Origin of the sequence: Geobacillus sp. C56-T2, assembly GCF_007829715.1 — a bacterium.
Taxonomy (GTDB): Bacteria; Bacillota; Bacilli; order Bacillales; family Anoxybacillaceae; genus Geobacillus; species Geobacillus icigianus.
Genome location: NZ_VJWB01000001.1, coordinates 2,991,264 through 3,048,327, shown reverse-complemented (window position 1 = coordinate 3,048,327; position 57,064 = coordinate 2,991,264). Strand labels below are relative to the sequence as shown.

At 53.2% G+C, this 57,064-nt stretch carries 56 protein-coding genes, 1 tRNA gene, 1 other RNA gene and 4 pseudogenes (1 of these 62 running past the window's edge); 53 read left to right on the top strand and 9 right to left on the bottom strand.

Annotated features, from left to right (window positions below):
- Positions 1-406: 406 nt before the first annotated feature.
- The 16 genes and pseudogenes from GC56T2_RS15220 to GC56T2_RS15140 form a co-directional block, all read left to right on the top strand.
- Positions 407-547, top strand: a pseudogene (locus GC56T2_RS15220) (acyltransferase); the annotation flags it as partial.
- 369 nt (positions 548-916) lie between these two features.
- A complete protein-coding gene (locus GC56T2_RS15215; protein WP_144976329.1) occupies positions 917-2,101 on the top strand; it encodes an ATP phosphoribosyltransferase regulatory subunit in 1,185 nt (394 codons plus the stop codon).
- A 165-nt stretch (positions 2,102-2,266) separates the two neighbouring features.
- On the top strand, positions 2,267-2,890 hold the full coding sequence (gene hisG, locus GC56T2_RS15210; RefSeq protein ID WP_031407118.1) for an ATP phosphoribosyltransferase: 624 nt from the start codon (positions 2,267-2,269) through the stop codon (positions 2,888-2,890).
- A gap of 95 nt (positions 2,891-2,985) precedes the next feature.
- Positions 2,986-4,269, top strand: coding sequence for a histidinol dehydrogenase (gene hisD / locus GC56T2_RS15205; RefSeq protein WP_144976327.1), 1,284 nt, complete (start codon positions 2,986-2,988; stop codon positions 4,267-4,269).
- Positions 4,269-4,856 carry an imidazoleglycerol-phosphate dehydratase HisB gene (gene hisB, locus GC56T2_RS15200; protein WP_031407121.1) on the top strand — a complete coding sequence of 196 codons (588 nt, stop codon included), beginning with the start codon at positions 4,269-4,271 and terminating at the stop codon, positions 4,854-4,856. Before hisD ends, hisB begins: the two co-directional genes overlap by 1 nt.
- Before the next feature lie 281 nt (positions 4,857-5,137).
- A complete protein-coding gene (gene hisH / locus GC56T2_RS15190; protein ID WP_144976322.1) occupies positions 5,138-5,779 on the top strand; it encodes an imidazole glycerol phosphate synthase subunit HisH in 642 nt (213 codons plus the stop codon).
- Positions 5,779-6,516 carry a 1-(5-phosphoribosyl)-5-[(5-phosphoribosylamino)methylideneamino]imidazole-4-carboxamide isomerase gene (gene hisA / locus GC56T2_RS15185; RefSeq protein WP_144976320.1) on the top strand — a complete coding sequence of 246 codons (738 nt, stop codon included), beginning with the start codon at positions 5,779-5,781 and terminating at the stop codon, positions 6,514-6,516. The genes hisH and hisA overlap by 1 nt, the downstream gene beginning before the upstream one ends.
- Complete coding sequence (hisF, locus tag GC56T2_RS15180; RefSeq protein ID WP_033021521.1) at positions 6,513-7,271, top strand: imidazole glycerol phosphate synthase subunit HisF; 759 nt, start codon at positions 6,513-6,515, stop codon at positions 7,269-7,271. The genes hisA and hisF overlap by 4 nt, the downstream gene beginning before the upstream one ends.
- Complete coding sequence (gene hisIE, locus GC56T2_RS15175) at positions 7,268-7,918, top strand: bifunctional phosphoribosyl-AMP cyclohydrolase/phosphoribosyl-ATP diphosphatase HisIE (protein WP_144976318.1); 651 nt, start codon at positions 7,268-7,270, stop codon at positions 7,916-7,918. Before hisF ends, hisIE begins: the two co-directional genes overlap by 4 nt.
- A 150-nt stretch (positions 7,919-8,068) precedes the next feature.
- Positions 8,069-9,541 (top strand): tetratricopeptide repeat protein, encoded by a 1,473-nt coding sequence (locus GC56T2_RS15170; RefSeq protein ID WP_144976316.1) that lies wholly within the window; start codon positions 8,069-8,071, stop codon positions 9,539-9,541.
- Between the two features lie 317 nt (positions 9,542-9,858).
- The gene (trxB, locus tag GC56T2_RS15165) at positions 9,859-10,815 is read left to right on the top strand and encodes a thioredoxin-disulfide reductase (protein WP_033021515.1); all 957 of its coding nucleotides are present in this window, start codon (positions 9,859-9,861) and stop codon (positions 10,813-10,815) included.
- 415 nt (positions 10,816-11,230) lie between these two features.
- Positions 11,231-11,689 carry an NUDIX hydrolase gene (locus GC56T2_RS15160; RefSeq protein ID WP_033021541.1) on the top strand — a complete coding sequence of 153 codons (459 nt, stop codon included), beginning with the start codon at positions 11,231-11,233 and terminating at the stop codon, positions 11,687-11,689.
- A gap of 18 nt (positions 11,690-11,707) precedes the next feature.
- Complete coding sequence (rapZ, locus tag GC56T2_RS15155) at positions 11,708-12,604, top strand: RNase adapter RapZ (RefSeq protein WP_144976314.1); 897 nt, start codon at positions 11,708-11,710, stop codon at positions 12,602-12,604.
- On the top strand, positions 12,601-13,554 hold the full coding sequence (locus GC56T2_RS15150) for a gluconeogenesis factor YvcK family protein (protein ID WP_144976312.1): 954 nt from the start codon (positions 12,601-12,603) through the stop codon (positions 13,552-13,554). The genes rapZ and GC56T2_RS15150 overlap by 4 nt, the downstream gene beginning before the upstream one ends.
- A 107-nt stretch (positions 13,555-13,661) precedes the next feature.
- Positions 13,662-14,624, top strand: coding sequence for a DNA-binding protein WhiA (gene whiA, locus GC56T2_RS15145; protein WP_033021509.1), 963 nt, complete (start codon positions 13,662-13,664; stop codon positions 14,622-14,624).
- Positions 14,625-14,638: 14 nt separating this feature from the next.
- A complete protein-coding gene (locus GC56T2_RS15140; RefSeq protein ID WP_033021507.1) occupies positions 14,639-14,896 on the top strand; it encodes an HPr family phosphocarrier protein in 258 nt (85 codons plus the stop codon).
- A 114-nt stretch (positions 14,897-15,010) separates the two neighbouring features.
- Here the strand turns inward: GC56T2_RS15140 and clpP are convergent, their stop codons facing one another.
- Entirely contained in the window at positions 15,011-15,601 is a 591-nt protein-coding gene (gene clpP / locus GC56T2_RS15135) for an ATP-dependent Clp endopeptidase proteolytic subunit ClpP (RefSeq protein WP_033021504.1), read from the bottom strand.
- Between the two features lie 347 nt (positions 15,602-15,948).
- On the opposite strand from clpP, the gene GC56T2_RS15130 reads away from it, so the two are divergent.
- The 12 genes from GC56T2_RS15130 to GC56T2_RS15075 all read left to right on the top strand — a co-directional run bounded on the left by GC56T2_RS15130 (position 15,949) and on the right by GC56T2_RS15075 (position 26,746).
- A tRNA-Arg gene (locus tag GC56T2_RS15130) sits at positions 15,949-16,020 on the top strand.
- A gap of 232 nt (positions 16,021-16,252) precedes the next feature.
- The gene (gene rpoN / locus GC56T2_RS15125) at positions 16,253-17,560 is read left to right on the top strand and encodes an RNA polymerase factor sigma-54 (protein ID WP_144976310.1); all 1,308 of its coding nucleotides are present in this window, start codon (positions 16,253-16,255) and stop codon (positions 17,558-17,560) included.
- Positions 17,561-17,593: 33 nt separating this feature from the next.
- Positions 17,594-17,839 (top strand): glutaredoxin family protein, encoded by a 246-nt coding sequence (locus tag GC56T2_RS15120; protein ID WP_033021501.1) that lies wholly within the window; start codon positions 17,594-17,596, stop codon positions 17,837-17,839.
- Between the two features lie 123 nt (positions 17,840-17,962).
- Positions 17,963-19,003 (top strand): sugar-binding transcriptional regulator, encoded by a 1,041-nt coding sequence (locus tag GC56T2_RS15115; protein ID WP_144976308.1) that lies wholly within the window; start codon positions 17,963-17,965, stop codon positions 19,001-19,003.
- Between the two features lie 20 nt (positions 19,004-19,023).
- A complete protein-coding gene (gene gap / locus GC56T2_RS15110; protein WP_061912387.1) occupies positions 19,024-20,031 on the top strand; it encodes a type I glyceraldehyde-3-phosphate dehydrogenase in 1,008 nt (335 codons plus the stop codon).
- Positions 20,032-20,153: 122 nt separating this feature from the next.
- Complete coding sequence (locus GC56T2_RS15105; protein WP_144976306.1) at positions 20,154-21,338, top strand: phosphoglycerate kinase; 1,185 nt, start codon at positions 20,154-20,156, stop codon at positions 21,336-21,338.
- A 61-nt stretch (positions 21,339-21,399) separates the two neighbouring features.
- Entirely contained in the window at positions 21,400-22,161 is a 762-nt protein-coding gene (gene tpiA, locus GC56T2_RS15100; RefSeq protein WP_144976304.1) for a triose-phosphate isomerase, read from the top strand.
- Complete coding sequence (gpmI, locus tag GC56T2_RS15095) at positions 22,154-23,689, top strand: 2,3-bisphosphoglycerate-independent phosphoglycerate mutase (protein WP_144976301.1); 1,536 nt, start codon at positions 22,154-22,156, stop codon at positions 23,687-23,689. Before tpiA ends, gpmI begins: the two co-directional genes overlap by 8 nt.
- Positions 23,690-23,715: 26 nt before the next feature.
- The gene (gene eno, locus GC56T2_RS15090; protein ID WP_008880286.1) at positions 23,716-25,008 is read left to right on the top strand and encodes a phosphopyruvate hydratase; all 1,293 of its coding nucleotides are present in this window, start codon (positions 23,716-23,718) and stop codon (positions 25,006-25,008) included.
- A gap of 607 nt (positions 25,009-25,615) precedes the next feature.
- Positions 25,616-26,134, top strand: a complete 519-nt coding sequence (locus GC56T2_RS15085; RefSeq protein WP_222427772.1) for a hypothetical protein — start codon at positions 25,616-25,618, stop codon at positions 26,132-26,134.
- 65 nt (positions 26,135-26,199) lie between these two features.
- Positions 26,200-26,514, top strand: a complete 315-nt coding sequence (locus GC56T2_RS15080) for a hypothetical protein (protein WP_144976297.1) — start codon at positions 26,200-26,202, stop codon at positions 26,512-26,514.
- A 22-nt stretch (positions 26,515-26,536) separates the two neighbouring features.
- On the top strand, positions 26,537-26,746 hold the full coding sequence (locus GC56T2_RS15075) for a hypothetical protein (RefSeq protein ID WP_144976295.1): 210 nt from the start codon (positions 26,537-26,539) through the stop codon (positions 26,744-26,746).
- A 175-nt stretch (positions 26,747-26,921) separates the two neighbouring features.
- Here the strand turns inward: GC56T2_RS15075 and GC56T2_RS15070 are convergent.
- Positions 26,922-28,181 (bottom strand): annotated as a pseudogene (locus tag GC56T2_RS15070) (transposase).
- A gap of 325 nt (positions 28,182-28,506) precedes the next feature.
- On the opposite strand from GC56T2_RS15070, the gene GC56T2_RS15065 reads away from it, so the two are divergent.
- From GC56T2_RS15065 to GC56T2_RS15050, 4 genes are all read left to right on the top strand, one after another.
- On the top strand, positions 28,507-29,067 hold the full coding sequence (locus GC56T2_RS15065; RefSeq protein ID WP_255516108.1) for an MFS transporter: 561 nt from the start codon (positions 28,507-28,509) through the stop codon (positions 29,065-29,067).
- 91 nt (positions 29,068-29,158) lie between these two features.
- Positions 29,159-30,292, top strand: coding sequence for an IS4-like element IS5377 family transposase (locus GC56T2_RS15060; protein ID WP_015375695.1), 1,134 nt, complete (start codon positions 29,159-29,161; stop codon positions 30,290-30,292).
- 9 nt (positions 30,293-30,301) lie between these two features.
- Complete coding sequence (locus tag GC56T2_RS15055) at positions 30,302-30,961, top strand: MFS transporter (protein WP_255516107.1); 660 nt, start codon at positions 30,302-30,304, stop codon at positions 30,959-30,961.
- Between the two features lie 163 nt (positions 30,962-31,124).
- Positions 31,125-32,624: a carboxylesterase/lipase family protein gene (locus tag GC56T2_RS15050; protein WP_144976293.1), complete on the top strand. Its 1,500-nt coding sequence runs from the start codon at positions 31,125-31,127 to the stop codon at positions 32,622-32,624.
- Between the two features lie 32 nt (positions 32,625-32,656).
- Here GC56T2_RS15050 and GC56T2_RS15045 read toward each other — a convergent pair whose 3' ends face one another.
- A complete protein-coding gene (locus tag GC56T2_RS15045) occupies positions 32,657-32,872 on the bottom strand; it encodes a hypothetical protein (protein WP_031407171.1) in 216 nt (71 codons plus the stop codon).
- 574 nt (positions 32,873-33,446) lie between these two features.
- On the opposite strand from GC56T2_RS15045, the gene secG reads away from it, so the two are divergent.
- The 8 genes and pseudogenes from secG to GC56T2_RS14990 form a co-directional block, all read left to right on the top strand.
- On the top strand, positions 33,447-33,677 hold the full coding sequence (gene secG, locus GC56T2_RS15035) for a preprotein translocase subunit SecG (protein WP_033844580.1): 231 nt from the start codon (positions 33,447-33,449) through the stop codon (positions 33,675-33,677).
- 78 nt (positions 33,678-33,755) lie between these two features.
- Positions 33,756-34,499, top strand: coding sequence for an alpha/beta hydrolase (locus GC56T2_RS15030; RefSeq protein WP_108209725.1), 744 nt, complete (start codon positions 33,756-33,758; stop codon positions 34,497-34,499).
- Positions 34,500-34,522: 23 nt separating this feature from the next.
- Positions 34,523-36,790: a ribonuclease R gene (gene rnr, locus GC56T2_RS15025; RefSeq protein WP_144976291.1), complete on the top strand. Its 2,268-nt coding sequence runs from the start codon at positions 34,523-34,525 to the stop codon at positions 36,788-36,790.
- A gap of 81 nt (positions 36,791-36,871) precedes the next feature.
- The gene (smpB, locus tag GC56T2_RS15020) at positions 36,872-37,339 is read left to right on the top strand and encodes an SsrA-binding protein SmpB (protein WP_033844578.1); all 468 of its coding nucleotides are present in this window, start codon (positions 36,872-36,874) and stop codon (positions 37,337-37,339) included.
- Between the two features lie 222 nt (positions 37,340-37,561).
- Positions 37,562-37,913: a transfer-messenger RNA gene (ssrA, locus tag GC56T2_RS15015) on the top strand.
- A 583-nt stretch (positions 37,914-38,496) separates the two neighbouring features.
- Positions 38,497-38,913: pseudogene (locus GC56T2_RS15005) on the top strand (transposase family protein); the annotation flags it as partial.
- Between the two features lie 101 nt (positions 38,914-39,014).
- Positions 39,015-40,673: an IS1634 family transposase gene (locus GC56T2_RS15000; protein WP_144972777.1), complete on the top strand. Its 1,659-nt coding sequence runs from the start codon at positions 39,015-39,017 to the stop codon at positions 40,671-40,673.
- A 130-nt stretch (positions 40,674-40,803) separates the two neighbouring features.
- Positions 40,804-41,268: pseudogene (locus tag GC56T2_RS14990) on the top strand (IS982 family transposase); the annotation flags it as partial.
- A 7-nt stretch (positions 41,269-41,275) separates the two neighbouring features.
- On the opposite strand, the gene GC56T2_RS14985 reads toward GC56T2_RS14990, so the two are convergent.
- Together GC56T2_RS14985 and GC56T2_RS14980 are read right to left on the bottom strand one after the other, a co-directional pair.
- Complete coding sequence (locus tag GC56T2_RS14985) at positions 41,276-42,103, bottom strand: RHS repeat-associated core domain-containing protein (RefSeq protein ID WP_483299728.1); 828 nt, start codon at positions 42,101-42,103, stop codon at positions 41,276-41,278.
- A gap of 531 nt (positions 42,104-42,634) precedes the next feature.
- Positions 42,635-44,071, bottom strand: coding sequence for a DDE-type integrase/transposase/recombinase (locus GC56T2_RS14980; RefSeq protein WP_144974183.1), 1,437 nt, complete (start codon positions 44,069-44,071; stop codon positions 42,635-42,637).
- A gap of 169 nt (positions 44,072-44,240) precedes the next feature.
- On the opposite strand from GC56T2_RS14980, the gene GC56T2_RS18215 reads away from it, so the two are divergent.
- Positions 44,241-44,585 carry a hypothetical protein gene (locus GC56T2_RS18215; RefSeq protein WP_255516105.1) on the top strand — a complete coding sequence of 115 codons (345 nt, stop codon included), beginning with the start codon at positions 44,241-44,243 and terminating at the stop codon, positions 44,583-44,585.
- Positions 44,586-44,719: 134 nt separating this feature from the next.
- Here the strand turns inward: GC56T2_RS18215 and GC56T2_RS14970 are convergent, their stop codons facing one another.
- The 3 genes from GC56T2_RS14970 to GC56T2_RS14960 all read right to left on the bottom strand — a co-directional run bounded on the left by GC56T2_RS14970 (position 44,720) and on the right by GC56T2_RS14960 (position 46,320).
- Complete coding sequence (locus GC56T2_RS14970) at positions 44,720-45,169, bottom strand: staygreen family protein (protein ID WP_144976286.1); 450 nt, start codon at positions 45,167-45,169, stop codon at positions 44,720-44,722.
- A 119-nt stretch (positions 45,170-45,288) separates the two neighbouring features.
- On the bottom strand, positions 45,289-45,714 hold the full coding sequence (locus GC56T2_RS14965; protein ID WP_144976284.1) for a DUF6114 domain-containing protein: 426 nt from the start codon (positions 45,712-45,714) through the stop codon (positions 45,289-45,291).
- Between the two features lie 15 nt (positions 45,715-45,729).
- Positions 45,730-46,320 (bottom strand): DUF6230 family protein, encoded by a 591-nt coding sequence (locus GC56T2_RS14960; RefSeq protein ID WP_144976282.1) that lies wholly within the window; start codon positions 46,318-46,320, stop codon positions 45,730-45,732.
- A gap of 201 nt (positions 46,321-46,521) precedes the next feature.
- On the opposite strand from GC56T2_RS14960, the gene GC56T2_RS14955 reads away from it, so the two are divergent.
- From GC56T2_RS14955 to GC56T2_RS14940, 4 genes are all read left to right on the top strand, one after another.
- Entirely contained in the window at positions 46,522-47,697 is a 1,176-nt protein-coding gene (locus tag GC56T2_RS14955) for a helix-turn-helix domain-containing protein (RefSeq protein WP_144976280.1), read from the top strand.
- Between the two features lie 148 nt (positions 47,698-47,845).
- Positions 47,846-48,082 carry a hypothetical protein gene (locus tag GC56T2_RS14950; protein ID WP_255516104.1) on the top strand — a complete coding sequence of 79 codons (237 nt, stop codon included), beginning with the start codon at positions 47,846-47,848 and terminating at the stop codon, positions 48,080-48,082.
- Between the two features lie 80 nt (positions 48,083-48,162).
- Positions 48,163-48,390: a YuzF family protein gene (locus GC56T2_RS14945; RefSeq protein ID WP_144976278.1), complete on the top strand. Its 228-nt coding sequence runs from the start codon at positions 48,163-48,165 to the stop codon at positions 48,388-48,390.
- A gap of 17 nt (positions 48,391-48,407) precedes the next feature.
- Positions 48,408-49,307, top strand: coding sequence for a manganese catalase family protein (locus GC56T2_RS14940; RefSeq protein ID WP_144976275.1), 900 nt, complete (start codon positions 48,408-48,410; stop codon positions 49,305-49,307).
- Between the two features lie 144 nt (positions 49,308-49,451).
- On the opposite strand, the gene GC56T2_RS14935 is transcribed toward GC56T2_RS14940, so the two are convergent.
- Positions 49,452-50,375, bottom strand: a complete 924-nt coding sequence (locus GC56T2_RS14935; RefSeq protein WP_144976273.1) for a LysR family transcriptional regulator — start codon at positions 50,373-50,375, stop codon at positions 49,452-49,454.
- A 222-nt stretch (positions 50,376-50,597) separates the two neighbouring features.
- Between GC56T2_RS14935 and hpaB the strand changes: the two genes are divergently transcribed.
- The 8 genes from hpaB to hpaE all read left to right on the top strand — a co-directional run.
- The gene (hpaB, locus tag GC56T2_RS14930) at positions 50,598-52,076 is read left to right on the top strand and encodes a 4-hydroxyphenylacetate 3-monooxygenase, oxygenase component (protein ID WP_144976271.1); all 1,479 of its coding nucleotides are present in this window, start codon (positions 50,598-50,600) and stop codon (positions 52,074-52,076) included.
- Positions 52,077-52,161: 85 nt separating this feature from the next.
- Positions 52,162-52,449: a hypothetical protein gene (locus tag GC56T2_RS14925; RefSeq protein ID WP_144976269.1), complete on the top strand. Its 288-nt coding sequence runs from the start codon at positions 52,162-52,164 to the stop codon at positions 52,447-52,449.
- Between the two features lie 33 nt (positions 52,450-52,482).
- On the top strand, positions 52,483-53,466 hold the full coding sequence (gene hpaD, locus GC56T2_RS14920; protein ID WP_144976267.1) for a 3,4-dihydroxyphenylacetate 2,3-dioxygenase: 984 nt from the start codon (positions 52,483-52,485) through the stop codon (positions 53,464-53,466).
- Positions 53,467-53,627: 161 nt separating this feature from the next.
- Complete coding sequence (gene hpaI, locus GC56T2_RS14915; protein ID WP_144976265.1) at positions 53,628-54,545, top strand: 2,4-dihydroxyhept-2-ene-1,7-dioic acid aldolase; 918 nt, start codon at positions 53,628-53,630, stop codon at positions 54,543-54,545.
- A gap of 97 nt (positions 54,546-54,642) precedes the next feature.
- Positions 54,643-55,422, top strand: a complete 780-nt coding sequence (locus tag GC56T2_RS14910) for a fumarylacetoacetate hydrolase family protein (protein ID WP_172706428.1) — start codon at positions 54,643-54,645, stop codon at positions 55,420-55,422.
- The gene (locus GC56T2_RS14905) at positions 55,419-56,156 is read left to right on the top strand and encodes a fumarylacetoacetate hydrolase family protein (RefSeq protein ID WP_144976262.1); all 738 of its coding nucleotides are present in this window, start codon (positions 55,419-55,421) and stop codon (positions 56,154-56,156) included. The genes GC56T2_RS14910 and GC56T2_RS14905 overlap by 4 nt, the downstream gene beginning before the upstream one ends.
- A 128-nt stretch (positions 56,157-56,284) precedes the next feature.
- A complete protein-coding gene (locus GC56T2_RS14900) occupies positions 56,285-56,677 on the top strand; it encodes a 5-carboxymethyl-2-hydroxymuconate Delta-isomerase (protein WP_033020439.1) in 393 nt (130 codons plus the stop codon).
- A 13-nt stretch (positions 56,678-56,690) separates the two neighbouring features.
- Positions 56,691-57,064, top strand: partial view of a 5-carboxymethyl-2-hydroxymuconate semialdehyde dehydrogenase gene (gene hpaE, locus GC56T2_RS14895; RefSeq protein WP_144976260.1) — the 5' end (the start) only. The gene runs 1,138 nt beyond the window's last position; 374 of the gene's 1,512 nt are visible here — the first part of the coding sequence; its start codon is at positions 56,691-56,693; the stop codon falls past the right edge of the window.

Here is a 57,064-nt window from a genome sequence, read left to right as displayed (position 1 = left end):
GCTACATGATTTTTAAAGCTCCCATCCCATTTAGAAGGATTGTTCTTCAACAATTATAACAATGAGACATCGAATAGTTTATGAAAAAAGATAAAGAACACCGTCTGATGCGAAATCGACATGCCTGTCATGGATGAACTCCAGAATGTCCTCGTCATGCAGGAGGACATTTCGAAGTTGACGTGGTACGCTAACACGAGCCCCAGAATATGCGGTGACACGGCCAATCGGGACCAATTGACCTTCCGCTTGATGAACGATAATGGGCCAACAGGGCAAAGTCAAACAGGAATTTCCGGAATCAGTACCACGACTCGAAGGTTTGGGAATCTTACATAAAATGTAAGAGCTCCTTCATCATCATCCGGTGAAGATTGGCCTAGTAAAACGAGCAATCGTTGTTCTTACACTTGTATACGGCGTCGTGATCGGCGACCGCGCCGTCGTCGCCGCCGGCACTATCGTTCATCAAGACGTCCCGCCCGGGGCCATGGTCGCCGGCTGCCCGATGCGCATCGTCGGCACGAACGAACCGCCTTCCGAGTAACGGGGGCGGGTTTTTTGTATGCGGAGAGAAAAAATGGCAAAATGAATGAACAAACCATTTTTATGAAGTAAGAGTTCTTCTGTTCCACGACGAAGGTTCCCTTTCGTATCCGGAAGCATGACTTCTTGTCGCTTCTACATATTCAACGATTCGGCGTTCTTTTGTGCCTTGGAGATTTCGGGAGCAGCGGTATGCACAAGGCGGAGCGAAATGAACAGGCGTTTCTTCGTCTGGAAGAGTCCTTGTCCATTTTATTGTGGATGGCGCGTTTCCTCTTGACGCTGTGGTCGCAAAGGAGTAAACTACTAATAACTTCACTTCTCTACCATATTAGCAAACTAAAGCATTTTTGATAAAGGGCGTGGGGACATGGCAAAAAGGCTGTTCATGTTTGAAAAACCGTTAGGCATGCGCGATACGCTGCCGTTTTTATATGAAATGAAAAAGCAAGTACGCTCGGTGATGGCGAGAGAAATCGAGCGCTGGGGCTATGAGTTTATCGAGACGCCGACGCTTGAGTATTATGAAACGGTCGGGGCGGCGTCGGCGATCGCCGATCATCGGCTGTTTAAGCTCTTGGACCAGCAAGGGCACACGCTCGTACTGCGGCCCGATATGACGGCGCCGATCGCCCGCGTGGCGGCGTCAAGGCTGTATGAAGACGGCAACCCGCTCCGGTTGGCGTACAACGCCAATGTGTTTCGCGCGCAGCAGCGCGAAGGCGGGCGGCCGGCGGAGTTTGAGCAGATCGGCGTCGAGTTGATCGGTGATGGCACGGTGGCGGCCGACGCTGAGGTGATCAGCTTAATGGCGGCGCTGTTGAAGCGCGTGGGTCTCGGCCGCTTTTCGGTGGCCATCGGCCATATCGGTTATGTCAATGCGCTCTTTTTGGAGATTTTAGGGAATGAAGAGCGGGCGAGTGTGCTGCGCCGCTTCTTATATGAAAAAAATTATGTCGGCTACCGCGAGCATGTGAAGTCGCTGCCGCTTTCGTCGATCGATCAAAAGCGGCTGTTGGATCTTCTTTCCTTGCGCGGCGGCCGCGAGGCGATCGAGGCGGCAAAAGCGCTGGCTTCGAGCGGGGAAGGGCAGCAAGCCGCCGACGAGGTGGCCGCTCTGTTTGCGGCGCTTGAGACGTATGGGGTGGCCGAGGCGGTGAAGCTCGATATGGCGTTGGTCAGCCATATGAGCTATTACACCGGCATTTTGTTTGAAGTGTACGCCGAGCAAGTGGGATTCCCGATCGGCAACGGCGGGCGGTATGATGAATTGCTGGCGAAGTTTTCCCGCCCGGCGCCGGCGACGGGGTTTGGCCTGCGCGTCGATCGGCTGATCGAGGCGGTTGGCGAGACGGATGTGCGCGAGGAGATCGAGTGCATCGTGTTCAGCCAAGAGCGGTTGGCGGAGGCGGTCGAGCTCGCCGAGGCGAAACGGGCGGAAGGGCGCCGCGTCGTCTTGCAGCATATCGCCGGCATTCGCGATATTGACGCCTACAGCCAGCGCTATCGGTCGATCGTCTATTTGCTTGGCCGAAGCGGGCGCGATGGGCAATGAGCGTCACGACGTGGGAGAACGCGGACAACAGCCATTCAACCCGCTGGTTCGCGCCTGCGGACGGGCGTGCCGCAATCCTCAAAGGGACGGCGGCTTGACGGAAGGGACATTAGCGAGAGCGGAAGGTGGCGCTGACGCATGACGACAAGCAGGGAGGAAGACGGGATGCTGACGATTGCGATGCCGAAAGGACGCATTTTTGACGAGGCGGTCGAGCTGCTGCGCCGGGCGGACTATGCGCTGCCGCCGGAGTTTGCCGAATCGCGCAAGCTCGTTATTGATGTCGCTGAGGAACAAATGCGCTTTATTTTGGCGAAACCGATGGATGTGGTGACGTATGTGGAGCATGGAGTGGCCGACCTAGGCATAGCGGGGAAAGACGTTTTAATGGAGGAAGAACGAAACGTCTATGAGTTGCTCGATTTGCGCATCAGCCGCTGCCATCTGGCCGTCGCCGGGCTGCCCGGCGTCAAGATGAATGAAATCGCCCCAAGGGTGGCGACGAAATATCCGAACATCGCCTCAACGTATTTTCGCGAACAAGGCGAGCAAGTGGAAATCATCCGTCTGAACGGGTCAATTGAACTCGCTCCGCTCATCGGCTTGGCCGACCGGATTGTGGACATCGTTTCCACGGGGCGGACGTTGAAAGAAAACGGGCTTGTCGAGCTTGAACGAATCGCCGAGGTGACGTCGCGCCTGATTGCCAATCCGGCCAGCTACCGGTTAAACAGCGGGGAGATCGAGCGGTTGGTCGATCGGCTCGCGGCGGTCATTCCCGAGCGGTGACGCTTGTGTGAACAAGAAACGGAACGGTGCACAGGCGAGAGACGCAAAAGACGGGGAAACGTCCAAAAAGCCATCGGATGGAAAGGAGAAAAGCCATGAAAATCGAACGAATCCAAGGCGGCGTCTCGCTAAGGCGGACGATTGAAAGCGAAACGGAGGAGCAGCGCCGAGCCGTGCTCGATATCATCGCCGCGGTGCGCGCCCGGGGCGATGCGGCGCTGAAAGAATATACGGAACGGTTTGACGGCGTCACGCTGGATTCGCTGCGGGTGACGGAAGCGGAAATGGAGCGCGCGCAGGCGTCCATGAGCGCGGAGATGCTGGAGATCATCCGTGAAGCGGCGGCCCACATTCGCGCCTATCACGAGCGGCAAAAGCGCCAATCATGGTGGATGACGAACGAAGACGGCACGATTCTCGGGCAAAAGGTGACGCCGCTTGACGCCGTCGGGTTGTATGTGCCGGGCGGGACGGCCGCTTATCCGTCGTCCGTGCTGATGAACGTCATTCCTGCGCAAGTGGCGGGAGTGAAGCGGATTGTCATCACTTCGCCGCCAAACAAAGACGGCACGCTCCCGGCTGGGGTGCTGGCGGCGGTGCATGAACTTGGGGTGGCGGAAATTTACAAAGTCGGCGGCGCGCAGGCGATCGCGGCGCTGGCGTATGGAACGGAAACGATTCGGCCGGTCGATAAAATTTTCGGACCGGGCAACATTTATGTGGCGTTGGCGAAACGGGAAGTGTTCGGGCATGTGGCGATCGATATGATCGCCGGGCCGAGCGAAATTGTTGTGCTCGCGGATGAGACGGCCCGCCCGGATGAGATTGCGGCGGATTTGTTGTCACAGGCCGAGCATGACGTGCGGGCGTCAGCCATCTTGGTGACGCCGTCAATGAAGCTCGCCTTGGCGGTGGCGAGCGAGGTGGAACGGCAGCTTGAGACGCTGCCGCGCCGCGAGATCGCCCAAGCGGCGCTGGAAACCTACGGGGCCATTTATGTGACCGATACGCTTGATGAGGCCGTTGAGGCGGTCAATGAGCTGGCGCCCGAGCATTTGGAAGTGATGACGGCGGATCCAATGGCGCTGTTAGGGAAGCTTCGCCATGCCGGGGCGATGTTTTTCGGCCGCTTCAGCTCCGAGCCGGTCGGCGACTATTTTGCCGGGCCGAACCACGTGCTGCCAACCAACGGCACGGCGAGATTCTCAAGCGGTTTGAGCGTGGACGAGTTTGTGAAAAAATCAAGCGTGATCGTTTACAGTGAAGCCGCCTTGAAACAACATGGCGACAAAATCGCTGCGTTTGCCCGTCTCGAGGGGCTGGAGGCGCACGCGCGCGCGGTTGAGATGCGGCTGAAACGAGAAAGAGGGGAACGATAATGGCGAGAGAGGCGACGATCGCAAGAACGACGAAGGAGACAAGCATTCAGCTGACGTTTTCGCTAGACGGTGAAGGGAAGACGGAGCTCGAGACCGGCGTGCCGTTTTTGACCCATATGCTTGATTTGTTTGCGAAACACGGCCAGTTTGACTTGTTTGTTGACGCGAAAGGCGATACGCATATTGACGATCACCATACGACCGAAGATATCGGCATTTGCCTCGGACAGGCGATCAAAGAAGCGCTCGGCGACAAAAAGGGAATCAAGCGGTACGGCCACGCGTTTGTGCCGATGGATGATGCGCTGGCGCAAGTCGTGATTGATCTAAGCAACCGCCCGCATTTGGAATTTCGCGGCGAATTTCCGGCGGCGAAAGTCGGCACGTTCGATGTCGAGCTTGTGCATGAGTTTTTATGGAAGCTGGCGCTGGAGGCGCGGATGAACTTGCATGTCATCGTTCATTATGGGCGCAATACGCACCATATGATCGAAGCGGTGTTTAAAGCGCTCGGGCGGGCGCTCGATGAAGCGACGATGGTCGACCCGCGCGTCAAAGGCGTCCCGTCGACGAAAGGGATGCTCTAACCGATCGAGGGGAGCGCTTCTCGCGGGGAAAAGCTTCGCGAGCGCAGGGAAGGCGTCCGGATCGAGGGGGCGCTTCCTGTGGGGAAAAGCTTCGCGGGCGCGGGGAAGGCGTCCGAATCGAAGGCGGCGCTTCCTGCGGGGAAAGTTCCGCGGGCGCAGGAAAGACGGCCGGTCGCTAAGGAGAGGGTTGCGCATGAAAGGAGCGCCGTAAATAAGGATGCCGCCATACCGTTGTTCATTGAACAAGGGGATGGGCATGGATCAGCGAAGAAAGGAATGGGATGACGATGATCGGGATCATCGATTATGGCATGGGCAACTTATACAGCGTCAGCAAAGCGCTCGAGCGGCTCGGCTGCCCGTATATCGTGAGCGGCGACAACGAGGAGCTGGCGCGGGCAGGCGGGCTCATTTTGCCCGGCGTCGGCTCGTTCCGCGATGCGATGCACATTTTAAACGAAACAGGTTTAGCTGCTTTTATCCGTTCAGCGGCTGAAAACGGTACGCCGTTGCTCGGCATTTGTTTAGGGATGCAGCTGTTGTTTGACGAAAGCGAGGAAAACGGGCCGACAAAAGGGCTCGGGCTGCTTCGCGGCCGCGTCGTCCGCTTCCCGGGCGTGACGGACGACGGTGAGCCGTACAAAGTGCCGCACATGGGCTGGAATCAGCTTCGCTTTCATCGTCCGTCGCCGCTTCTTGACGGTGTCGAGGAAGGGCATGTGTATTTTGTCCATTCGTATTACGTCGTCCCGGGCGATGAAGAGGTCGTGCTCGCCAGCAGCGAATACGATGTTGACGTCCCGGCGGTCGTTGGGCGCGGCCACGTGTTTGGCACACAGTTTCACCCGGAAAAAAGCGGCGCGGTCGGCATGCACATCTTACGCAACTATGTCGGCATCGCCACAGGAAGGGGGAATGGCTGATGGCATCGTTTACGATTTATCCGGCGATCGATATGCGCGGCGGCAAATGTGTCCGCCTGCTGCAAGGCGATTACAATAAAGAAACGGTGTACGGCGATTCGCCGGTCGCGATGGCCGAACAGTTCGCCGCCCAAGGGGCGGAGTGGATTCATATGGTCGATTTAGATGGGGCGAAAGAAGGGCGGCGCGTCAACGACCGGTTTGTCATTGAGACGGTCCGCCGGTTTCCAGTGAACGTCCAAGTCGGCGGCGGCATTCGCACCGAGGATGATGTCGCCTACTACTTGGAGCGCGGCGTCGCCCGCGTCATTTTAGGAAGCGCGGCGATTGCCGACCCGCCGTTTGTGAAAGAGATGTTGAAAAAATACGGCCGCCAGATCGCCATCGGCATCGACGCCCGCGACGGTTTTGTGGCGACGGACGGCTGGGTGCAAACATCGAACGTGAAAGCGGAAGAGCTCGGAAGGATGCTTGCCGAGGCGGGGGCGGAGACGTTTATTTTCACCGATATTGCCACCGACGGCACACTGTCAGGGCCCAACATCGCTGCGGCGGTCCGGCTGGCGGAGGCGACGGGAAAAGAAGTGATTGCCTCCGGTGGCGTGCGCTCGCTCGACGATTTGCGCGTCCTTCGCGAATACGCCGGTCAAGGCATCGGCGGGGCGATCGTCGGCAAGGCGCTGTACACCAATCAATTTACGCTCGCGGAAGCGCTGAAGGCGGTGAACGAGCGGTGATTACGAAGCGCATCATCCCGTGCTTGGACGTAAAAGATGGCCGCGTTGTCAAAGGGGTGCAGTTTGTCCAGCTGCGTGATGCCGGCGACCCGGTCGAGCTGGCGAAGGCGTACGATGAGCAAGGAGCGGACGAACTCGTGTTTTTGGACATTTCCGCCTCGCACGAAGGACGGAAAACGATGGTCGATGTCGTCGAGCGCGTTGCCGCCCAGCTCGCCATTCCGTTTACGGTCGGCGGGGGGATTCATTCGCTTGACGATATGAAACGCATGTTGCGCGCCGGGGCGGATAAAGTGTCGCTCAATACGGCGGCGGTGCTCCATCCCGCTTTGATCACCGAAGGGGCGGACTTTTTCGGCTCGCAATGCATCGTCGTCGCCATTGATGCAAAGTACGACCAGGCGCTCGGTTCTTGGCGCGTTTATACGCACGGCGGCCGCAACGCGACAGAATGGGAAGTCGTCGCCTGGGCGAACGAAGCGGTGCGCCTTGGCGCCGGGGAGATTTTGCTGACGAGCATGGATGCCGACGGCGGGAAAAACGGCTTTGACCTCGAGTTGACGCGGCGGGTGAGCGAAGCGGTCCCGGTTCCGGTCATCGCCTCGGGAGGCGCCGGCAAGGCCGAGCATTTTTGGGAAGCGTTCGAAAAAGGAAAAGCGGACGCGGCGCTGGCAGCGTCGATTTTCCATTACAAAGAAACATCGGTCGGTCAAGTGAAGGCGTACTTGAAAGAAAGAGGAGTGAACGTGCGATGACAGCCGACATTCGCTTTGACGGCAACGGGCTGGTGCCCGCGATCGTTCAAGACGCGCAAAGCAAAGAAGTGCTCATGCTCGCCTATATGAACAAAGAGTCGCTCGAAAAAACGCTCGCAACGGGGGAAACGTGGTTTTACAGCCGCTCGCGCCAAGCGTTGTGGCATAAAGGGGCGACGTCCGGGAACGTGCAGCGGGTGGTCGACATCCGCTACGACTGCGACGCCGACACGCTCCTCGTGTTGGTGGAGCCGGCGGGTCCGGCGTGCCATACGGGGACGTATTCGTGCTTTTCCCGCGCGCTTGACGGCGCAGCGCGCACGCCGGCGGCCGACCGGTTTGCGATTTTGAATGAGCTGGAACAAATCATCGCCCAGCGCGACGCCGAACGCCCGGAAGGAGCGTATACGACGTATTTGTTTGAAAAAGGCGTCGATAAAATTTTGAAAAAGGTCGGCGAAGAAGCGGCCGAAGTGATCATCGCGGCGAAAAACCGAAGCCATGAAGAGCTGAAATGGGAAGCGGCCGATTTGTTGTACCATTTGCTTGTGCTGTTGCGCGAGCAAAAGCTGCCGCTTGACGCCGTGCTGGCGACGCTTGCTGAGCGGCATGCGCAAAAAACAAACAAAGAGACGAAAAAGGCATAGGCGAGCGGCCAAGACGGCCTAAAAGTCGCGCTTGTTTCTGTTGCGCGGACTGTCAAGAAGCAGGCGATGAATCCTGAAGTTTCTTGCTTATTTTCGCTGTTCATATGGTATACTGTTGTTCGATGAAGTTTGCGAACAACGGAGGATAGAATGGGAAAACGACTGAAGCAACCATCAAGAAAATCGACGATTGTGCCGTTCATTCAGAGCGGGGAGTATTTTTTTAAAAAAGGCATGAAAGCGTACGATCGAGGCGATTTATACAAAGCCAAAAAATATTTGGAGCGTGCCGTCCGTCTTGATGGACGGGACGCTTCGTTCGTTCTGCAGCTCGCTCTTGTCCTGTCGGAACTCGGCGAATACCAAAGTTCCAATCAATGGCTGTTTGCCATCATCCATGATTTAGATGAAACGATGTACGACTGTTTTTACTTTTTGGCCAACAATTTCGCCTGTCTTGGCTTGTTCCAAGAGGCGCGGCAATATGCCGAACACTATTTGACGCATGAACCGGACGGCGAGTTTGCCGACGATGCCGCTGACTTGCTTGAGCTGGTCAAGTTTGACGTTCAAGAGATGACAGAGGAGCAGGAGCAGGTCATGGCTTGGCAGGAGCGGGCCCGCTATTTGCTGGAGCAAGGCGAATTTGCGGAGGCGATCGAGACGCTGAAGGCGGTCATCGCCTGCCGCCCGGAATTTTGGCCGGCGCACAACAACTTGGCGCTCGCCTATTTTTACAGCGGCGATGTGGAGCGGGCGCAGCGCCAATTGGAGGAAGTGTTGGCGCACGATCCCGGCAATTTGCATGCGCTTTGCAACGCGCTTGTGTTTGCCCATTATCTGCGCGATGAGCAGCAGACGACAGCGCTCGGCGACACGTTGGCCGGTTTGTACCCGCTTTTTCGCGAACATCAATACAAGCTGGGCGCGACCATGGCATTAGTCGGGCGTTTCGATGTGGCGTTTCGTTGGCTGCACCGCTTGTACAAATACGGATTTGAGGCCGATGGGCCGTTTTACTATTGGCTGGCTTACGCGGCCTATCATACTGGCCATGAGCCGCTCGCCCGCCAAGTGTGGGAGCGTTTTGCCGCGCTGCATCCGGAAAAGCGTGGGGAAGGGCCTTGGATGGAGCGTACGTTTGGCGACGAGACGCTTGTGCGCATCGTCCGCTGGCTTGAGACAGAAGAATTGGCCGATCAGTTGTACGGGCTGTATTTGTTCAGCCGTTCGCCGCAGGCAGGAAAAGCGGAACTGGCGTTGGCGATCAGTCGCTTGCTTCCATCGGACCCGCGGTTGCGCCCGTTTGCCGACTATTTTCTATTTGGCCGCGCTGACGGTCCCGCCATGCGGGCGGTGAACATCGGTCGCATGATTGATGCGCTTTCGGCGCATAATGAGGAAAAAGAAGCAATCGGTCGCTTCGCCTTTGCGATGGCTATCCGCTTGTCGGCTCAAGATGAACCGTTTGCGAACGGCGCAGCGTGGGCGGCGGCGTTGGAATACCTTTGGCGCCGTCAGCGAGGCGAGCGCGTGACGCAAAAAGGAATGGCCGCCAAATACCGTCTTTCGGTGGCTACAGTGCAAAAATACGTGCGAAAAGCGCGCCGTTTTGATCCATAAACGGCGATGGCCGTCAAACAGGCTTTCGCTAATGCAGCGGTCGTTCGAAGCCCTTTCAAAGAGCGAGGGCGGGCGAGGAAACGTTCCATGGGCAGCGGTCGCCCTCTGTTTGAGGATGAACATCACCCCGTGCCGGCGAGGGATTTTGACGAAAATGTTCCACGGGCAACATTTTGCCTTCCACCTGAGGAGGAACCCCGCCGCTCGCCGACGGGATTTGCGCGGAAAACGCCTCGGTATGAGCAAATCAATAGACGTTGGCCGCCGACTCGGATACGATGGAAATGAAGCGACTTTCGAGCGAAGGAGTGGACGTTGTGGCAGATGAAAAGATTTACGATGTCATCATTGCCGGAGCCGGGCCGGCTGGGCTAACGGCGGCTGTGTATACATCGCGCGCCAACTTGTCGACGCTCATGATTGAGCGCGGCGTTCCGGGGGGACAGATGGTCAACACCGAGGAAGTCGAGAACTATCCCGGATTTGAGACGATTCTAGGCCCCGAATTGGCGACGAAAATGTTTGAACACGCCAAAAAATTTGGCGCCGAATACGCTTACGGTGATGTCAAGGAGATCATCGACGGCGAATCGTACAAAACGGTGGTCGTCGGTGACAAACAGTATAAAGCGCGCGCGGTCATTATCGCCACCGGCGCCGAATACAAAAAGCTCGGCGTGCCGGGGGAAGCGGAGCTGGGCGGCCGCGGCGTTTCCTACTGTGCGGTGTGCGACGGGGCATTTTTCAAAGGAAAAGACTTGGTCGTCGTTGGCGGCGGCGATTCAGCGGTCGAAGAAGGTGTCTATTTGACGCGCTTTGCTAGGAAAGTGACGATCGTTCACCGCCGCGACAAGCTGCGGGCGCAAAAAATTTTGCAAGATCGGGCGTTCGCCAATGAGAAAATCGATTTTATCTGGAATCATACGGTCAAACAAATCAACGAAAAGGACGGCAAAGTCGGCAGCGTGACGCTCGTGCATACGGAGACAGGGGAAGAACGCGAATTCCCGTGCGACGGCGTCTTTATTTACATCGGGATGGTGCCGCTCTCGAAGCCGTTTGCCCATCTTGGCATCACAAACGAAAACGGCTATATTGTTACGAACGAAAAAATGGAAACGAAAGTGCCGGGCATTTTTGCCGCTGGCGATGTGCGCGAAAAAACGCTCCGGCAAATCGTGACGGCGACCGGCGATGGCAGCATCGCCGCGCAAAGCGCCCAACATTACGTGGAAGAGTTGAAAGAACAACAGAAGGCGCAACAAGTCCAATAACCGGTCATGAAATCGCAACAAAACCGTAATGGGGATTTAACCCAGCTGTAACACGAATGCAACACAGTTGTCGTATGCTATAAGTAAGTAATTGACCCCCTTTTATATAGATTCTTGCTGTTGGCGCGGGCGTCTGTCCGCGCCTCTTTTTTGTACGCCCGCCTTGTTGACGAACCGCCGAGAAGACCGGTGAAAAACGGTTGCTTCTCTTGAGCAATGGGGGAGCGTGTGAAAGGCGATACCGATGCGACAGAGTTTTTTCTATTGGAGAAACGAGGTTAGCCGCCCGCTCGTCGCTGTTTCCCGGCGGCTTTCGTTTCCAACCATTTCGCGATTGGAGACGCTTAACTATTTATGGTAAAATGAAAATAGCAACGACTAGACAAAGGGTTGGCTCATAGTTGAGGTGAACGAATTGCAACGGGTGACGAACTGCATATTGTATCAAGACGGTCGCGTATTGCTTTTGCAAAAGCCGAAGCGCGGCTGGTGGGCCGCTCCGGGCGGCAAAATGGAGCCGGGCGAGACGGTGCGTGAAGCGTGCATTCGCGAATACCGGGAAGAGACGGGCATCTACTTGAAACAGCCTCGTCTGAAAGGGGTATTTACGATCGTGATAAAAAACGGAAGCGAGACGGTGTCAGAGTGGATGATGTTTACGTTTTTTGCCGATGAGTTCATCGGGGAAAACGTCGCCTCATCCGAAGAAGGAACGCTCGCTTGGCATGAACTCGAAGCGCTCCCGTCGCTTCCGATGGCTCCGGGCGATTATCATATTGTCGAGTATGCGGTCAAAGGCGATGGGATATTGTATGGAACGTTTGTGTATACGGAAGATTTTGAGTTGCTTTCCTATCGGCTTGACCCGAGCTGACGGAGAGGAGGTGCGGAGATGGGGCAAAACGGGGGAGCGCCGCCGATTCAGCTCGTCATTATCACCGGCATGTCCGGGGCGGGGAAAACGGTGGCCATTCAAAGCTTTGAAGACCTCGGTTTTTTTTGCGTTGACAATTTGCCGCCGACGCTATTGCCAAAGTTTTTGGAGCTTGTGAAGGAATCGGGGAACAAAATGAACAAAGTCGCTCTTGTGATGGACTTGCGCAGCCGCGATTTTTTCGACCATTTGTTTGCGGCGCTCGATGAGCTGTCTGAACAAGCGGCGATTGTTCCGCAAATTTTGTTTTTGGATGCGCAAGATTCGACGCTGGTCGCGCGCTATAAAGAAACGCGGCGGACCCATCCGCTCGCGCCGAACGAGCCCCCGCTCGAGGGGATTCGCTTGGAACGGAGGCTGCTGGAGGAAATTAAGGGGCGGGCGCAAATCATTTACGATACGACCAGGCTCAAGCCGCGCGAGCTGCGGGAGAAAATCATCCGCCAGTTTTCAACACACGCGCAGTCCGGATTTACGGTCAACGTCATGTCGTTCGGCTTTAAGTACGGCCTCCCGATTGACGCCGATCTGGTGTTTGATGTGCGCTTTTTGCCGAACCCGCATTACATTGAACATATGCGGCCGAAGACCGGGCTCGATGATGAAGTGTCGTCCTATGTGTTGAAATGGGGAGAAACGCAAAAATTTTTGGAAAAATTGATTGACTTATTGGCGTTCATGCTGCCGTATTACCAGCGCGAAGGAAAAAGCCAGCTGGTGATCGCCATCGGTTGCACCGGCGGGCAGCATCGCTCGGTCGCGTTGGCGGAATATATCGCCCGCCATTTTTCGGCTGACTACAAAACGGTGGTCTCACACCGGGACATCGAGAGGAGAAAGGAAACGAACCGATGAGAGACAAACGAGCAGCGAAATTGGTCGTCATCGGCGGCGGAACGGGGCTTCCCGTGTTGTTGCGGGGGCTCAAGCAATATTCGCTCGATTTGACCGCGATTGTCACCGTTGCCGATGACGGGGGAAGCTCCGGCCGGCTGCGCGATGAGCTGCGCGTCCCGCCGCCGGGGGACGTGCGCAATGTGTTGGCGGCGCTGTCTGACGTCGAACCGCTCATTGTCGAGCTGTTTCAGCATCGTTTTCAAAACGGCAACGGCTTATCCGGCCATTCGCTCGGCAATTTAATCTTGGCGGCGCTCACTTCGATCACCGGCGACTTTATGAAGGCGATTCGCGAAATGAGCAAAGTGCTCAATGTGCGCGGCCAAGTGTTGCCGGCGGCCAACAAAAGCGTCGTGCTGCACGCCGAGATGGAAGATGGATCCATCGTCTCCGGGGAGTCAAAAATTCCGGATGCGGGAAAAAAAATCAAGAGGGTGTTTTTGACCCCGCAAGATATTGAACCGCTGCCGGAAACCGTTGAGGCGATTCGGAGCGCCGATTTGATTGTTATCGGCCCGGGGAGCTTGTACACGAGCATTTTGCCGAATTTGCTCGTGCCGAAAATCGGGCAGGAAGTATGCAAAGCCAAGGCGAAAAAAGTATATATATGCAACATTATGACCCAGGCCGGCGAGACGCCGCACTATACGGTGAGCGACCATGTGGAGGCGCTTCACGCTCATCTTGGCGGCCCGTTTTTGGACGCGGTGATCGTCAATAACGGGGCGATTCCCGAAGCGATCCGCCGCCGCTACGAAGCGGAGCGGGCTGAGCCGGTGCGCGACGACAGCAGCGGGCTTTCATTGCAAGTCATCCGCGAGGACATCGTTGCGTATGAAGATGGAGTGATCCGCCATAATACGGCGAAAGTCGCCGCCCTTCTTCTCGGGCTTCTTCCCCGCCATTAGGTTGCGGGGGAAGAAGTTCACCGCCTGTCAGGCGCTGCTTCCAATGGACGCGCCGAAGATGGCACCTCCAACCGGCCGATGCGGGGAACGAATGGAGGTGGAGTACCGTGTCTTTCGCATCCGAAACGAAAAAAGAACTGACCCATTTAGAGTTGAAGCCTTGCTGCTTGCGGGCGGAGCTGTCGGCTTTGCTGCGCATGAACGGTTCTTTGTCGTTTTCCGGCGGGCGGATGACCGTTGACGTTCAGACCGAAAACGCGGCGATCGCCCGGCGTATTTATACGTTGCTAAAAAAAGGGTATGAGGCCGCCGTTGAATTGTTGGTGCGCAAAAAAATGCGGCTGAAAAAAAACAACGTGTATATCGTCCGCATCACTGACGGTGCAGCCTCTTTGCTTCGCGAGCTCCACATCATCGACAGCGGCTTTTCGCTCATCCGTGATATTTCCCCAGAGCTCGTCAAGAAGAAATGCTGCAAACGTTCCTATTTGCGCGGAGCGTTTTTGGCCGGCGGTTCAGTGAACAATCCCGAGACGTCGTCGTATCATTTGGAGATTTTTTCCTTATACGAAGAGCATAATCACTCTCTATGTGAATTAATGAACAGATACTTTTTCTTAAACGCCAAAACGTTGGAACGAAAAAAGGGGTTTATTACGTATTTAAAAGAGGCGGAGAAAATTGCCGAGTTTCTCAACATCATCGGCGCCCATCAGGCGCTGCTCCGCTTTGAAGACATCCGCATCGTCCGCGACATGCGCAACTCGGTCAACCGGCTCGTCAACTGCGAAACGGCCAACTTAAACAAAACGATCGGCGCTGCGCTCCGGCAAGTTGAAAACATCCGGTACATCGATGAGACGATCGGGCTCGATTCACTGCCGGAAAAGCTGCGGGAAATCGCCAAACTGCGCATCGAACATCAAGACGTGACCTTGAAGGAGCTTGGCGAGATGGTGACGGGCGGAAAAATCAGCAAATCCGGCATCAACCACCGGCTGCGCAAAATCGATGAAATCGCGGAGCGGCTGCGGGCGGGGAAGCCGATCGATTTCCATAAATCGCTGTGAAGGGGAGATGGAGAATGGTCGAGAAACAAGTCGAAGTGAAATTAAAAACCGGGCTGCAGGCGCGCCCGGCAGCGCTGTTCGTCCAAGAAGCGAACCGTTTTTCCGCCGACGTGTTTTTAGAGAAGGACGGAAAACGGGTCAACGCGAAAAGCATCATGGGGCTGATGAGCCTAGCGGTCGGCCATGGCGCGGTCATTACGCTCATTGCCGACGGCCCGGATGAGCAAGAGGCGGTCGAAAAATTGGCGGCTTATGTGCAAAAAGAGAAGTAAAAGAGGCGCCGCGCTCCGGCTCGTTGGCCGGCCTCGCCCGATCAAGGGAAGCGCTGACAAGACGAAAGGGTGTCCCAACACATTGCGGGACACCCTTTTGATGCGGAACCGGCATTATTTTTCATCAGCGCGCGTCAACACGCGGTCGATAATGCCGTATTCCTGCGCTTTTTGCGCCGTCATGAAGTTGTCGCGGTCGGTATCGCGCTCGATTACTTCGAGCGGCTGGCCGGTGTTTTCCGATAAGATGCGGTTCAATTTGTCGCGCAGGAACAAAATGCGCTTCGCCGCGATCTCGATTTCCGTCGCCTGCCCTTGAGCGCCGCCGAGCGGCTGGTGAATCATGACTTCGCTGTTCGGCAGAGCGAATCGTTTCCCTTTTGCGCCAGCGGCCAGCAAAAACGCCCCCATGGAAGCGGCCATGCCGATGCAAATCGTCGACACATCCGGCTTGATGAACTGCATCGTGTCGTAAATGGCTAAGCCGGCTGTGATCGAGCCGCCCGGGCTATTGATGTACAAGGAAATGTCTTTGTCCGGGTCTTCCGCCGCCAAAAACAACAGCTGCGAGACGATCGAGTTGGCCACTTGATCGTCGATCGGGCTGCCGAGGAAAATAATGCGGTCTTTCAACAGCCGCGAGTAAATGTCATACGCCCGCTCCCCGCGGTTGGTCTGCTCAATAACGGTAGGGATTAAATACATGCCAAACGCCTCCTTTTCCTAGTCAACCAATCGATATGTACGTTTTCATCATACATGAATGGTCAATGAAGGTCAAACAAAACGCCTTCTCCTTCACCATACATATTCGCGAACAGCGGTCGTCATCCCTCTTTTCATCATAACCGCTTTTTTCTTTTTTTAATCGCCGCATGTGCCATGCGCGATGGCGCGCCTTCGTGCCAGAGGATCGAGCCGCGCAACAAACAAGGGGCTAGCACGCGTTTCCAATGATTCCTTTTTGTTTATTTCATTTTTCCTCTTGCATTTTTTACGAATCATGCTATAATGGAACATGCAACGGAACGGAAAAACAAATTCGACAACATGCCCTCGTAGTGTAGTGGATAGCACGAGAGATTCCGGTTCTCTTAGCGTGGGTTCGAATCCTGCCGAGGGCGTTCCAATTATCCGACAAGTTCGGATTGAGATTCCCAAATCCCTTGATACGACCGCGTTTGCGGTCGTTTTTCATTTTTTGGGAATCCCGAAAAAAACGATAGAATCCGAAGGCAAGTACAACTTTTGATGAGAGTTTTTTTCAACGTGTGTACTGCGCGGAAGGACCGTCAAAAATTTCTCCTACCTCCTCCCCTTCCCGTCGTGTACAATAAAAGAAAAGGGGGCGTGACGATGAGGGCGGAGTTAAGGCAGGAGCAGCGGCTGCAGTTGGCGCTGACAAAGGAACTTGTGCAGGCGATTGAACTGCTTCAGTATTCCGCGGTGGATTTGGAAGCGTTTTTATATGAGCGGTCGCTGGAAAACCCGTTTTTGGAAATTCGCCGCAGCCGGGGGCGGCAGCGGGCCCATCGGACGGAACGGGACCAAAAGCAGTGGCTGGAGAACATCGGGGCCCGGCAGGAGACGCTCGTCGGCCATTTGCTTTCACAGCTGCCTTCGCTCAAGCTGGCCGATCGGGATGAGCGCATCGTTCGTTGTCTCATCGCTTCGCTTGATGAGGACGGCTATTTGCGTGTCCCGCTCGTTGAGCTGGCGGCGCAATTTTCTGCGTCAGAACAAGAGATGGAGCGGGGACTGCGCCTCGTTCAGTCGCTCGACCCACCGGGAGTCGGGGCGCGTGATTTGGCCGAGTGCCTTCGTTTGCAGCTCGAACGCCTTCCGGAGCGCGACGAGCTGGCGGAAACGATCGTCCGCTACCATTTTGTCCCCTTTGCGGAAAAGTCGTGGAAAATGCTGGCCAAGCAGCTTGGCGTCGGTCTTGGCGAACTGCAGCGCGTCTTTGAGCTCATTCGCTCGCTCGAGCCGCGGCCGGGCATTCACTATTCGAGCGACAAACCGCCTTTGGTGGTGCCGGATGTGATCGTCGCCAAGGGGGCGGATGGTGACTGGGTGGTCGCCTACAATGATGACGTCCATCCGGAGCTCGGGTGGAACCGGGAGTACGAGCAGCGCATTGCCGCCTCCGGCGACCGGCAGGCCGAACAGTTTATCAAAGAAAAATACCGGCAGTTTGCGTGGCTCGCGAAAAGTCTGGAACAGCGCAAGCAGACGCTGCTTCAGCTGATGGCGGTCATCGTGGAACGGCAGCGCCCGTGCTTGGAATTTGGGCTGTCCGCGCTCAAACCGATGACAATGCGCGAGGTGGCCGAGGAGCTGGGGGTGCATGAATCGACGGTGAGCCGCGCGGTACGCCATAAATATGCGCAAACGCCGTTCGGCACGATCGAGCTGCGCCGCTTTTTTTCGAGCGCGGCTACCGCCGAGGCGACAGATGAGGCCGCTTCGTCGACCCAAGTGAAAGCGATCATCCAAGAGCTGATTGCCGCCGAAGACCCGCAAGCGCCGCTTTCCGACCAGCAGCTCGCCGATTTGCTTCATGGCCGGCACGGCATCGCCATCTCGCGGCGAACGGTGGCGAAGTACCGCGAGCAGCTGCGCATTCCATCCTCGGCGAAGCGGAAACAATACACGAACTTGTAAATCATGCATAAGATGGAAGAAGGGAAGAAGCTCATGCACATTCGTTTGTATACGAAAACCAACTGCCCGCTTTGTGAAAAAGCCAAAGCGGTGTTGATGGAGCTGCAGGCGGACATGGCCTTTACAATCGAAGAAGTCGATATTTATCAAGATGATGCGCTGCTTGAAAAATACCAGCTGATGATTCCCGTCGTGGAACTCAGCGGCGAGACAATCGCCTATGGAATGATTGAAAAAGAAACGGTGAGAAAGCGGTTGCGGGCGGCGCAAAACAGTTGAACGCCCCGCCGCCTCCTGTTATAATGGACATGGCGCGGGAGGAATTTTTTATGAAGTGGTGGGACATAATATGTCACACCGGGACATATAACGTCCCTGTGTCAAACCAAGGAGAACGAGCCGATGCGATCGTTATTAGAGGCGCAAAAAAAGTTATTGCCTGATTTGCTTGAAATTATGCAAAAACGGTACGAGATTCTGCATTCGATTTCCCTTATGGCGCCGATCGGGCGGCGGGCGCTGGCCGCGAGCCTCGGCATGAGCGAGCGGGTGCTCCGGTCGGAAACGGAGTTTTTGAAAGGGCAAAACTTGCTTTCGGCCGATGTGTCTGGGATGCGGTTGACGGAGGAAGGCCGCGAGCTCCTGCAAACGCTCAATGATTTTATGCGGGAAGCGCTCGGGCTCAAAGAGCTGGAGATGGCGCTGCAGCAGCGGCTGAATATTGCCCGTGTCGTCGTGGTGGCGGGGGATAGCGATCGGTCCCCTTGGGTAAAAAAAGAAATGGGAAGAGCGTGCGTCGCCTGCATGAAAGAACAGCTCCGGCCCGGAGATATTGTCGCCGTGGCTGGCGGAACGACGATGGCGGCGGTCGCGGAGATGATGACGCCGGATGCGAAGCTGCATGACGTGCTGTTCGTGCCGGCGCGCGGCGGGCTTGGCGAAGACGTGGAGAATCAAGCCAACACCATTTGCGCCAAAATGGCGGAAAAAGCCACTGGCCGTTACCGCCTTCTTCATGTCCCTGACCAGCTGAGCGATGAAGCGTACGCCTCGCTCATCGAAGAGCCGGCAGTGAAAGAAGTGTTGGAGCTCATCCAATCGTGCCGCATGGTCGTCCACGGCATCGGTGAAGCGATGACGATGGCCAAGCGGCGGAACACACCTCCTGCCGAGATGGAAACCATTATCGCCCGCCGTGCGGTCGCCGAAGCGTTTGGTTATTATTTCAACGAACGCGGCGACGTCGTGCATAAAGTGAAAACGGTCGGCATTCAACTGGAACATCTCCCGCATGTCGAGCATGTCATTGCCGTCGCCGGAGGGGCGTCGAAAGCCAAAGCCATTCGCGCCTACATGAAACAGGCCCCGCGTTCGCTCTTGGTGACGGACGAAGGAGCCGCAAAAGCGTTAGTAGGGGAGATTTCTCCCTTGCCGATATTTTAAATCTCAAGGAGGAGAACGACATGGCAGTAAAAGTTGGGATTAACGGATTTGGCCGCATCGGGCGCAACGTGTTCCGCGCGGCATTGAAAAACCCGAACATCGAAGTGGTGGCGGTCAACGATTTAACGGACGCCAATACGTTGGCGCATTTGTTAAAATATGACTCCGTCCATGGTCAGCTTGACGCGGAAGTGTCAGTGAACGGCAACAACTTGGTCGTCAACGGCAAAGAAATCATCGTCAAAGCGGAACGCGATCCAGCGCAATTGGCCTGGGGCGAAATCGGTGTTGACATCGTCGTCGAATCGACCGGCCGCTTCACGAAACGCGAAGACGCTGCGAAACATTTGGAAGCGGGCGCGAAAAAAGTGATCATTTCCGCTCCGGCGAAAAACGAAGACATCACGATCGTCATGGGCGTCAACCAAGACAAATACGATCCGCAAACCCATCATGTCATCTCGAACGCTTCGTGCACGACGAACTGCTTGGCGCCGTTTGCGAAAGTGCTGCACGAAAAATTCGGCATCGTCCGCGGCATGATGACGACCGTTCACTCGTATACGAACGACCAACAAATTTTGGACTTGCCGCATAAAGATTTGCGCCGGGCCCGCGCGGCGGCAGAATCGATCATCCCGACGACGACGGGTGCCGCCAAGGCTGTTGCCCTTGTTTTGCCGGAATTGAAAGGCAAATTGAACGGCATGGCGATGCGCGTGCCAACGCCGAACGTATCGGTCGTTGACTTGGTCGCTGAGCTGGAAAAAGAAGTGACGGTCGAAGAAGTGAACGCGGCATTGAAAGCGGCAGCCGAGGGCGAGCTGAAAGGCATTTTGGCTTACAGCGAAGAGCCGCTTGTTTCGCGCGACTACAACGGCAACCCGGCGTCATCGACGATCGATGCGCTGTCGACGATGGTCATTGAAGGCAAAATGGTCAAAGTCGTTTCGTGGTACGACAACGAAACGGGCTATTCGCATCGCGTCGTAGATCTGGCCGCCTACATTGCCTCCAAAGGGCTGTAAGACCGGCTCGGCATTGAGTTTTTCATTCATTCAAGTCTATAATAGGAAAATGGAGGGGAGCGGGGAAATGATCCCCACTCCTTTTCCTTTGTCGAAACTGCAGTCAAAAGGGGGCACGAACGATGAACAAGAAGACGATTCGCGATGTTGAGGTGAGAGGAAAACGCGTCTTTTGCCGCGTCGATTTTAACGTGCCGATGGAAGAGGGCGCGATCACCGATGATACGCGCATTCGCGCCGCACTCCCGACGATTCGCTATTTGATCGAAAACGGAGCGAAAGTCATTTTGGCGAGCCACCTCGGCCGCCCGAAAGGAAAAGTCGTCGAGGAGCTTCGTCTCGATGCAGTCGCTAAACGGCTGGGCGAATTGCTTGGGCGCCCGGTCGCGAAAACGGATCACGTCGTCGGCGATGAGGTGAACGCGGCGGTTGCCCGCTTGCAAGAAGGCGATGTACTCTTGCTTGAGAACGTCCGCTTTGAACCGGGCGAAGAGAAAAACGATCCCGAGCTGGCCAAAGCGTTGGCCGGGTTGGCCGATCTGTATGTCAACGATGCGTTCGGCGCCGCCCACCGCGCTCACGCGTCAACGGAAGGGATCGCCCATCACTTGCCGGCGGTCGCTGGCTTTTTGATGGAAAAAGAACTCGAAGTGCTCGGCAAGGCGCTCTCGAATCCGGATCGCCCGTTTACGGCCATCATCGGCGGCGCGAAAGTGAAAGACAAAATCGGCGTCATCGACAACTTGCTCGATAAAGTCGACAACTTGATCATCGGCGGCGGGCTGGCGTATACGTTCGTCAAAGCGCTCGGCCATGACGTCGGCAAGTCGCTGCTTGAAGAAGATAAAATCGAGCTGGCGAAATCGTTTATGGAAAAAGCAAAAGAAAAAGGCGTCCGTTTTTACATGCCGATTGACGTTGTCGTTGCGGATCGGTTCGCCAACGACGCCAATACGAAAGTCGTGCCGATTGACGCGATTCCAAGCGATTGGGAGGCGCTTGACATCGGGCCAAAAACACGGGAATTGTACCGCGATGTCATTCGCCAGTCCAAGCTTGTCGTTTGGAACGGCCCGATGGGCGTCTTTGAAATGGAGACGTTCGCCCATGGGACGAGAGCAGTCGCCGAAGCGCTCGCTGAAGCTGCGGATACATACTCAGTGATCGGCGGCGGGGACTCGGCCGCGGCAGTTGAAAAATTCGGCTTGGCGGACAAAATGGACCATATTTCCACCGGCGGCGGCGCCTCGCTTGAGTTTATGGAAGGCAAGCAGCTGCCAGGGGTCGTGGCGTTAAACGACAAATGACCGATCGCGCCCAATGGGGCGAATGGCGGCGGACGCCGCTTAGCGAAAGGAAAGGTGAACGATGAGAAAACCGATCATTGCAGGCAACTGGAAAATGCATAAAACGTTGGCGGAGGCCGTTCAGTTTGTCGAGGAAGTGAAAGGGCTCGTACCGCCCAAGACGGAAGTCGATTCTGTCATTTGTGCGCCGTTTTTGTTTTTAGAGCGGTTAGTGCAAAATACAAACGGTACCGATTTGCAAATCGGGGCGCAAAACATGCATTTTGCCGACCAAGGGGCGTACACGGGCGAAGTGAGTCCAGTCATGCTCAAAGACATCGGCGTTACGTATGTTATTCTCGGCCATTCCGAGCGCCGGCAAATGTTTGCCGAGACGGATGAGACCGTGAACAAAAAAGTGTTGGCCGCTTTTACCCGCGGTCTTGTGCCGATCATTTGCTGCGGAGAGACGCTCGAAGAACGGGAAGCCGGGCAGACGAACGCCGTCGTCGCTTCACAAGTGGAAAAAGCGCTCGCTGGCTTGACGCCGGACCAAGTGAAGGAAGCGGTCATCGCCTATGAGCCGATTTGGGCGATCGGCACGGGCAAATCGTCAACCGCCGAAGACGCGAATGAGGTTTGCGGCCATATTCGTTCGGTCGTGTCCCGCCTGTTCGGCAGCGATGCGGCAGAAGCGATCCGCATCCAATACGGCGGCAGCGTCAAGCCGGACAACATCCGCGATTTTCTGGCGCAAGAGCATATTGACGGTGCGTTAGTCGGCGGCGCGAGCCTTGAGCCGGCTTCGTTCCTGCAGCTCGTGGAGGCGGGGCGCCATGAGTAAAAAACCGGTCGCTCTCATCATTTTGGACGGGTTTGCGCTGCGCGAGGAAACGTACGGCAATGCGGTCGCCCAAGCGAAGAAGCCGAACTTCGACCGCTATTGGAACGAGTATCCACACGCGACATTGAAAGCGTGCGGTGAGGCGGTCGGGCTGCCGGAAGGGCAAATGGGCAACTCGGAAGTCGGACACTTGAACATCGGCGCTGGCCGCATCGTCTACCAAAGCTTGACGCGCGTGAATATCGCTATTCGCGAAGGCGAGTTTGACCGCAATGAAACGTTTTTGGCGGCGATGAACCATGTGAAGCAGCATGGGACGAGCTTGCATTTGTTCGGCTTGCTTTCCGACGGCGGGGTGCACAGCCATATCCATCACTTGTACGCCCTTCTGCGTTTAGCGGCGAAAGAAGGGGTAAAGCGCGTGTACATCCACGGCTTTTTGGACGGCCGCGACGTCGGCCCGCAAACGGCGCCGCAATACATCAAAGAACTGCAGGAAAAAATCAAGGAATACGGCGTCGGCGAAATCGCGACGTTATCGGGCCGCTACTACTCGATGGACCGCGACAAGCGGTGGGACCGCGTGGAAAAAGCGTATCGGGCCATGGTGTACGGCGAAGGCCCGACGTACCGGGATCCGCTTGAATGCATTGAAGACTCCTATAAGCATGGCATTTACGACGAATTCGTCCTGCCGTCGGTCATCGTCCGTGAAGACGGCCGGCCGGTGGCGACGATTCAAGACAACGACGCGATCATTTTTTACAACTTCCGCCCCGATCGGGCGATCCAAATTTCAAACACGTTCACGAACGAAGATTTTCGCGAGTTTGACCGGGGGCCAAAGCATCCGAAGCATCTGTTCTTTGTCTGCTTGACCCATTTCAGTGAAACGGTGAAAGGGTACGTGGCGTTCAAGCCGACGAACCTTGACAACACGCTTGGTGAAGTATTGTCGCAGCACGGCTTGCGCCAATTGCGTATCGCCGAGACGGAAAAATATCCGCACGTGACGTTTTTCATGAGCGGCGGCCGCGAAGAGAAGTTTCCGGGCGAAGATCGGATTTTGATCAACTCGCCGAAAGTGGCGACGTACGACCTAAAGCCGGAAATGAGCGCGTATGAAGTGACGGACGCGCTGCTTAAGGAAATTGAAGCGGATAAATATGACGCCATTATTTTGAACTACGCCAACCCGGATATGGTCGGCCATTCGGGCAAGCTCGAACCGACGATCAAAGCGGTGGAAGCCGTTGATGAGTGCCTCGGCAAAGTGGTCGATGCCATTTTGGCCAAAGGCGGCATCGCGATCATCACCGCTGACCACGGCAACGCCGATGAAGTGTTGACGCCAGATGGCAAGCCGCAAACGGCCCATACGACGAATCCGGTGCCGGTCATTGTCACTAAACATGGCATCGAGCTGCGCAAAGACGGCATTTTAGGCGATTTGGCGCCGACGATGCTCGATTTGCTTGGCTTGCCGCAGCCGAAAGAAATGACCGGAAAAACGTTAATCGTTAAATAACAAACACGGAAAAGGAGAGTGTCGATATGTCTGCGATTATTGATGTGTATGCGCGTGAAGTGCTCGACTCGCGCGGCAATCCAACCGTAGAAGTGGAAGTATACACGGAAGAAGGCGGCTTCGGCCGTGCGTTAGTGCCAAGCGGCGCTTCGACGGGCGAATATGAAGCGGTTGAACTGCGTGACGGCGACAAAAACCGCTACCTCGGCAAAGGGGTGCTCAAAGCGGTTGAGAACGTCAACGAAGTGATTGCTCCGGAAATCATCGGCTTAGAAGTGACTGATCAAGTGGCGATCGACCGCGCGTTGATTGAACTTGACGGCACTGAAAACAAAGGAAAGCTTGGGGCGAATGCTATTTTAGGCGTGTCGCTCGCGGTCGCTCGCGCTGCGGCTGATGAGCTCGGCTTGCCGTTGTACCAATACTTGGGCGGCTTTAACGCTAAAACGCTGCCTGTACCGATGATGAACATTTTAAACGGCGGCGCGCATGCGGACAACAACGTTGACATTCAAGAATTCATGATCATGCCGGTCGGTGCGGAAAGCTTCCGTGAAGCGCTGCGCATGGGTGCAGAAATTTTCCATAGCTTAAAAGCTGTGTTAAAAGCGAAAGGCTACAACACGGCTGTCGGTGACGAAGGCGGATTTGCTCCGAACTTAAAATCGAACGAAGAAGCGCTGCAAACGATCATTGAAGCGATCGAAAAAGCCGGCTACAAACCAGGCGAACAAGTGATGCTCGCTATGGACGTTGCTTCGTCGGAGCTGTACAACAAAGAAGATGGCAAATATCATTTGGAAGGCGAAGGCGTCGTCAAAACATCAGAAGAAATGGTTGCTTGGTATGAAGAGCTTGTGTCGAAATATCCGATCATCTCGATCGAAGACGGACTTGACGAAAATGACTGGGAAGGCCATAAACTGCTTACTGAGCGCCTTGGCCACAAAGTGCAGCTCGTCGGTGACGACTTGTTTGTAACGAACACGAAAAAACTGGCCGAAGGCATTGAAAAAGGCGTCGGCAACTCGATTTTAATTAAAGTGAACCAAATCGGTACACTGACGGAAACGTTCGATGCCATTGAGATGGCTAAACGCGCCGGCTACACGGCGGTTGTGTCGCACCGTTCCGGTGAAACGGAAGACAGCACGATTGCCGATATCGCTGTCGCAACAAACGCTGGCCAAATCAAAACGGGAGCACCGTCGCGTACGGACCGCGTCGCAAAATACAACCAGCTGCTCCGCATTGAAGACGAACTTGGCCACACGGCCATTTACCAGGGCATCCGCTCGTTTTACAATTTGAAAAAATAACAGAGACAGGCGTCCCTAACGGAGGGGGCGCCTGTTGTTTTTGATGGAGGCAAAAGGGCGCTGAATGGCTGGCGGTGATCAAGACGTCTTGACGCATTCAGGAAAACTGCGCCTCTCCATCTCATAATTTGTAGAAAATTGTCTAATTTTGCTGAATAGTTTTTGTTCATTGTTTATTTTTTTTTTAGAATGGAATTATAAAAAGGAATTCGAAAGTTGGTGAAAAACAGCAGATCCATTGAATTTGTACGAGGTCGCTAAGGCAAGAAAATCGCGGCTCTACAAGGTTACTCAATTGAATAACAGTGATGGATGGAGGAGAGGAAAAATGCTGAAAAAGGTAGTATCATTAATATTGTCATTGTTTTTAATATTTCCGATTTCAATACTAGAAGGCTGGTGAAAAACCGCTGATTCCCTTCATCAATGGAAGAATGATTGAAAAGCAGGCCCGATAAAACAAGGTTTTTCTAATTGAGAAATGACATTGGAAAGCTGTATACCCCGTTAAATCACCAGCCTCCTAGAGGTTTCTGCTCATAAAGGAAAAGACTATACAACAATTTATAACAAAGATTTAAGTCCACGAGAAAAATCTCTTGTTAAGTTGTTGAAAAATGGGAAAGTAAAGGATAAGGAGAATCTTGAGAGAATTATCAAGAAAGAATTAAAAACTTCGCAAAAAGAAGCTGAAAAAGAAATTAATAAATTAAAGGAATATTCACCATTTCCTAGTTTAGATATTCGAGAATTGAAAAATAGTAAGGAATTCGATTTTGATGATTACTTGAGAGAAAATATTAAGAAAGGGAATTTCAAAGCAGAAGAAATTAGTGAAAATATAAGTATAATATTTACTAATGACAACTTGTTTTTTGTTGAAATTTATGAAATTGAGGGGGATTTAGTGTTACAACCCGATAATCAGGAATCTTTAATCTCGAAATTAACAAATAATATATTACAACCTAAATCAGCTAGCGCTGCAACTTATTATACAGGTACTGTTTCAAAAACATATGTTGCCTATAGTTGGGTTGGGCTTCCTCTTTGGGAAATTTATACAAAAGGTGAATTTAGAGGCTCTTCACCACAAAATGTACTTGACAAAAAACGTTTTTCATGATAAGAACGTCAAAAAGATTGATTACCATTTTTTGTTATTTTTGTTCAACCGGGAGGGATAATATCATGTTTGTTCCTAAAAGTCAAGTACATCTTTCGGTGATGAACCAATTTAGATATGATAAATCTACTGTAACCCCATATTTTTATGATGGATGGGTAAAAAAACGTTTAACCGGTTTTATATGGCAAGTAGATAACTATGGAGAGGGGACGACAACCGCAGCTAATGGTTCTTGGGCAACAGTATATACAAGGGCCAATTTTCACTATGGGCTAGAATATTCGGGAATAGGACTTGTTGTTCAGTACTTGGACGTAAGAAATCAGATCAAGTGTGATAAGTATGGTAATATTTATAAAGACACTATTATCAGATAAGGCGATGGAAGGAGGGGATGAGATGGGACGATTTCGAAAAAAAGATTATATCATATCTTTTCTTTTCCTGCTCTTATCCTTTGTTATAAGTATTACACCAGTTAATGGAATAATTGTGCCTATCATCAAATCTTTTTTTGCCGCATTAATCGGTGCTGTATTACTAGGGACAATTACAAATTTAATTTTTCCTAAAAAATCAAGACCAACCGTTGAAAAGAAAAAGCTTTGACTCTTTATGAGTCAGTTGTGATTGTAGATTGAGCCTACAAGGGGGATCTTTAGAGGAAGCGATGCGGTGCTTAGAGTGTAGAGGGAATGGACCGTTCACTCTCCATGTTGCTTCTGTAGATGAGCATTTTTCATTACAGTAATTTCCATTCCCTAAGAGACAAACAGGGGACCCCTTAGGCGACATGGAGCTGTTTTTTGATCACATCAATGGGAATATCTTGCTTTGCGGCGTCATAGATGAACTCGACGACGCTGTGCCCTTTCCGAGACCGAAGAAGCTCCAGGCCGGAAGAGAGGTCTTGTTGAGATTCCGCGATGCTGTATACACAGGCGAACAGCACCACGACCCAATACCGTTTCACCGCCCGAACGTGGCGAACACGGTACCCATCGAGCTTCAGCTGGTCTTTTGCCTGCCGGAAAACGCATTCGATCGTCCAGCGCTGGGCATCGTAACGCAAGATGTCTTCGTCACTCAGCTCCCGGTCGGTGCTCAAGACGACATGGAGATGATCCGGCGTCATCGGTTGATCCGCCTTCCAAGCCAGCAGCACCACCGCGTCATCAAGACCGTTGAGCGCGCCTTCGTAGCGGTAGACACGATAGCGCTCGCTCCCCACCGTGACGAGGCGGGTGTCGTTGGGCTCGATATAGCGGGCAAACTCCTTCGCTTGAATGGCGATGCCTTTCGGGTAAAGAATCCGGTTCGTCTTGAGCATGGCGATGACATGGAATCCTTGTTTCAGGCAGGTTTCGATGAGCGGTTGGGACGGATACCACGAATCCATAAGCACATACACCGGCTGAGCCCGCTTCCCCTTGAGCGAGGAAAGCATCTCGATCGCTAGGTCGATTTTGCTTCTTCCCGATGTCTTGTCATACAGACGAAAGGCGAACGGAAAAGTTCCATGGGCAGCGCGATCTGCCCTCCACCCGGGGATGAAAATCCCGCGCCAGTTCGGCATTTTCACAGAAACGCTTGCGTGAAGGTGTGCACCATCAGCCAAACAAGCGAATGCCCCCAGACCCATTGATGATCGCTGTGAGAGAAATGCCAGTCACACCCTTGAATGGCGTGGGCGGCCGTGACGAAGGCTTGTTTTTGGCAAATGGTATCATCAATCGAAAGGAACAGGGGGTTGATTCTCCCGTTTGGCCAGGCGTTCGATCTGGCGAAGGATCCATTCTTGAAGCTTCTCAAGCAGGTTTTCCTCGTTCCAAGGGCTTTTCGTGAAAAAATGGCTGAGCGTGGTTCGATGATTCGGGTGAAAACTCCAGTACCGGACATCCGTCAATGTCCCCGAAAATCCCTTGGTCGTCAAGGCGTCGACAAGATGAACGAGATGCTTGATGACCGGCTTCGAGAAATAAAGCGCCAATCCCAGCGTCATGAAAAACTTGTGGATTCCTTGATGGTTTGCTAATCTATTCATGAGACATGAACCTCCTTGTGTGAATGGGTTTGAGCACATCTATTTTACTCAAGGGGCTGGGTTCATGTCTCCTTTTTTGTTTAGTTGTCAATTTATGTTAGCGAATTTGCTCATCTACAGTTTAGAATAGAATTGGATGAACCGTTTGAGCAGTTTAGAAGCCGCGGAAAAAGTCGTGTATTTAACCATTCAAGATTTTAATGAGAAATGGGCAGGGCGAACGTTGCGAGGATTTGCCGAAGCATAGGAAGCGCTTCAACGAATTTTTGTTCTGTTTCACAAGTGCATGACATGCCTAGTCTCAATCTTTTTAAGGGGGATCATTTTGAACGCTACAAAATTTTGCATAGCAACGTTTCTTTCCAACTTGGGGGACGTCATATACAGTGTTGTTATAGCTTGGTATATTGCTGACGTTTTACAATCAGGTTTTTTGATGGGAGCAGTTTTATTTTCCTTAGGTTTGTCGAGATTTATTGCTGGGCTTCTTTGCGGACCGGTTATTGATCGAATAGGGGCAAAGTTGTTTCTGTGGTTGTCAGACATAATAAGGGCAATCATTGTGTCAGTTTTGGCTATTCTGTTATGGGATCATACTGTCTCTTTTGTCATTCTCATAATGGTCTCCGTTTTGTTTGGAGCGATTGATGCTTTTTATTGGTCAGCCTCAGAATCAATAAAGCCAAGATTAGTCGCTACTGAATATTTAAGTCGTCTCAATAGTCAATACTTCACTGTTGTAAGAACAACGATCATTTTGGGTCCTTTAATCGCCGCTTGGATGGTTGAATCAATCTCAATCGAACGTTCCTTGATCGCCATGTCTATCTTATATGTATTTTCAACTTTTTTCATTTTGTTTATTGATTGTAAACAGGCGTGTTGATTATCCAATAAAATCCAAAGGGTATAGAAAAAAGAGCACCTTTCCTGTAGAATGTGAGTAGCGACACAAACAAACCCAGGAGGTGCTCTCTATGAACAAGCATACCACACTCCCGAATTTGATGCAAAAACTTGTTTCGGATGAAGAGATTCAACTGATTGCCGAAGCGGTTGGGTATCGTGATTCGTCTCGAACCTTTACGTTGCGCGAGTTGATTCACTTCTTCCTGCTGGCCGCCATGCATCAATGGAAAAGCTTTCGCCACGGAGCCGATGTGGGGCCTCTGTATGGATTGCCGCGATTCCATTATTCAACTGTATCCAAGAAAGCGAAAGAAGTTCCCTATGACATCATGAAACGCTTGTTGGCGTTGATCATTTCCAAGTGCAACCGCCAAACCCGCCGTTCGCTTCGGTTTCCCAAACCGCTTCGGGTGGTGGATTCGACGACCGTCACGGTCGGGAAAAACCGCCTGCCATGGGCGCCGTATCACGGCGAACGCGCCGGAGTGAAGCTGCACGTCGCGTATTCGCCGGAATCCTCGTTGCCGGCAGACGTGGTGGAAACCATCGGACTGCGTCATGATGGCCCGGTGGGAGAACAGTTGACGAACGCTCAACAAGTGCTGGTGGAAGACCGGGCGTATTTCAAAATCGAACGCCTCGATCGATTTGTGGAGCAGCATCAGCTCTTTGTCATTCGGATGAAGGACAACATCGAACTTCATCAGAAAAAAAGCTTGAAACGCCTTTCCAGCACATCCTCATCGGTTCAAGCCGACTTCACGTGCCAGTTGGGGACGAAACAATGCCGCTCCACCAAGCGTCACCGGGTGGTGATCTTTCGAGATGCGAATGGCCGCGACATTCGGGTCGTGACGAACCTCTTCCATGCGTCTGCGGAAACCATTGCCGACATGTACCAACAACGTTGGACTGTTGAGGTCTTTTTCCGTTGGGTGAAGCAATATCTGAATGTCCCGACCTTGTTTGGCACGACGGAAAATGCGGTATACAACCAACTGTTTGCGGCGTTCATCGCGTATGTGTTGCTGCGATGGCTGTATGATCAAACCAAAAAACAGACGAACGTCTCTCTTTCCTTCATTTCGTTCGTTCGCCGTTTTTTCTCTGGGCAGCTTCCTCTCGATTGGAAATCCGGGATGGCCGCTGCTTTGTTTGAGTATGCCCAAATTTATGGAAGGCGTATGTATAATTTTGGATAATCAACACTCGTGGATTGTAAAAATAGTCATCTTGAAAATATGAACGACAATAATGACAACACTTCTTACTTTTCGGATTTACGACTCGGTTTTAGTTTTTTGAATAGACAAAAAATGATTTTTTATTTGGTGATAACTATGTTTTTTGTAAATATTGGAGCAAACGGGGTTAATGTATTGTTCCCTTTTTTAGCTAAAAATGTTAGTGATGATGCTAAGTATTTAGGATATATATATTCATCGATGTCAATGGGAAGTTTGTTAACTGGTTTAATCTTTTCAGTTAAAAGCATTCAGAAGGTTGAATTGAAGGTTATATATTTCTCTTTTCTTTTACAAGCTGCTGGTATTGCCGCACTATGTTTCACCCAACACTTTTTGATTACTCTAATTTTCGTTTTCGTAATTGGCTTAATGACTGGTTTTATAGGAGTCCTTATACCTACTTTTGTTCAACGTTCTGTGCCTATTCATTTATTAGGAAGAGTGAATAGTATTATGATGGCAATTTCAATGCTATCAACGCCAGTAGCCCAGTTTATTTTTGGGGTCAGTGTTGATTATTTCAATATAAAATATCTTTTCTTCATTGCAGGTGCTTTGGGGATCGTTACTAGTTTATGTTCGTTATTAATTAATGAGAGAAAAGTGCGCCAAGAGAAACTGTAATGGTGCTGACCGTTTCGGCCGCGGGGATCTTTGCTTTTCGGCATGGGGCCTCTCTTTTTTAAGCGGCATGAGCCCCTCTCCTGCGGGCGCAAAACGATGGACGTGGGAGGGGTGGTGGTTTATAATATTTCTTGAATCATTTGAATATTCAGGAGGTAGGGGGATGGAGCGAACCGTTGTTGAAACAAGGTACGGCCGGTTGCGCGGGGAAATGAATGAAGGCGTTTTCGTTTGGAAAGGAATTCCGTACGCGAAAGCGCCGGTCGGTGAGCGCCGGTTTTTGCCGCCGGAGCCGCCTGAGGCATGGGATGGGGTGCGGGAGGCGACATCGTTCGGGCCGGTTGTCATGCAGCCGTCGGATCCGATTTTCAGCGGATTGCTCGGGAGGATGAGCGAGCCGCCGAGCGAGGATGGGCTGTACCTGAACATTTGGTCGCCCGCGGCCGATGGGAAGAAGCGCCCGGTGTTGTTTTGGATTCACGGCGGCGCCTTTTTGTTGGGTTCGGGCTCGTCGCCGTGGTATGATGGCGCGGCGTTTGCGAAACACGGTGATGTCGTTGTCGTGACGATCAACTACCGGATGAACGTGTTCGGCTTTTTGCATCTCGGTGATGCGTTTGGCGAAGCGTACGCCCAAGCGGGCAATCTCGGCATTTTAGATCAAGTGGCGGCATTGCGCTGGGTGAAGGAGAACATTGCGGCGTTTGGCGGCGATCCGGACAACATCACGATTTTCGGTGAATCGGCCGGAGCGGCGAGCGTTGGCGTGCTGTTGTCGCTTCCGGAGGCCCGCGGACTGTTTCGGCGCGCCATTTTGCAAAGCGGGTCGGGTTCGCTTCTTCTTCGCTCATCGGAGACGGCGATGGCCATGACCGAGCGCATTCTCGAGCGCGCCGGCGTCCGTCTAGGCGACCGTGATCGGCTGTTGTCGATTCCAGCCAATGAACTGTTGCAGGCGGCGATGTCGCTTGGCCCAGGAATCACGTACGGCCCGGTGATTGACGGACATGTGCTGCGCCGCCATCCGATCGAAGCGCTCCGCGATGGGGCGGCAAGTGACATTCCAATCCTGATTGGCGTGACGAAAGACGAGTACCATTTGTTTACGTTGACCGATCCGTCTTGGACAAAGCTTGGCGAAACCGAACTGCTTGATCGGATCAACCGTGAAGTCGGGCCGATTCCGGATGCGGCAATCCGCTATTACAAGGAAACGGCGGATGTGTCAGCGCCTGCGTGGCAAACGTGGCTGCGCATCATGACGTACCGCGTTTTTGTCGAGGGGATGCTGCGGACGGCGGATGCCCAGGCGGCGCAGGGGGCCGAGGTGTACATGTATCGGTTTGATTATGAAACGCCGGTGTTCGGCGGACAGCTGAAAGCATGCCATGCGCTTGAGCTGCCGTTTGTGTTTCACAACTTCCATCAGCCCGGCGTTGCCAATTTTGTCGGCGGCCGGCCGGAGCGCGAGGCGATCGCCAACGAAATGCATTACGCTTGGCTTTCGTTCGCCCGCACCGGCGACCCAAACGGCGCGCATTTGCCAGAGAAGTGGCCGGTCTATACGAACGAGCGCAAACCGGCGTTTGTCTTTTCGGCTGCGAGCCATGTTGAAGACGATCCGTTTGGCCGCGAGCGGGAAGCGTGGATGACGCGCGCATAAGGAAAAAGGAACGGCCAACCGCCGTTCCTTTGTTATTCGTTTGCTCCCGGTGAAGGAAGCCCGAACTGTTCCGCCAGCGCCGGGTCGCGGTCGATCGCCTCAAGCAGCTTCCGCATGACGTTGACGTCAAACGTAAAGTTCGCCCCGATCGGCGAGGTGACGAAAATTTTCCCTTCCTTCGCCTCCCGCGCCCGTTTGAATTGGTAGCCGTCAATCGCGATGACGACTCGTTCGTCTGGTCTTGCCATTGGAATCCCTCCCGTCGTTGCCGATTTGTTTTCATTGTAACGTATTTCGGCTGCGGACGACAATGATCATACCGCGCCCAAGGCATGGAGGGTCAAGCAGATGGAGGATCTATGCAAAGGGAGAGGCGGGGAGTTTTTTGCCGCCCGTCCTTCGATTCGGCTGTCTAGTAGGCTGGTGAAAAACCGCTGTCACACACCAATCGGAGGCATTTTCATTCAGAAAAGAAAGCTGATTCTACATGGTTTCTCTAATTGAGAAATGGGTGGAATCGGTAGTATTTTGCACTAAATCACCGGCCTCCTAGAAAAGACAGGAAACGCAGTCTTTCCTTCAACACCGTTCCATTCTCCCGTTGCCTCCAGGCCGATCAAGTCAGATACGTTGCGATTTTTGCCAGTCATTCGTCAATGATTTCATCGATTTCCTCCATTTGAACATCTTCCGGATTGTATTTTTTTGTAAAAAAGCGAATCTATTCCTTTCAACGTGTGGAGACAGGTGAGGCAGTTGCCGCCAACAGCGATGTATGGTATAGTAAAACTATTGCAACGTAGGTCGTTGGAGGTGTCAGGCATGCATGCCTTGCTTGTGACGCTGCTTGTCATTGTGTCGGTTGCGCTGATCGTTGTCGTGCTGCTGCAATCGGGCCGCAGCGCTGGGCTGTCGGGAGCGATCACCGGCGGTGCCGAGCAATTGTTCGGGAAGCAAAAAGCGCGCGGACTCGATGCGGTGTTTCAGCGCGTGACGATCGTATTGGCCGTGTTGTTTTTTGTGCTGTCGTTTGTCATTGCCTATCTTGAATGAGCATAAGCGAAAAGCGGGGGCGGTCCTGACACGAAAACGGGCTGCCTTTTCTATTTCATCCAGAGAGGAAGGAGAACGATGATGAAACTAGTTCCGCCCAAACCGTTTTTCTTTGAGGCTGGGGAGCGCGCTGTGTTGCTTTTGCATGGGTTCACCGGCAACTCCGCTGACGTTCGGATGCTTGGGCGATTCTTGGAGTCGAAAGGCTACACGTGTCACGCGCCGATTTACAAAGGGCACGGCGTGCCGCCGGAAGAGCTTGTCCATACCGGTCCGGATGATTGGTGGCAAGACGTCATGAACGGCTATCAGTTTTTGAAAAACAAAGGCTATGAAAAAATCGCCGTCGCCGGATTGTCGCTTGGAGGCGTATTTTCGTTAAAATTAGGTTACACTGTACCTATAGAAGGCATTGTGACGATGTGCGCGCCGATGTACATCAAAAGCGAAGAAACGATGTATGAAGGTGTGCTCGAGTATGCGCGCGAGTATAAAAAGCGCGAAGGAAAATCGCCCGAACAAATTGAAGCGGAAATGGAGCGTTTCAAGGAAACGCCGATGAGCACATTGAAAGCGTTGCAGGCATTGATTGCCGAGGTGCGCGACCATTTGGACTTGGTTTACGCACCGACGTTCGTCGTTCAGGCGCGCCATGATGAAATGATCAACCCCGACAGCGCCAATATTATTTATAACGAAATCGGAGCGCCAATCAAGCAAATCAAATGGTATGAGCAATCCGGCCATGTCATCACGTTGGATCAGGAAAAAGAACAGCTGCATGACGATATTTATGCCTTTTTGGAGTCGTTAGCTTGGTAGCGTTGGAAAGGAGGGAAAGGCCGATGGATCAGGCATTGGCTGAACGAATTTTGGCGTTTATGCGCGATGAAGCGTACAAGCCGCTCACTGTTGAGGAGCTTGAAGAAGCCTTTGGCATCGGGGATGCGGATGGATTTAAGGAACTGGTTAAAACGCTTGTCGCCATGGAAGAGGAAGGCCTTGTCGTCCGGACGCGCAGCAACCGCTACGGCGTGCCTGAGCGGATGAATCTCGTGCGCGGCAAAGTGACGGGCCATCCGAAGGGGTTTGCCTTCGTCACCCCAGAAGAGCCGGGAATGGATGATATTTTCATCCCGCCGTCCGAATTGAAAAACGCCATGCACGGCGACACGGTGCTTGTTCGCGTTCAGGCCGACTCATCCGGAGCGCGCCGCGAAGGGACGATCGTCCGCATTTTGGAGCGCGGGGTGAAAGAAGTCGTCGGTACATACACGGAAAGCAAATATTTCGGTTTTGTCATCCCCGACGACAAACGGATCGTCAATGACATTTTCATCCCGAAAAACGCGGCGAACGGAGCGGTCGAAGGGCATAAAGTCGTCGTCCGCCTCACCTCGTATCCGGAAGGGCGAATGAGCGCCGAAGGGGAAGTCGTCCAAATTCTCGGCCATAAAAACGACCCGGGCGTCGATATTTTATCGGTCATCTATAAGCACGGTTTGCCGCTGCAGTTTCCAGATGACGTCATCGAGCACGCCAACCGTGTTCCGGACGTCATTACGGAAAAAGATTTGGAGGGGCGCCGTGACTTGCGCGGCGAGATGATCGTGACGATCGACGGGGAAGACGCGAAAGACTTGGACGATGCGGTGACGGTGACAAAACTTGAGAATGGCAACTACAAACTTGGTGTCCATATCGCTGATGTCAGCTACTATGTTGAGGAAGGGTCGCCGATCGACCGCGAAGCGTATGAGCGCGGCACGAGCGTCTATTTAGTCGACCGCGTCATTCCGATGATTCCGCACCGGCTGTCGAACGGCATTTGCTCGCTCAACCCGAAAGTCGATCGGTTGACGCTGTCGTGTGAAATGGAAATCACCCCGCAAGGCGAAGTCGTCCGCCATGACATTTTCCAAAGCGTCATCCGCACCGTCGAGCGGATGACGTATTCCGACGTCAATAAAATTTTGGTCGATAAAGACGAGGCGTTGCGTGAAACATACGCGCCGCTCGTGCCGATGTTTGAGCTGATGGCCGAACTCGCCGACATTTTGCGGACGAAACGGATGAAGCGGGGGGCCATCGATTTCGATTTTAAAGAGGCGAAAGTGCTCGTTGATGAAAACGGCAAACCGTACGATGTCGTCTTGCGCGAGCGGTCGGTCGCTGAGCGGTTGATTGAAGAGTTCATGCTCGCGGCGAACGAGACGGTCGCTGAGCATTTCCATTGGCTGAACGTGCCGTTTATGTACCGCGTTCACGAAGACCCGAAACCGGAAAAACTGCAGCGCTTTTTGGAGTTCATCACGAACTTCGGCTATGTCGTGAAAGGAACGGGCAACCATATCCATCCGCGCGCCCTCCAGCAAATTCTCGAGGCGGTGCGCGGCGAACCGGAAGAGATGGTCATTTCGACCGTCATGCTTCGGTCGATGAAGCAGGCGCGCTATGACGCGGAAAGCCTCGGCCATTATGGGCTGTCGACCGAGTTTTACACCCATTTTACGTCGCCGATCCGCCGCTATCCGGATTTGATCGTTCACCGGCTGATCCGGACGTATCTCATCAACGGCGAGATGGATGCTGACACCCAGCAAAAATGGGCGGAAAAGCTGCCCGATATCGCCGAACACGCGTCCAACATGGAGCGGCGCGCCGTCGAGGCCGAGCGGGAAACCGATGATTTGAAGAAAACGGAGTTTATGGAAGACAAAATCGGGATGGAGTTTGACGGCATCATCAGCTCGGTGACGAACTTCGGCTTGTTCGTCGAGCTCCCGAACACGATCGAAGGATTGGTGCACGTCAGTTATTTAACGGACGATTATTACCGCTACGACGAGCGCAGCTATGCGATGATCGGCGAGCGGACCGGGAAAATGTACCGCATCGGCGATGAAATCACCGTCCGCGTCATCAACGTCAACAAAGATGAACGGATCGTCGACTTTGAAGTCGTCGGCATGAAAGGACGCCGCCCGTCGAAAGCGAAAGCCGCTCCGGTCGTCATCGAAGGGAAAAAACAAAAGAAAAAGGCGGAGCCGAAAGCGCAAAGCGGCCCAAACCGCAGCGCGAAAGCGAAAAAGAAGAAAAAGAAAAAACGGTGAGGAAAAGCCGAACAGGCGGCTTTTCCTTCTTTTTCGTTTTTGATAAAATAAGAAACGCTACGATGAGGAGGGAGAAAACGGATGCCCAAAGGCGAAGGAAAAGTAATCGCCCAAAACAAAAAAGCGTACCATGATTATTTCATCGAAGAGACGTATGAAGCCGGCCTTGTGCTGCAAGGAACGGAAATTAAATCGATCCGCAACGGCCGGGTGAATTTGAAAGATTCGTTCGCCAAAGTGGAAAAAGGGGAAGTGTTTCTCCATAACATGCATATCAGCCCGTACGAACAAGGCAACCGCTACAACCATGATCCGCTGCGGACGAGAAAGCTCTTGCTCAACCGCCGCGAAATCAACAAGCTGATCGGCTACACAAAAGAGCAAGGTTATACGCTCGTGCCGCTGAAATTGTACATCAAAAACGGCTTCGCCAAAGTGGAGCTTGGCGTCGCCAAAGGGAAGAAAAAGTTCGACAAACGCGAAGACATGAAACGGAAAGAAGCGCAGCGCGAAATTGAACGCGCCTTCCGCGAGCGGCAAAAGCTGTAGGGAGCAAGCGGCGTGTGAAAAAGTCAAAACCGACGGTTCTCAAGTGGGGAGGCCTTGAAACATCGGCTCTTCTTTCTTGGCGAATTCCATTCTTTTGAAAAAATCATTGGTTTTCACCGACATTGAAAACATTCCCATTGAAAATGCGCAAAACCATGGTATAATAAAAAGTGCAACAGCCAGTTATCCATGGCTTAAGCTGTTCCGATCTCTTCGCACCGCGGGGACGATCCGGATTCGACAGGGGTAGGTCGAGCTTAAGCGGCGAGCCGAGGGGGACGTCCTCGTAAAAACGTCACCTAAAGATAACTGGCAAACAAAACTACGCTTTAGCTGCTTAATTGCTGCAGCTAGCTCCTCCCGCCATCGCCCGCGTGGCGTTCGAGGGGCTCATATGAAGCGGGCTACGCCCAAATCCGCCGCCTGAGGATGAGGGAAGAGACGAACCAGGCTAGCCGCCGGGAGGCCTGTCGGTAGGCGGAACGGACGGCGAAGCGAAATATACCGACTACGCTCGTAGATGCTTAAGTGGCGATGCCTCTGGACGTGGGTTCGACTCCCACCGTCTCCATTTCCAACATGTTGCTGTTTCGGATGAAAAATGGTGAACCGCTTGATGCGACCGTGTTTGCGGTCGTTTTTGCTTTTTCAAGAATGCGAAAGAAGCCAGCGAATGGGCGAAAATTTTGCGAGGATTTTGCACCGTGTTTTTTGCCTTGCATTGTATACAAGTTCGACAGTGACCAAGTAAACAAAATGCCTCTCATCCCTTGATGCCAAAGGGATGAGGGGCATTTGGGCATCCTTCCGGCGTGTATCTAGGCGCGAGGATGGATGCCTACAATCTTCGGAGGCGGCCTCAACTCTAGCGCCGCCAAGAGCTGCACTTGTCTATTCTAACCAAGGAATCGAGTCCATGTCGCCTTTTTGGTTTGGCTGTAAATTTATGTTAGCTAATTTGCTCACCTACAGATACCTATTAATCCCCCCGTAACAAATAAATTACCGAATTTTTTCCAATTAAATTTATTTATCCACGCACTCCGATTAAATTTACCCGTGGTGCTAGATAAAATCGAGTAAGCATAAAAATAGCCCTTGCCTGCGGATCTCCTGTAGAATGAAAGTGCGACCAAACATTCGAAAGGAGAATCCCCATGCAAGAGCACTTTCATTTTACAACAGACAAAGCGAAAATTCAAAAACAATATGCAGCCATTTTCTTTTTTGTTTCTGCCCAGCTGTCACACATTCAATGCTATCTTCAACGCCGCAATCGTCATTTGGCGAAACAAGAAGACGCAGTGATCATTGCCATTCATCTGTTAGGAAAGTTGCTTGGCTTCTCTTCCGAACGTGCATGGCATCGCTTTGTTACTGGGAACTTGTTCACGGATGGACGTTTTCTCGAACGTTCTCGATACAATCGCCGTTGCCGAGCGCTGCGCTTTGCGATCAAATGGATTCGTCATGAACTGGCGAAACGTGGGCAACACCATGCCTATGCGGTCGTAGATAGCATACCAATCGAGTTGTGTCATGCCGCAAGAATGTACCGTGTCAAACGATTTCAAGCTCACATTTCGCACCCTCTCGACGAAAATCGGGAGGATTTTTTCGTTCCGATGTCGAATGAATCCTTGACACACAAGGAAAGTGAAGGAGTTTTTCTCTCATGAACGTTCAAGTCAAAAAGGTCTATCGTAATGATTATTTGAATATAATAAGTGCCCTATTCAAGAAACTGGGCCTGCCCCAATTGATTGACCATCTCGTTCCCGTTGATCCACAGTGCCAGACTCGAGTCAGCGATGCCGTTCAGGCCATCATCTACAATATGTTTGACGGCCGGCAAGCCCTCGTTCACGTGGAACGATGGGCTCAGGAGATCGATCTAGAGAAACTCATCCGTCCCGGTCTCCATCCTTCCTGGTTGAACGACGATGCCTTGGCTCGTCATCTCGACCGCTTGTATGAGGCCGATATTCACAAGGTGATCAGCACTTGCTTGATTCACATTTATCGCAAAGAAGGCCTTTCCCTCCGAGCCTTTCACGCCGATACGACGGACAAGACCGTTTACGGCGCGTATGAATCGGCCTCGTTAGAGGCCTTACAAATCACACATGGCTATAACCGCCATCATCGTTGGCAAAAACAGATCGGTTTCGGACTGGTCGGCAACGAGGACGGCATCCCGTTTTACGGCGATGTGCACGACGGCAACCTGCCTGACAAAACGTGGAATCCGGAGGTGCTGTCCCGTGTCCACGAACAGCTCAAACAAGCCAAGATGGAAGACGAATGGATTTACGTGGCCGATTCCGCCGCGATGACAAAAGACACTCTGGCGCAAACCAAAGCGGCCAACGCCTTTTTGATCACCCGAGGCCCTTCGTCGCTTCGGATCGTGAAACGGGCATTAGCGGAGGCCGATTCGCCTCACATCCCGTGGAGCGAACCCTTTACGCTGGCGGAGAGAAACGGCGCCACGTACCGGGTATGGGAAACATCCTCCACCTATGAAGGCCACCCCGTTCGGCTGATCGTCGTCGAATCGAGTGCGCTCGACCAGCGAAAAGGAAAGACGCTCGAAAAAGAACGAACCAAAGAAGCGGAGCTTCTTCGCGAGGAACAAGCCCATTGGGAGCGCCACCCTTTCTCGTGCCGGGAAGACGCTGAACAAGCCTTGGCGTCCCTCAAGATGTCCCTTCGCCCACGGTTTCATCAGGTCAAGGCCGCGGTCGAAGAGATCGTACGCCCGAAAAAACGGCGCGGACGGCCGAAAAAAGGGGTGGAACCCGAGATGGAGACGCGGTATCTCTTGCGCCTTGACGTCGAATTCGACCAAAACGCGTGGGAACAGGCAAGACGGAAAGCGTCCCGGTTTGTCCTCGTCACGACCGTTCCGGAGGAATGGAAGGGCCAACAAATGGATGCCCAAGAGATCTTGAAGCTATATAAAGGGCAGATCTCGGTGGAAATGAACTTCGCTTTTTTGAAAGATCCGTTTTTCACGGATGAGATTTACGTCAAAAAACCAGAACGGGTCGCAGTATTAGGCTATTTGTTTCTGTTGGCCTTGGCGATTTACCGCGTTTTTCAGCGCCGAGTGCGTCAGTTTATTACTCCAGAACACCCGTTGAAGGGTCCTGGAGGCCGCAAGCTGACCCGGCCGACGGGACAGGCGATTTTTCAGCTGTTTCAATATGTGAACGTCGTCCTCCTGGAGCTGCCGGATGGGCGCATCCAACGCTCACTGGATCGCTCCCTCACCCCTGAACAACGAAGGATTCTGCAGGGGTTGGGGCTGGATGAGAGCATTTACGTGTAACGTCATACGGAACGACCAGCGATGGTAAAAAAAGGATAGCCATCGCTCGTTGTGTTGGTCAAAAAGTTATTCTGAAAAACTAAATAAAAAATCCTTTGTTTTGACCTTGTTAGGGTGCGAAATGTGAGTTCAAGGCATCGCTGACATTGGATTTTGTGCATCGAAAAAGCAGTGGTACTATGGGTTTAAGTTTCATCTTCAAGTGACAGATCAAGGGCTACCTATGGGATACGTGGTAACCGAGGCGTCCTGTCACGATCGAACTGCAGCTGAAACCGTCATGACTCAAATTCCTCACCCCTATAACTTGGGTGACAAAGGATTCATCAGTAGTGAATTGCAAAAAAAGTTGTATGAGGCGTACCAAATCGCTTTTTGGACTCCATCTCGCAAAAACCAGAAACACCGCCCATCTGAGTCATGGGAGACATGGCTCAAACAAAAACGGAAAGTCATTGAAACGGTATTCTCCGTCCTTGTTGACCAATATCGTATGACAGACATTCGTGCGAATTCGATTGCGGGATTTGAAGTAGCACTCGATGGCATCTTGTTGGTGTATTCGCTTGTAACACTCGGGCTAGTTGAGCGCTAGCGCTCAACTAGCACCACGGGTTAAATTTATATTTTTTATAAAAGTCCCAAACCATTTGCCAAGTTGCATTTGCGCCCCCGCTTAGAAATGACAATACGATCCATGCATAGTTTCCATTTGGATCCACATACATTACCGGGTTATTTTTCGTATACGCATACTGATTCAAACTTTGCGGCTCGTTTTCAACCCCATGGAACGTATCTCTTGTCAAGAATCGCCCCATATTCGCCTCATAATACCGCGCCATTAGGTAGTATAGTCCGGTTTCCTCATCGTAATAATACCCGGCATAACGGTATGGGTTCGCTGTTGCCAGCGCACCGGTTTTGGACAGAATGTTACCCCATGCGTCATACTCGTATTGGGCGACGACATTTCCGCTTGCATCCGTCAATGCAACGACATCTCCATGACCGTTCAAATGATAGTAGTAAGTGGCTCCGGCTTTCGTCATCGTGACCGGGCGGCCCAATGCGTCCCACGTATATTCCGCTGTGATGTTGTTGTTGGCGTCTGTTTCATACAACAGACGAATCGAGTCGCCATCGTAGTGATAGTAAGTCGTACCGCTTGATGTTGTTTTGCTGATGCGTCTTCCTTGATGGTCATACGTATAGGTTGCGATCGTAGTGCCCGATGCGTTTTTTACTTGAATGAGACGGTTTTCGTCATCATACACAAACGTTTTGTTGCCGTTGTTCGTTAAATTCCCGTTCACGTCATATGTGTATGCCTGTCCGTTAACGGCTGTTAGTTGGTCGGCGGCGTCATACGTGTACGTAGTCGTTGTAGTTGTTCCATTGTTGACGATTTTCTTCGTCCGGTTGCCAATCGAATAAGCAAAGGATATCGTTTAATTTAATCTGGATGTCAATAAGATTATAGCAATGCAATACAAAGACACGTAATGATCCAAATAATGTAAATAGCCAATCGTTTAAGATGACTATAAAACCCGCCCGCACTCTCATTCGTTTGCTATTGCCAAAAGTTCATCCATCACGATTTTTCCCTGTAACGGCTGGAAAAAAGCTTGTCACCTCTGTTTTTCGGCCATCATGAAATAACTACATACCCAACAGCCAAAATATTGTGATGGGTAGCGTCAAAAGTTCTATGAAAACTCCACACAGACCATCCCATTGAGCATCGTGGGGCATGCAGAGAGCCGGATTCGCCCTTGACCAACACCCGCCAAAGGTGGGAAAGAGTCGTCAAGGGCGACGGGGACAAAAAAGAAGGCAATAGGAAAGCCGCCCTTGCTTTTACCGAATTTTACCTTTGGCGGTGTTCGGTTGGTCAAGGGTTCGCTTCGCCGAATCCGGCAGGAGTTCTGTTCAACGGGCTCTGGAGGACAAAAAAGTTAGGCTGCCTCGTTTTGAAGGAAGTCCTGAGCCATGGTGATGAGCTTCGTCCACCGGGCTGGCATATGCGGCAGCTCGGCGAGCTCCGGGATGACGACCGGTACCCGGCCTTCGAGCGCGCTATGCGGGCGCAGAAAGTTGAAATACGCCACAAACAGCGTCACAAAGGACACCGAGCCTTCCTCGGCGCCAAACCCATGGGTCGGGCGGTAGTTGCCTTTAAAGGTCCGGTTGAATCGCTCGATGATCTGCTTGAGAGGGCGAAACTCTTCCGAGACCGGATCTTCGTTGGTCAGGCCGATCACCTGGCGGACGTCAAACGAAATCCCGTGCTGGGCAAAGAAGTGTTGCGCCAACCGGTAAATCGGGTTGCCATCCACGACGAACGACAAGTCGTCTGGAAGGGACGGCAGCTTCCTGAGGACATCATTGATCGCCTTGATGGCCGAGAGCGTGTCCCGGTTGGGCGAGACGCGATAGGACAGCACGATCTTTTTCACGGCGTCGAACATAAAGAATAGGTAATGCCAACGGCCCTTCACACGAATATATGTCTCGTCCCCACAGAACGAACCGGACAGCTCATACGGGAATCGGTCGACAAAGGGCTTGATCCAAAGCGCGACGCTGTTGGCGTAGTTGAGCACCGTCTGATGAGAGATCGAGACGCCATGGATGTCCTTCAGGGCGGCGGCGGTTTCCCTCGAGGACATCCCAAAGTTGACGTAGTACGTCAACACGAGCCCCAACACGTGCGGCGACGCAGCCAGCCGGGACAAATCGACCTTCGGCTTGATGAGCGACGAGGAAGCCAACGGGAGAAAGTCAAACAAGAACTCCCGAAACAAATACCGCACCTTGAAGGCTTGAGGATTCTGTTGAAACTGTTGGCGCTCTTTCTTCGTCATCCGGCGAAGGTTGGCCTGGTAAAACGGGCAATCGTTGTTCTTGCACTTATAGACGTTGTATTCCTTGCGTTCCTTGATTTTTTCCAACGTCTTTTTGCAGTGCGGACAACGAAAGACCGCTTGCTTGGTGAACCGATTTCGGTGGTTGAACCGGCATTGGCACACTTTGCATTGGTATTGCCCTTTTCCGCCGTTATTGGCGTACAGGTAAGAAGAGGGAGCCTGGCAGCGAGGGCAGGTCAACGAATCCGGAACACGGTGTTTCGCCTTCGCGCGGCGCTGGATGGGCCGTAAAGGACGTCTGTGCTGGGCTTCATAGTCTGCCAACAGCTTCCGGTAATCAAGGGTTTCCGGCACATCGATGATCGGAAGGTCATCGACCTGAAGTTTCCGGTACGGCTTTTGGATGGGTTCGTCCCAGTCCTCGAGATGCAAGGATTTTCCCAATATCACACCCATCAAATACACAATGATTTGATATTGGGTCTTGATGATTTCGAGCAAATAGGCTAATAATTGAGGTAACAAGCTTGTCACTCCTTTGTTTTGGCTGTTGGGTGTCGTTACCTCAATGATGGCCGAAAACAATGGGGGTGGCAAGCTTTTTTTCTTCCAACCGTTGAAACTCAAGGGAAAACCGTGAGTGTGGAGGATAAACTTTTGACAATACCTTGTGATGAACAAGGGGGAAGAAATGATGAGAATATCTAATTTTCTTAAAAGATATCATTTGCACGGGAGTTTAATTACGAAGGTGGAATATGATTCGACCACCAAAAGAGTATCTCTTAAAACGGAGTTATGCAAATGGCAACCATTTGATTATGACGAAACGAAAGATCCGGAAATGATTGAAGGATTCATTGTTTTTGAAGATGTAACATATTTTGAAACAGATTGCGTTAAAGACTTTGATGCTGATGAAATATTGGAAGTGGTGCTTATTTCCGCCACTCCATCGCTTGAAAAAGTAAAAATAGTCACCGACGGGGTGAACATTATCATGATCGAGGCGGGGAGTGTAGAGTGGCACTCACTTTGAGCGCCATGCTTAAAGGTAATTCTTGCAATGCGCGCAATACCGTTGGTCCGATAGTTTACGTTTTGAGAAACAGAGAGAGGTTTGTCGGCTGTCCAAAAACGCGGCGATGCATAGCCCCGTCACCGAAGCGGTTGTCAGCGATACAAATACGGGGTGCCGTAGTATTCCGTCCGGTTGAGCTCCGGGTATTCGGAAGTGAAATGAATGAAAATTGGGCACCAATCACAAAACGGGTACGTGTGAAAAAAAGCGCGGTCGCCGTAGCGAATAGCTTCGAGTGCCAACGGCAATTCTTTCTTGAATACGTTCGCTCGGCGCGCATTTTCTTGCCGGCCCATTTGCTGGTTGCCAACGAATACATAGAGAAACAATACTAGCTGTTGCCCGGCTTGTTTCCATTCACCGAGCACTTCATCGCGTTGAGAAGTGAGCTGATCAGTGACAAATGCGCGGGAGACAGTGAGGAATAAGGCGCCAGTCGTGTCCGAGTGGGTTAAGGTGTACAGACGGCCGTTCACCGGTGACAGCTGGGTGATTCCAGCGGTCTGGGTGACGTGCAGTCGCTCGGGAGAAAGGTGTTTCATGGCGGTCCTCCTTCTTTCTGTGGAAAGTGGTCGATCTCATTCATGTATATGTGCCTTTATTGGCGGCGATGACAAAACAAAACCGAACGGGACGGTCGATCCGCGTTCGGTTTTGCTTTTCATGAGGTGGCGGTGGTCGCTTCTTTGTCCGCAGCGGCTTCATGATGGGCCAGCGGGGCGGCAGGATCGGCCCATTGCGGCCGCCAGGCGATGCAAAGCGCCCCGCCGATGATGCCGAGAATCGTGCCGATGAGAAAGCCGCCTAACGCGCCCATGATCGATAAAATCGCGCTGAACATGCCGATGATGCCGATCAAGGTGGACAATCGCGGCATGGCGTAGGCCAAAACGCCCATCAACCAAACCATGCCGCCGAGGAAAAAACCGGCAAAGACCATGCTGCCAGGGACAAGGGAAATTTCATAAAGCTGCGCTGGAACCCATAAAATCACAAGGCTTGACAGCAAGAGAAACGTTGCCCCCCAAAACGGCCGCCGTTTTTGCCATTGACGAAACCTACGCCAGGCAGAACGAATCGCATTCACGGCTTCTCATCCTTTTTAATTGAGTTTTTCAAAGTACACTTTCATCCCCGGAAGAGTGACTTTTTGCTGGAACAAATAAACCGTTTTGATGTCACCGTTTTCGATCGTAATGCTGTTCGCTCCTTGTGTGAACTCTTTGGCCGCTTTTTCAACAGGATTGTTCGTATCGCCGACGTAGTTTTCTTTCATTGTCAAGTTGCCGAAGGAAATGTTGCCGTTAATTTGTGTTGCTTTTTGTACAAGCCCGTCAATCGACACAGGTTCGCTGGCAACAATGATGACGCGAATGCCAAGTGCCGGAAAGTCTTTCGAAATCCGCAAGCCTTGAATGGTTGCTTTTTCCATCTCATTGACGAAGACGGGTGTCTGCGGCGCATTGCCGGCTTCTGCCACTCCACCGTACATTTTGAAACCGCTACCATTAAGTTTGTTAAATTGAACAGTAAATTCGCCAACCCCGCTGATGGGCACGGCATAGGCGACGCCCGTCAATCCAAAGATGGACAGTAGAGCGCCGAGAAACAGAAACCCTCCAAGCAGTGCGGCGAGCAGCGGCTTTTTCGCCGTGCGCCCCCCAATGATGACCGGTTTTGTTGCCATTTCCATGCTTTCTCCTCCCCCTTTTGAATGCTTTATTAAATCTGTTTAAATTTTATGATAATTCACCGTTCCATTAAAACCCTATATTTGTCGGATTTTTTCATGCTTTTAGACAAGCATGACGGGCAAAAGAAGGAATTGACCGCTCGAATGAAAAAGTAGATGATCAAAGCAACCGATTACTGACGGGGATTCGGGGGGATGGGGATGTCGAAGGAATTAAACGATCATTTGCTTCGTTTGCTACAGGAAGCGGCCGACATCTTGCATAGGTATGAGGGGGAATTGAACCGGGAATGGGAGCGGATCGGGAAAGCGCTTGGCAAGCGGAATGCGCGGGTGCAAGAGGTGTTTTCCGCGCTTTGCGAATTCGTTCAAGCAAGACTGCTCCCGTACGGGGGCGAGCATCCAACGGATGAGTATCTCGAACGCATCGGAGCGTTTCATCCGGAGATGATCATCTTTTCTTTGAATGTAATGGAAAATACGGTTCATCAAGTGTTGAAGGCACATGCGCCAAGGGCCTCCGCCTTGCACCCGGCCGTGCGGTATTTGTTTTTCAAATGGAATGAATGGCTGTTGTATGAAGTGAATGAACAATCATTCAAAATGAGTCGCGGTTTTGCTTGGAAAACAGAATCATTGTGGAAAGATGCAGTCATTTTGTTCAATGAATGGATTTTGCGGGCGCAGACGCTAATGGAATCGGCTAGGCATATTTGTTTTGGTTTTTCCTATTTTCTTCCTTTCAACCGCTGCGCGCTGTTTCAATTTGTCAATCAGGAGAGCACAGCCATCGGGCTGTCCGGACATGGGGTGGACCATGAGCACATTCAGCGGTTGCGCGTCGAATTGGACAACATTCCGATGTTGAAAGAAAGCGTCGGAAAATTGAAAGCGGAAGTGCATGAATTTCGCCATTTTCGCCCCATTTACGTGCCGAGGGCAGCCGAACAGTTTCCCAACGTCTATGTCGAGTCATTCGAGTTGGCTTCGTTGGTGATCGTTCCGGTGTATGTGCCGACAGAGGGGCGAATGATTGGGGGCGTCGTTCTCGATCGCGGGCCAGGCCGTTTCTTTGAGGTCGACCGCCGCTTGTTTCCCGCGCTGATGAAATTTGGCCAAAGCGCGGGGGAGTTGTTGCTGAAATGGATCGAGGCGCCGAAAAAAGAATGGGAAGCAATGACGGAATCTCTGTCGCCAAGAGAAATGGAGATTTTGAAGCTGCTTGCGGACGGAGCCTCGACGGCCGAAGCCGCTGATCAGCTTTATTTGAGCGAATTTACAGTGCGGGATTACATTTCGAGCGCCTTGAGGAAACTCAACGCGAAAAATCGGACGGAAGCGGTGGCGAAGGCGCTGCGTCTCGGGCTGATCGGATGACGAGCGGGATCGATGGACCCGCTTCATCTGATTTCACAAGATTTTCACCGATTGCTCACCGGTTGGACATTCTTTTGTTCTATACTCCTTGCTGAAAAACAAAGCGGGAGGGAACGCCCTAGAACAAGCAGCGAAAGTGGCGCAAGATGTGCCGTGGGCGACGGAGCAACTGCCGGTGCCTTCTGTTCACGGGCGCAACACGACCTCGTTGTCGCTCGATGACGTGTATGTGATCGCGGAGGAGAAAAAGGTGAAAAAGCCGTTTACGATTTCGCTGCCGGAAGGCCCAAAAGGGGTGTTTACGGTGGCGACGTCGAAAACAAAGCCGTGGGATAACGCCACCTTGCACATGCGGCGAAGGAAGATTTTGGCCTTCGCCGCTTGATTTTGTTGTCATGTTTGGGCGCCGGCGTCATACGTATCATAAAGAAGCCATTTTGATTTTGCGCAAAGGAGGAACTGCGCGTGAACCAACCGTATGCCTCTCCACAGCTGTTTGCGCTCATCGATCCGTATGTATACCATACTTTGCAAGGCGTGCGCGGCCAAGAGGTGGTGGTAGAAACCGTCCGCGGTTCAATGCAGGGGATCGTGAGGGATGTGAAGCCGGATCATCTCGTCATTGCCGCGCATCAGGCGGTTTATTATGTCCGCTTGGCGCAAGTCGTTTCCGTTCGCCTCGGCCATAACTGAAAAAGGAGGAAAAGGCGGTGGTCTTTCAGCGAATCGACCGGTTGGCGATTGAGTTGCCGAAGCCGAAGTACGCAGATCCCAATGCGGCGGCGGCCGTGCAGGAACTGCTTGGCGGGCGCTTTGGCGAAATGTCGACGTTGAACAATTATTTGTTTCAGTCATTCAATTTTCGGCAAAAAAACAAGCTTCGCCCGTTTTACGAGCTGGTGGCAAGCATTACTGCCGAAGAGTTCGGCCATGTCGAGCTCGTGTCCAACGCGATCAACCTTTGTTTGACCGGCTCCACCCACCCAGGTGACCCGGATACAGCGCCGATGAAGGACGCGAAAGACAAGCGCAATACGTATCATTTCATCGCCACGGCGCAGACGGCGTTTCCCGGCGATTCGATGGGGAAGGCGTGGACGGGGGAGTACGTGTTCAACAGCGGCAACTTGATTTTGGATTTGCTTCATAACTTTTTCCTTGAGTGCGGAGCGCGCACGCATAAAATGCGCGTCTATGAAATGACCGATCACCCGACGGCCCGCGAGATGATCGGCTACTTGCTCGTGCGCGGGGGCGTCCATATTTTAGCGTATGCGAAAGCGTTGGAAGTGGCGACCGGTGTGGATGTGACGAAGATGCTCCCGATCCCGAACTTGGATAACCGTGTGTTCGACGAGGCGAGAAAGTATGAGGATCAAGGCGTCCACCGCCGGCTTTATACGTTCAGCGATCGCTATTACCGAGAAATCGCCCGCATTTGGCAGGGCACGCATCCGAGCGATGGAAAGCCGCTCGAGGTGGTGGAAGGAGCTCCCCAAGGGGGGACGATCCCGGATTTGGACGAAGTGCCGGAAGAATTCGCCCCTGGGATTTCGGCGGAAGACTTTTTCGCAATAGCCAAGCGGCTGCAGCGATCGGCCGGATTGTGATTAGGCGCCCAACGGCGCCTCATTTTTTGCAAAGCCGGTCATTGACTAGAATCGTATCGTTCCTTTCCCTTGGTTCGGCAAACGCATCAACGAAAAGCCCAGCCCCATTGACTAGAATCGTATGGGTTCCTTTCCCTCACGAGTCTAAGATCGAAGAAGCGGTCCGTTTTCTTCCTGCTGTCCGTTGGCGGCAATCGTTTGGAGCACAGCGAGGAAGCGGCGGGCGCTTTTCGGCAAATACCGTTGTCGGTCGAGGATGGCGGCGGCTTCCGCGGTCATCGACGAGTCGGTGATCTCGAATACGTCGATGCCGGGGAGGCGAAACAAGGCCACGGTCGATTGCGGCACAATGGTGGCGCCGAGGCCTTGGGCGACAAGGGAAAGCAAGATCGTCGCATCCGGGCATTCGCATAAGACGTTCGGTTCAAAGCCGTGGCGGCGGCATTCCTCGATGACTCGCTCGTACTGCCCGGCGCCGTGCACCCGGTGAAGAAGGAGAAGCGGCCAATTGGCAAAATCGCGCATGCATAGCGCGGCTCGCCCGTTGTTCCATTGCGCCGGCAAGACGCCGACATAACGCTCGCTCGCCAGCTGGATGACGTCGTAATGAGCTGCATCCATCGGCAGGCGGACGATGCCGATGTCAATGTGCCGCTCTTGAAGCAGCTGGCAAATGGAAAACGTATCCCCTTCCCGAAGATGGAAGGTCACGTTCGGAACTTGTTCGTGGAAGTGACGGATCGCTTGGGCCAAATAGGAAAAACACGATTTGACGCAGCCGATCGACAGCGTGCCCGTCGTTCCGTCTTCGATTTCTTTTACTTCCGCCACGGCGTCATCAAGCTGGCGCAGCAGTCGTTTCGCCTTTTCGTAAAACGCCTTGCCCGGTGGGGTGAGCTCCATTTTTTTCGCCTTCCGGTCAAACAAAAGAACACCGAGCTCTTCTTCGAGCTGCTTCAGCTGCTGGCTGAGCGGCGGCTGGGCGATGTGAAGCTTTTGCGCCGCTTTGGTGATTTGCCCCTCTTCGGCAATCGTGACGAAGTATTTCAGCTGTTTCACATCGATCATGCGTTTGTCTCCTTTCGTTCGCGGATTCTCTTTCGGTTTTTAGGAAATGGCGCTGGTGGAGAAAGGGGAATGCCCGCTTCGTCCGCTTGTATACATTTTTCATATAGGTACGTTTATTGTTTTTGTATTTTTCATATATGAAATCATATGTTATATTAATTTTGAACATTCTGAATGAAAGCGTTTCCTTAGCTATTATACCCGAAAACGGAGGGGATGAAAATGCCGGCCAAAACAGGAAAGGAGTATATGGAGCGGCTCAAGCAGGCGAAAAGCAGCGTGTACATCCACGGGGAAAAAGTGGAGGATGTCACCGTTCATCCCGCGTTCCGCAACGTCGTCCGCTCGATGGCGGCGCTTTACGACCGGCAATACGAAAAGCCGGAGAAGATGTTGTACCGGTCGCCGACAACCGGGCAGCCGGTCGGGATGACGTTCATTCAGCCAACTACGATTGACGAGCTCATCGCCCGCCGCGAGGCGACGCAAGAGTGGGCGCGGATGTCGGCCGGAATGATGGGGCGCTCGCCTGATTATTTGAATGCCGAAGTCATGGCGATGGGCATCGCCAACGATTTGTTTGCCGAAGACGATCCGATGTTTGCCGAAAATGCGAAAAACTATTATGAATACGCGCGGGAACACGACATCAGCTTGACGCATACGCTCATCCATCCGCAAATGAACCGCGCCAAGGCGCTGCACGAACAAAACGATGCCGATGTGCCGCTTCATTTGGTGGAACGGCGCAAAGACGGGATCATCGTCAGCGGCATCCGCCTATTGGCGACGCAAGGCGGCATCACCGATGAAATTTTAGTGTTTCCCTCGACCGTGAAAAAAGCGACATCCGGCGAAGACCCATATGCGCTTGCCTTTGCCATTCCGAACAATACGCCAGGCGTGAAGTTCATTTGCCGCGAGGCGTTTGACTACGGGCGGAGCGCGTGGGATCATCCGCTGGCATCGCGTTTTGAGGAAGGCGATGCGATCGTTTCGTTTGAAAATGTGTTTGTGCCGTGGGAGCGCGTGTTTGTGTGCGGCAATTCATCGATTTGCAACCGGACGTTCCGGGAAACGAACGCGGTTGTTCATATGTCCCATCAAGTCGTGGCGAAAAACATCGTCAAAACGGAGTTTTTGCTTGGCGTCACCCTTTGCCTCATCGAAGCGATCGGCATCGGCGAGTTCCAGCATGTGAAAGACAAAGGGGCGGAAATCATGCTCGTCCTCGAGACGATGAAAAGCCATTTGTACCGGGCCGAGCACAATGCGAAGCGAGACCGTTGGGGAACGATGACGCCCGATTTTGCCGCGCTCGATGCCGCGCGCAACTGGTATCCGCGCATTTATCCGCGCCTGGCGGAGATCATCCGCATTTTAGGGGCATCGGGGTTGATGGCGATTCCGACGGAGGCGGATTTTCAGCACGAGGAAATTGGCGACATCGTTCGCCGGGCGATGCAAGGGGCGACGGTGGACGGCTATGAGCGCGTCCAGCTGTTCCGGCTCGCCTGGGATCTCACGATGAGCGCGTTCGGCGCCCGGCAGACGCATTACGAATATTACTTTTTCGGCGACCCCGTTCGGATGGGGATGGCGTATTTCGATGGCTACGAAAAAGAGCCGTATAAACAGTTCGTGCGCGAATTTTTGCGCGGCGCCAAAAGCGTGTTCATTCCGGCTGACAACAAGCATTGACCGTTCATTCGCACGTTCGCAAACACGGATCGGGGAACAGCGGAGGGTGCGCGGCTGCGGCGTTTCCTAAGAGGCTGGTGATTTCGTGCAAAATATGACTGATTCCATCTGTTTCTCAATTAGAGAAACCTTGCAGAATCAGCTTTCTTTTCTGAATGAAAATACCGCCGATTCGTGTGTGACAGTCGTTTGTCACCGCCCTTCTAAGGTTGCCGCCGCTCGAAAACAGGCGTTCAGTGGCGCGCAAGCCGAGCGGATTTGGGCGTGCTGCGAGATGTTTGAAGTGAAAGGATGTGGCCAGCAACAAGGAACGTTTTGTTCCATGTTCGCCAGCGGAAACGACGGCTTCTTTCTGTCGGCCGCCCAACGCTAGATGAAGGAAGGTTGCGAAAGGGGGAAGAGAACGATGGCATTTTCCATTATTCGCTGCGCCCGCGTGGTGCTGCATGTGACCGATTTGGCCGCCGCCCGCGATTTTTACGAGCGGGTGCTTGGGTTTGTCGTGACGGAAGCGGATGAAGATCATCTGTATTTGCGGGGACTTGAAGAATATCATCATCATAGCCTTCTCTTGAAAAAGGCGCCCCGCCCTGCGGTCGAAGCGCTTAGCTACAAAGTCGGTTCCGAGCAGGAATTGGAAGCGCTTTATGAATGGTTTGCGGCGCAAACGCTGCAGCCGAAATGGCTCGAAGCGGGAAGCCAGCGCGCCGTCGGCAAGGCGTTTCGCGTGCAAGATCCATCCGGACTGCCGCTTGAGTTTTTTGCCCATATGGAGAAAACCGAGCGGTTGTTGCAGCGGTATGACTTGTACCGCGGCGCCCGCGTGCAGCGCATCGATCATTTCAACTGCGCGGTGACGGATGTAAAGAGCGCATATGACTTTTATGTCCGTGGTCTGGGCTTTGCCTGCTCAGAATATACGGAAACAGAGGATGGGAAGCTTTGGGCGGCATGGCTGCATCGGAAGCAAAACGTCCACGATTTGGCGCTGATGAACGGAAAAGGGCCGCGCCTTCACCATATTGGGTTTTGGCTGCCGGATCCGCTCAGCCTGATCCATGCGTGCGATGTGCTGGCGGCGGCCGGATATGCGTCGAACATTGAACGCGGGCCGGGCCGTCACGGATTGTCGAATGCCTTCTTTGTCTATTTGCGCGATCCGGATGGCCATCGAATCGAGCTGTACAACGGCGATTATTTGACGAGCGACCCCGATTTTCCGCCGATCCGCTGGGATTTGGATGATCCGCGCCGGCAAACGTTCTGGGGCCATGCGGCGCCCGACAGCTGGTTTGAAGAGGCGTCCATCGTCCTTGACGTTCACAGCGGCCAACCGGTCGAGCCGAACGAACCGACACTGGCGAAGCGGAAACCGACCTTCCTGATTTAGAAAGCTGACTTCTTCCATCGTTCGTTCTTGACCAAAAAGAAACATAGCATTTCAGGCGGTTTCTCCATGATATAATATATGATTTTATCGTTGATTTCATATATGATAGCATGTATAATATAAGAAGATTCAGAAAAATAGAGACAATAGGGGGCAAGGGGATGGCATACCGCGAAGTGAAAGAACGGCTGCGCGGCTCGATCGCGCCGGTCGTCACGCCGTTTGATGAAGAGGGAAACGTTGATCTGGCAGCGTTGACGGCGCTCATTGACTGGCATATCGAAAGCGGCACACACGGCATTTCGGTGACGGGAACATCAGGAGAACCGAGCTCGCTGACGCTGGAAGAACGAAAGCAGGTGATGGAAGCGGCGAAGAAGGCGGTCGCCGGGCGCGTACCGTTCGTGCCGGGGACGGGGTCGACGAATCATGCGGAGACGATCGAGCTGACGAAATTCGCCCAAGAAATCGGGGCTGATGCCGCGATGGTCATCGTTCCCTATTACAACCGTCCATCCCAACAGGCGCTGTACAAGCATTTTCAGGCGGTGGCCGAGGCGGTCGACATCCCGATCATCGTCTACAATATCCCTGGCCGGACGGCGGTCAATTTGGAGGTCCAAACATTGGCGCGGCTGGCGGAAGATTGTCCGAACATTATCGGCGTGAAAGAGTCGAACAAAGACTTTGAGCACGTCAACCGGGTGCTATGGCATTGCGGGCGCGATTTTCTGCTGTTTTCCGGCATCGAGCTGTTGTGCTATCCGATGCTGGCGATTGGCGGCGCCGGGTCGATCAGCGCGACGGCGAACGTCGTGCCGCAAAAAGTGGCCGAGCTGCACGATGCTTGGTTTGCCGGCGATGTCAAGCGGGCGCAAGATCTTCATTTTGAATTGATGGAACTCAATAACGTGCTGTTTATCGAAACGAACCCGGGCCCGGTGAAAGCGGCGCTCGGCATGATGGGGAAAATCACTCCGAAGCTCCGGCTGCCGCTCGATTTGCCAAGCGAAGAGAACGAGCGGAAAATCCGCCGCACGCTCGCCAAATACGGGTTGCTGGCCGAGACGCCGCAATGAGCGCGCTTGCTGAGGAAGGAGGGAGAGTGATCCTTGCCGGCTGGGATGTAGGGAAGCGTCGGCGTTGGTCATCGATATGAAAGGGGGAAGGGCGATCATGAACGTGCGGTTGCGCTTGGCTGGTCGACGGCATCTGTTCGAGGCGAAAGCGGATTGGCGGAGCGGAACGATGACGGTGGAGGGACGGACCGCGCCCATTGACGAATGGGAGTGGGAGGCGCCGGACGTTGGCGCTCTGTATGGGGTGGCGCTTAATGACCGATGGGAATGGGAAGGGATGGCCGAGGCCATGACCGCTCCGCCGTACGAGCAGCCACCAAAAGGGCCTGTGCTGTATATGAAGCCGGCCAATACGATCAACGCCCATCGCCGGCCGGTCGTTCTCCCGCCCGGTGTCCAACGGCTTCGCGCCGCCCCGGCGATCGGTCTGGTTATCGGGCGAACCGCCGCGCGCGTGCAGCGCGAGCAGGCGCTCGATTTTGTATTCGGTTACACGATCGTCAATGACTTGTCGATTCCGCACGAACAGCGGTACCGACCGGCGGTGAAGGAGCAGGCGCGCGACGGATTCACTCCGGTCGGCCCGTGGATCGTGCCGAAAGAGGAAACGGTACCGCTGTCATCGTTAATGGCGCGCGTATATGTCAATGGTCAGCTCGTTCAGTGCGCTGATCTCCGCCGGTTCCGGTGTCCACCTGAACAATGGCTGGCCGAGGTGACCGAATTTATGACCCTTTACCCGGGCGATGTGCTGTTTTTCAGCTGGCCGGCTGACGCGCCGCTCGTGGCGGCAGGAGATGTGGTGCGCATCGAAATGGACGGAATCGGTGTGTTGGAAAATCGGATCGTTGCCGAAGAAGGGGGAGGAGGGGCATGAAGTGGGCGCGTGTGGCGTGGAACGGAACGGTGACCGACGCGGTGCCGCTTGACGACGGCCGCCTTCTGCTGCCGGATGGGACGGTGGCCGCTGAGAGCGACGTCATCTGGCTTCCCCCGGTCGAGCCGCGCACGATCGTGGCGCTTGGATTGAATTACGCAGATCATGCGGGGGAACTGTCGTTTGCCGCGCCGAAAGAGCCGCTTTTATTTTTCAAAGGGAAAAACACGCTCATCGGCCATCGCGGCCGAACCGTTCGCCCCGACGGCGTCAACGTGATGCATTATGAATGCGAGCTCGCGGTCGTCATCGGCCGTCCGGCCCGCCGGGTAAAAGCAGAGCGGGCGTACGACTACATTTGCGGTTACACGATTGCCAACGATTACGCTGTTCGCGACTACTTGGAAAATTATTACCGACCGAATTTCCGCGTCAAAAACCGCGACCGAACGACGCCGCTCGGCCCATGGATCGTCAGCCATGAGGAAGTGGGCGATCCGATGGCGCTTCGTTTGCGGACGTATGTCAATGGGACGGTTGTGCAGGAAGGGGATACGGGCGATATGATCTTTTCGATCCCGTATTTGCTCGAGTACATCACCGAATTCATGACGCTCGCGCCTGGCGACTTGATTTTGACCGGCACGCCGAAAGGGGCGGTGAACGTCCAGCCCGGCGATGAAGTGGTGACGGAAATTGAACGCATCGGCCGGCTCGTCAATTACATTGAATAGCAGGTAGCGGTGAACAAGCTAGACGATGACCAACGCTTTGTTTTGCCTTGTCAATTTTACATTGAATAGCAGGCAGCGCCCGGCAGAAAGCGTGGCATCGGGCGTTCAGAGCGAAAGGGGAGAGGATCGTGCCGCACTTTGTCTTAGAATACACGGCCAATCTCGGCGAAGAAGCCGATATTCGCGGCTTGCTTGAAAAAGTTCACCGTGTGCTGATCAAGCGGAGCGATTGGTTTCCCGTTGGCGGCATCCGCTCGCGCGCCATTCGGCTTGACGAGTACTATGTGGCTGACGGGGCCGAAGACGATGCGTTTGTGCACGGGACGCTGAAAATTGGCGCCGGGCGTCCGGAACAGGTAAAAAAAGAAGTCGGCGACGAGCTGTTTGCCGTGATGAAAGACCATTTCGCCCCGCTGTTTGCCAAACGCTATTTGGCGCTGTCGCTTGAGCTGTATGAATTCAGCGAGGCGGGGACGTATAAACACAACAACATTCATGCGCGTTATCGGGCGCAGCGGTGATGGGGGGAAACGAATGGCAGTGCAACCAAAAGTGCTTCATTATATCAATGGGAAGTTTGTGGAAGGGACAGCCGGTCTGTATTTCACCAATATCAATCCGTTTACGAACGAACCGATCAACGAAGTGGCCGAAGGACGAAAGGAAGACATCGACGCGGCGGTCCGGGCGGCGAAAGAGGCGTTTGATCATGGGCCGTGGCGGACGATGCCGGTGGAGCGGCGGCTTCGTTATCTGTTCCGCATCGCGGAGTTGATCGAACAGCGGGCGGACGACATCGCCTATTTAGAGGCACTGGATACCGGCATTCCGATCAGCCAGGCGAAAAAACAGGCCGCCCGCGCGGCGGAAAACTTCCGCTTTTACGCGGAAATGGTGAAAACGCGCCT

Excerpts from the sequence above, each read along its gene's own strand:
- GC56T2_RS15215 (WP_144976329.1), top strand. The coding sequence starts at position 917 with ATGGCAAAAAGGCTGTTCATGTTTGAAAAACCGTTAGGCATGCGCGAT.
- hisG (WP_031407118.1), top strand. The coding sequence starts at position 2,267 with ATGCTGACGATTGCGATGCCGAAAGGACGCATTTTTGACGAGGCGGTC.
- hisD (WP_144976327.1), top strand. The coding sequence starts at position 2,986 with ATGAAAATCGAACGAATCCAAGGCGGCGTCTCGCTAAGGCGGACGATT.
- hisB (WP_031407121.1), top strand. The coding sequence starts at position 4,269 with ATGGCGAGAGAGGCGACGATCGCAAGAACGACGAAGGAGACAAGCATT.
- hisH (WP_144976322.1), top strand. The coding sequence starts at position 5,138 with ATGACGATGATCGGGATCATCGATTATGGCATGGGCAACTTATACAGC.
- hisA (WP_144976320.1), top strand. The coding sequence starts at position 5,779 with ATGGCATCGTTTACGATTTATCCGGCGATCGATATGCGCGGCGGCAAA.
- hisIE (WP_144976318.1), top strand. The coding sequence starts at position 7,268 with ATGACAGCCGACATTCGCTTTGACGGCAACGGGCTGGTGCCCGCGATC.
- GC56T2_RS15170 (WP_144976316.1), top strand. The coding sequence starts at position 8,069 with ATGGGAAAACGACTGAAGCAACCATCAAGAAAATCGACGATTGTGCCG.
- rapZ (WP_144976314.1), top strand. The coding sequence starts at position 11,708 with ATGGGGCAAAACGGGGGAGCGCCGCCGATTCAGCTCGTCATTATCACC.
- GC56T2_RS15150 (WP_144976312.1), top strand. The coding sequence starts at position 12,601 with ATGAGAGACAAACGAGCAGCGAAATTGGTCGTCATCGGCGGCGGAACG.
- GC56T2_RS15140 (WP_033021507.1), top strand. The coding sequence starts at position 14,639 with ATGGTCGAGAAACAAGTCGAAGTGAAATTAAAAACCGGGCTGCAGGCG.
- clpP (WP_033021504.1), bottom strand. The coding sequence starts at position 15,601 with ATGTATTTAATCCCTACCGTTATTGAGCAGACCAACCGCGGGGAGCGG.
- rpoN (WP_144976310.1), top strand. The coding sequence starts at position 16,253 with ATGAGGGCGGAGTTAAGGCAGGAGCAGCGGCTGCAGTTGGCGCTGACA.
- GC56T2_RS15120 (WP_033021501.1), top strand. The coding sequence starts at position 17,594 with ATGCACATTCGTTTGTATACGAAAACCAACTGCCCGCTTTGTGAAAAA.
- GC56T2_RS15115 (WP_144976308.1), top strand. The coding sequence starts at position 17,963 with ATGCGATCGTTATTAGAGGCGCAAAAAAAGTTATTGCCTGATTTGCTT.
- gap (WP_061912387.1), top strand. The coding sequence starts at position 19,024 with ATGGCAGTAAAAGTTGGGATTAACGGATTTGGCCGCATCGGGCGCAAC.
- GC56T2_RS15105 (WP_144976306.1), top strand. The coding sequence starts at position 20,154 with ATGAACAAGAAGACGATTCGCGATGTTGAGGTGAGAGGAAAACGCGTC.
- tpiA (WP_144976304.1), top strand. The coding sequence starts at position 21,400 with ATGAGAAAACCGATCATTGCAGGCAACTGGAAAATGCATAAAACGTTG.
- gpmI (WP_144976301.1), top strand. The coding sequence starts at position 22,154 with ATGAGTAAAAAACCGGTCGCTCTCATCATTTTGGACGGGTTTGCGCTG.
- eno (WP_008880286.1), top strand. The coding sequence starts at position 23,716 with ATGTCTGCGATTATTGATGTGTATGCGCGTGAAGTGCTCGACTCGCGC.
- GC56T2_RS15080 (WP_144976297.1), top strand. The coding sequence starts at position 26,200 with ATGTTTGTTCCTAAAAGTCAAGTACATCTTTCGGTGATGAACCAATTT.
- GC56T2_RS15075 (WP_144976295.1), top strand. The coding sequence starts at position 26,537 with ATGGGACGATTTCGAAAAAAAGATTATATCATATCTTTTCTTTTCCTG.
- GC56T2_RS15060 (WP_015375695.1), top strand. The coding sequence starts at position 29,159 with ATGAACAAGCATACCACACTCCCGAATTTGATGCAAAAACTTGTTTCG.
- GC56T2_RS15050 (WP_144976293.1), top strand. The coding sequence starts at position 31,125 with ATGGAGCGAACCGTTGTTGAAACAAGGTACGGCCGGTTGCGCGGGGAA.
- GC56T2_RS15045 (WP_031407171.1), bottom strand. The coding sequence starts at position 32,872 with ATGGCAAGACCAGACGAACGAGTCGTCATCGCGATTGACGGCTACCAA.
- secG (WP_033844580.1), top strand. The coding sequence starts at position 33,447 with ATGCATGCCTTGCTTGTGACGCTGCTTGTCATTGTGTCGGTTGCGCTG.
- GC56T2_RS15030 (WP_108209725.1), top strand. The coding sequence starts at position 33,756 with ATGATGAAACTAGTTCCGCCCAAACCGTTTTTCTTTGAGGCTGGGGAG.
- rnr (WP_144976291.1), top strand. The coding sequence starts at position 34,523 with ATGGATCAGGCATTGGCTGAACGAATTTTGGCGTTTATGCGCGATGAA.
- smpB (WP_033844578.1), top strand. The coding sequence starts at position 36,872 with ATGCCCAAAGGCGAAGGAAAAGTAATCGCCCAAAACAAAAAAGCGTAC.
- GC56T2_RS15000 (WP_144972777.1), top strand. The coding sequence starts at position 39,015 with ATGAACGTTCAAGTCAAAAAGGTCTATCGTAATGATTATTTGAATATA.
- GC56T2_RS18215 (WP_255516105.1), top strand. The coding sequence starts at position 44,241 with ATGAGAATATCTAATTTTCTTAAAAGATATCATTTGCACGGGAGTTTA.
- GC56T2_RS14970 (WP_144976286.1), bottom strand. The coding sequence starts at position 45,169 with ATGAAACACCTTTCTCCCGAGCGACTGCACGTCACCCAGACCGCTGGA.
- GC56T2_RS14960 (WP_144976282.1), bottom strand. The coding sequence starts at position 46,320 with ATGGAAATGGCAACAAAACCGGTCATCATTGGGGGGCGCACGGCGAAA.
- GC56T2_RS14955 (WP_144976280.1), top strand. The coding sequence starts at position 46,522 with ATGTCGAAGGAATTAAACGATCATTTGCTTCGTTTGCTACAGGAAGCG.
- GC56T2_RS14935 (WP_144976273.1), bottom strand. The coding sequence starts at position 50,375 with ATGATCGATGTGAAACAGCTGAAATACTTCGTCACGATTGCCGAAGAG.
- hpaB (WP_144976271.1), top strand. The coding sequence starts at position 50,598 with ATGCCGGCCAAAACAGGAAAGGAGTATATGGAGCGGCTCAAGCAGGCG.
- hpaD (WP_144976267.1), top strand. The coding sequence starts at position 52,483 with ATGGCATTTTCCATTATTCGCTGCGCCCGCGTGGTGCTGCATGTGACC.
- hpaI (WP_144976265.1), top strand. The coding sequence starts at position 53,628 with ATGGCATACCGCGAAGTGAAAGAACGGCTGCGCGGCTCGATCGCGCCG.
- GC56T2_RS14910 (WP_172706428.1), top strand. The coding sequence starts at position 54,643 with ATGAACGTGCGGTTGCGCTTGGCTGGTCGACGGCATCTGTTCGAGGCG.
- GC56T2_RS14905 (WP_144976262.1), top strand. The coding sequence starts at position 55,419 with ATGAAGTGGGCGCGTGTGGCGTGGAACGGAACGGTGACCGACGCGGTG.